The sequence below is a fragment of the Paenarthrobacter sp. NPDC089988 genome (genome assembly GCF_044748465.1).
In the GTDB taxonomy this organism is placed as follows: Bacteria; Actinomycetota; Actinomycetes; order Actinomycetales; family Micrococcaceae; genus Arthrobacter.
In genome coordinates this window covers 113288-168980 of the sequence record NZ_JBIVGD010000008.1, presented here as the reverse complement: position 1 = coordinate 168980, position 55693 = coordinate 113288, and the positions used below count along the sequence as shown (strand labels likewise).

Genomic DNA, 55693 nt, shown 5'->3' with positions numbered 1-55693 from the left:
GCCCGCGTTGGTTACCACCGCGGCCTGGACTCATTGCGCCGGAACGGTTGGCGCGGCGTCGGCCCCATCCCGTGGGAGCACGAGCCCAACCAGGGCTTCCTGCGTGCGCTCTACGCGCTGGGCCGTGCGGCCTCTGCCATTGGCGAGGCCGAAGAGCCGGAGAGGATCGAGAAGTTCCTGAACGACTCGGACCCCAAGGCCAAGGCAGCGATCGAAGCACGCTAACGCAAGAACAGACGGCGGCGACCCCCACCGAACTGGTGTGGGTCGCCGTCGTCGTTAACCCGCCCAGGGGGCCCGCCTGCCCAACTGACTGGCAGTAGTGGTTGCTATGAGCCCTGAAAACAACCACTAATGCGAGCTACTTGGGGTCCGGGAAGCTAGTTAGGCAAAGTGCGCGGGCGTCCGAGCGGCACCACCAGCGGAGTGTGCGTGACGGGGTCCTCGATGATCCGGCAGGCCATGCCGAACACTTCCTCCACCAAGGACTCGGTGATCACGTCAGCGGGCGGGCCTTCGGCCACCACCGCTCCGTCCTTCATGGCGATGATGTTGTCCGCATAGCGGCTGGCATGGTTGAGGTCGTGCAGGACGGCAACCAGGGTGTGTCCCTTGTCCAGGTTGAGCTCGCGGCACAGTTCCAGCAGCTCGATCTGGTGTGCGATGTCCAGGAAGGTGGTGGGTTCGTCGAGGAGCAGGAGCGGAGTCTGCTGCGCCAGCACCATGGCTACCCAGACGCGCTGGCGCTGGCCGCCGGACAGTTCGTCCACCAAGCGCCCGGACAACGCCGAGACACCAGTGGCCTCCATGGCCTCAACGACAGCGGCTTCGTCCTCCGGGCTCCATTGCCGCAGCAGCTTCTGGTGCGGGTACCGGCCCCGGGCCACGAGGTCCGCCACGGTGATGCCGTCCGGTGCGATGGACGATTGCGGCAGCAAGCCAAGGCGCCGCGCAAGTTCCTTTGCCGGCAACGCGTGAACGGACTTGCCGTCCAGCAACACCTGCCCGTCCCGTGGCTTGATCAGGCGGGCGAGCGCCCTCAGAAGCGTCGATTTGCCGCAAGCGTTGGGACCAACGATCACCGTGAACGAGCCCTCGGGGATCCGGACGTTAAGGTTCTCCGAGATGATGCGTTGCTCGTAGCCGATGGTCAGGGCCTCGGCGCGAAGCTGTGGGGCAGGCGTTGCGATGGTCATGATTTCCTTGCTTCCCTGGCCAGGAGCCAAACGAGGTAGATACCGCCGATGCACACCGTCACGACGCCCACGGGCAGTTGGATCGGGGCGAACAGGCGTTGTGCCGCGAGGTCGCTCCCGGCGAGGAGCAGCGCACCCATGAAGGCTGATGGCAGCAACGTGATGCCGGCGCTCCGGGTCAGCCGGCGGGCCAATTGCGGAGCCGCGAGGGCCACGAAAGCGATGGGGCCGGCCACCGCGGTGACAGCCGCAGTCAGCGCGACACCAAGGATCAGCAGCAGCAAACGGGTCGGTTCCGCGCGAACGCCCAGTGCGCGTGCGGCGTCGTCGCCCATTTCCAGCAGCTGCATGCGGCGGGCGGCTCCCAGCGTTGCCAAGCCCACCACAACAATCACGACGGCGGCGGGCGCCGCTTGCTCCCACGTGATGCCGTTGAGGGACCCTGCTCCCCAGACGGCGGCGGCCAGGGCTGCTTCAAGCTCGGCTTGGAGGATGAGCCAATGGTTGAGGGCCGCGAGCATGGCACTGATGCCGATGCCGACGATGATGAGCCGGAAGCCCTGCGAGCCACGGCGGAAGGCGAGCAGGTACACCGCGATCGCCGTGAGCACGCCGCCAACCAGCGCTCCTGCAGCGACTCCCAGATAGCCTCCGCCAAGGGTCAGCATCACCAGAAGCGCTCCCGTGTACGCGCCGGTGTTGAACCCGATGATGTCCGGGCTGCCCAGCGGGTTGCGGGTCATGGATTGGAAGACGCCGCCGCTCATGCCCAGGGCGGCGCCGAAAACGAGCGCGGACAGGACCCTGGGGAGCCGCCACTCCATCACGATGGTCTGGGCGAACCCCGGTGCATCGCCAGCGAATGCCTGCAGGACCTGCGGCACGGAAACCTCGTAGTCGCCGGTGGACAGGGAAACCACGGCAACGGCAAGTGCCGCCACGAGGAGGGCGAAGCAGACCAGGATGCTCCGCACATCGAACCGGACGCTGAGGGAACGCACGCGTAACAAGACGGTGGAGCGGCCAAAGTCGATGCCCGGCCGGGAGTCCAAACGTGTCACAGCCCGCTCACCTTCCTGCGCCGGGCCAGCGCGATCAGCACGGGTGCGCCAACGAACGCGGTGACAACACCTACGGGCAGTTCGCCGGGCGCAGCCACCCTCCCCACCACGTCCGCCACCAGCAGGAGCGTGGGGGAAAGGAGCAGCGTGGTGGCCAGGATCCAACGCTGGTCCGGTCCTACGATCCACCTGGCAACGTGCGGGATCATGAGTCCGACGAAGCCGATGGCGCCGGCCCCTGCGGTCGCGGCTCCGCTGAGGAGCGTGATTGCGACGACGCCCAGGATCCGCGTCCGGTTGACGCTCGCGCCGAGGGAGGTGGCCAGGTCGTCGCCGAGTGCCACGGCGTTGAGCCCACGCACACAGGACAAGGCGATCAGGAGTCCTGCGGCAATAAACGGGGCCACGGTGGTCACGGCTTCCATGCTTCGGGTGTCCAGCGAACCGATGCTCCATGACCGCAAATGGTCGAATGCCTTGGGATTGAGCAGGGTCAGTCCGGAACCGATGCCTGTCAGCACCGCTCCCAGGGCCACCCCGGCCAAGGTGAGCCGGATGGGATTCACCACATTCCGGCCCGAGGTTCCGATCAGGTAGACGGCGGCCGTGGTCAGGATTGCTCCGAAGAACGCGAACCAGATGTAGCCGCCCAGCGACCCGATCCCGAGGATGCCGATGGCCAGCACCATGGCAAATGAGGCGCCGGCGTTGACGCCGAGGATGCCGGGGTCGGCCAGCGGATTACGGGTGATGGCCTGGATGAGCGCGCCGGACACGCCGAGCGCAATCCCGGCCACGATCCCCATCAGCGTGCGCGGAAGGCGGCTTTGCAGAATGATCCCGTGGTCCGCGATGTTCTGTGGATGGGTGAACGCATCCAGGATGGTGGACGCGGGAATGAACTTTGCGCCCACGCCGAGGCTGAGGAGCGCGGCGCCGAGCAGGGCGGCAGCGGCCACGGCAAGGATCAGGACACGCCACCGGTTCTTGCGTACGACGCCGGACCCCGGGTTCGCGGTGTCGGCCGCGGGGGCGGTGGCAGGCGGCCTACCGTCGCGTGCTTCGGTGGCCGGGGCCGTCACGTTGGACACAACAAACACCACTCCGGAGGACTCGGCTAAGGATCTGGGGGCACCTGCGTGACTCTCACGCGTTACGCAGGCGTGCCTTAATTAGGTTAGCCTTACTCCGTGAAAAATGACGATTCTGAAGTACAGCAGCGCCGCAACGCCGGTGCACGCGCATATAACCGTGGGTGGGCCCTTGTCCGTGGGCGCGGCCTGGCCGTGAAGGCTGGTGCAGCTGTGCTGGCCATGGCCCTGCTTGCCGGTTGCGGCACCAGCGGTGGCTCCGGTTCCAGTGCCGGCAACGCCGATGTTGCCACCGGTGGCTCCAAGTTCACCACCGCGGACCAGGAAACGGCCAAGCTGGGCACTGACGCTGCGCCAGGCGTCTTCCCCCGCACGCTCACCCACGCCAACGGGGAAACCACCCTGGAGAAGAAGCCCAGCCGCGTAGTGGTCCTGGACACCGGCGAGCTGGACGACGTCGTAACCCTGGGCGTAACCCCTGTGGGCATGGCCACCACGGAAGGCGCCAACCCGGTCCCCACCTACCTCGCGGACAAGGTCAAGGGCGTGCAGTCGGTTGGCACCATCCAGAACCTCAACCTGGAAGCCATCGCCGCGCTGAAGCCGGACCTCATCCTGGGAAGCCAGCTTCGCGCGGACAAGCTCTACAAGCAGTTGTCCTCGATCGCTCCCACGGTGTTCAGCATCCGCCCCGGCTTCCCGTGGAAGGAAAACTTCCTCCTGGTGGGCAAGGCCCTCGGCGAGGAAGACAAAGCCATCAAGGCGCTCAACGATTATCAGGCAGAGGCCGACGCCCTGAAGAAGGACGTCAAGGGCGATCCCAAGATCTCCCTGGTGCGCTTCCTTCCCGGCAAGATCCGGCTGTACGCCAACAAGTCCCTGATCGGCGTGATCCTGAAGGACACCGGCCTGGCGCGACCGGACAACCAGAACATCGATGAACTGGCGGCCGAGGTCTCGGCGGAAAACATCGAGCAGGGCGATGCTGACTGGATCTTCTACAGCAGCTACGGCGATCCTGCGGCCACAGGTGAAACGTCGGTGGTTGAAGGTGCCGTGTGGCCCACGCTCGGCGCAGTCAAGGCCGGCCACGCCAAGCAGGTCAACGACGACGTCTGGTTCCTCGGCCTCGGCCCCACAGGCGCCCAGCTCATCCTCAAGGACCTCCGCACCATGCTGGTCGGCTAGGACCACAACGCAACATCACCAGCACCCCCAACGAAAAGCGACCCTCACCGAAAAGGTGAGGGTCGCCGTCGTCGTTAACCCGCCCAACTGACTGGCAGTAGTGGTTGCTATGAGCGCTCAAAACAACAACTGCGAGCCAGTTGGGGAAAAGGCGGGAACTAGGCCTTGCGGGGGATGCCCGTGCGTGCCATGGCTTCGGCGTAGGCGGCGTGGATGGCGTCCAGGTATTCCTGCTGGCGCTCGGGGGTTCCGGCGAAGGAACGGCCACCGAGCGAGCGGACCTTGAACGTCTTGAAACCGCGGCGGGCGATGCTCGCAGGTGCGGCCTTCATGAGCTGGTCGGCCAGGCGGTGTGCCTCGTTGCCGTGCGCCACCAGGGCCGACGTGCGCGGCAGGAGCTGGAGCAGGCGCAGGAGCGGTTTGAGGCCTTCGGTGATGTTGGCGGGGGTGAGCTTGCCCGGTTCCTCGTTGGGTTCGATCCACGGGTAGGCGTTCCACGGAATGACATACTCCGGACGCAGGCCGAGCTGCCACTGCATGCCGAGCATGCGCGTGGTGGCCTCGTCATCGCCGGGCTTGATAAAGCCCTCGCCGGACGTGGTGCGCTGGTTGGAGAAAAGGCTGACGATGCGGCAGTCGTCCATGCTGTGTGCGGGGTCGATGTAGAGGACCTCGCTGCCTGGCTTCTGTTCCTTCAGGGAATCGCACAGTCCGTTGACCTCGGCGATGTGGTCTTCGTAACGGCGGTTCCAGAGGAGTTGTTCGGGTGAGTCAATCGCCAGGTCTTGCATCAGAAGTTTGGTCTCCTAGGTGTCACAGCGCGCACCAATCGAACCGGCCGCGGACATGGCGCAGCGGACGCTCAAAGGGTGCTGTTGGGGGCTGGTTAACCTTACCGGACTGTGGAGGTGGTACTGTCCCGCCTCCGGCGTGCCGACCGAATAAGACGCGGCGTGTTGCCGCCAGGCGTGGCGGAGATCTCTCCGGCGGCAGGATCCTCCCAACGAAACATTTCCGCAGGTCAGCGGTCTTATCGTTGACTTTGCCCAAGCCAAGTGATGGGTTGGAGGTATCGGTTTTGGGGGAAACCGCACCCCCTCGCCAAGGTTCCGCGCCGGAACCGCCAGCAAACATCGAACGTGGGGGTACAAAGTGGTTGCAACACACGAAGCGTCGCCGGATATCGATCAGCGGCCAGGCAAGGCTCCGAAAATCCGTGCCGTCCTGGCTGGCGGCCTGGTTCTGGGAGTGGGCGCAGCCATCACCCTGGCTGCCTGGAACGACTCCGAATTCGCCCAAGGAACCTTCACCGCGGGTGCCTTCAACCTCGAAGGAAGCACCGACGGCACCGCCTTCGCCGAACATCCCGCCGGCTCACCGGCCACGCTGAGTTTCACGGCGAACCCGGGCAGCCTCGCGCCCGGCGACGTGGTCACCGCACCCTTCGCCGTGCGTTTGGATGACGCGACCACCAACGACGCCACCGTCACTGTGTCCACCGAAGCCTCCACCGGTTCCCTGACCGGGCTCACGTACTCATTGACACGCTCGACGGCGTTCGGTTGCGGCGAGGCGGTCACCGGCACTTTGGTGACTGCCGGCCAGGCTTTGGGCACGACGCCGGGGAGCGTCACCTTCGCTCTAACGCAGGGCGCAGAGGCCGACCCGGGAGATGCCGTCAACCTCTGCTTCAGGATCACGGCAGATGCCAATCTGGTCCAATCCCAAACCGGGACCACCACCTGGGAATTCGCGGCGGAATCCCAGTGATCCATGGGCATCCAACACTCAGCGACGCGCCGCGGAAAGAGGCAGCGGCGCGAGGTGTTCCTGTGCCTCCGGGCACTCCTTGCCGGGGCCTTGGCGCTGGGAGTAGGCGGCTCGGTCACCCTGGCAGCATGGACTGACAGCGACTACGCCACGGGGAGTTTCGGGGCCAGTGTCTTCGTCACCGAATCCAACGTCACCAAGCCCTACAGTGCGGCCGGAACGTGGAGCACCAACGACGTGGCGCCTGGCGGGGCCCTGGTCTTCACCGCCACCGCGATGAGCCCCGGAACGGTTGCGTACGCACCGTTTGCCATCCGGACCAAGGCGAATTCCGTGGCCGGGGAAGTGGTGCTTGGCGTCCCAGCCGTCACCAGCAGCGGAACCGGCACCTCCGACCTCGGAGCCGCGTTGCGGTACCGCGTGGTCCGCTCAGCCACGTGCGACGCTTCCGCCTTTACCGGGACGCCCGCCTTCGTGGTGGGCAGCGACGGCGCCAAGCCCTTCACGCAAGGGCAAGCGGCCGGCGTCGTGAATCCACTCGCGGCCGCCACCGCAACGTTGCCGGGGGCGCCCACGCAGTTCTGCTTCGAAGTGACGCTGCCCGTGGGGGCGAACAACGCCCTCCAGGGCCAGACGGCGACGGCCACCTGGCAGTTCACAGCTGCCTCGAGCTCATGAGCCACAGCCCATGGCCCCGCCGGCTCCGCGAAGGCCTGCTGAACATCGCCGCCGCCGGTGGTGCCGTGTGCATCCTGGCCGTCCTCGCCGCCGTGGTGTTCAACATCTCCCTTGTCCTGTTCAAGACCGGCTCCATGTCGCCGGCCATATCTGCGGGTTCGCTGGCCGTGGTCCGCGAAGTTCCGGCGGCCGACATCCGGATTGGTGATGTCGTCACCGTGGACCGGGCCGGGAAGTTGCCAATCACGCACCGCGTGCTGACCATCGAGCCCGCGGAAGGGGAAGCCCGGACCATCACCATGAAGGGCGACGCCAACGCCGAACCCGATCCCGCGCCCTACGTGGTTGACCGGGTCCGCGTCGTGCTGTGGTCCGTGCCCGGGCTCGCCTACCCGCTCGCCGCGGCCGCACATCCAGTGGTCCTTGGCGCCACCACGGTGGCCGTTGCAGCGCTGGTGACGTGGGTGTTGTGGCCGCGGTCCCGGCGTCGGCCGCGTACGGAACAGCAAGGTGGGCGCAAGGGCGGACGGCATGCGGCTGCGTAGTTGGGGCGGGACCGGGTTCCGGGGCGGGCGCGCATGAAAGCTCGCATGGTGCTGGCCGGGCTTGCCGTGGCATTGGGGATGGTGTTGTCCGCAGCGGGCCCTCCGGCGGTCACCGAAGCGGCGTGGGAGCAGAACGCCTATGCGACGGGCAGCTTTGGCACCGTCACCATTCCGGCGCCAACGCTCAACGGCCAGTGCACGTACAACCCGGGGCCCCTGGGACTGAACTCGTTTGTGCGGATCTTCTGGTTGCCACCGGAGGGCTACACCGTGGCCCAGGCCGAGATGCAGGCGTCCACCAGCGGGCTGGGCTCCGCCCTGGCCCCCTTGACCGGATACAACCTGGCTACCAACACCACGGGGGACGCCACTACTGGGTACATCACGGACGTCCGGACCAATCTGCTGGGCGGACTCCTGGGCCTGGGGACTGAGCTTCAACTGGCGATCGTGATCAAGGATCCCACCACTGGGTGGACCTCAAAATCCGCGTCCGTGGCATCCAACGCCGGCCTGATCGGCGGGCTTGGCGGGAACTGCAGGAACCTGCCTGCGGGTTCCTGATGCCGTACAAGACCACAAGCCGGCCCGCCGCCATCAAAACTTCACGCGACCGCCGTCGAACGCTCCTTGACACCAGACTTTCAGGGCTCATCGGCTAAACTTGGCTGGTAAGAGCCCCGAACCTCTTGCGTTGGCCGCCGTCCTGGTGGCCACACCGGTAACCTCGGGGCATTCTCATGTACGGCGCCCAGCCACAGCGGCTCGGCCCGAAAGAATGGGGGAGGATCCCATGCCCGCAATCGTGATCGTCGGAGCCCAGTGGGGCGACGAAGGCAAAGGCAAAGCAACCGACCTGCTCGGTGGCCGCGTTGACTACGTGGTCAAGCCCAACGGCGGAAACAACGCCGGGCACACCGTGGTTGTTGGCGGTGAGAAGTACGAGCTCAAGCTCCTTCCCGCAGGCATCCTGAGCCCCAACGCCATTCCGATTATTGGCAACGGTTGCGTGGTGAACCTCGAGGCCCTCTTCCAGGAGATCGACGGCCTCGAAGCCCGCGGCGCCGATACCTCCCGCCTGCGTGTTTCCGCCAATGCCCACCTGGTTGCGCCGTACCACCAGGTGCTGGACAAGGTGACCGAACGCTTCCTCGGCAGCCGCGCCATCGGAACCACCGGCCGCGGCATCGGCCCCGCCTACATGGACAAGGTGGCCCGCCTGGGCATCCGCGTCCAGGACGTCTTCGACGAGTCCATCCTCCGCCAGAAGGTGGAAGGCTCGCTGCGCCAGAAGAACGAACTGCTGGTCAAGATCTACAACCGCCGCAGTGTTGTGGTCGACGAGATCGTGGAGTACTTCCTGTCCTTCGCCGAGCGACTGCGCCCGCTGGTTATCGACAGCACCCTGGAACTGAACAACGCCCTGGACGAGGGCAAGGTGGTGCTCATGGAAGGTGGCCAGGCAACGTTCCTGGACGTGGACCATGGCACCTACCCGTTCGTCACCTCCTCCAACCCGACGGCCGGCGGCGCTTCCGTTGGTTCCGGCATCGGCCCCACCCGCATCTCCCGCTCCATCGGCATCATCAAGGCCTACACCACGCGTGTTGGTGCCGGCCCGTTCCCCACAGAGCTGTTCGACGAGATGGGCGTGTACCTGCAGAAGACCGGCGGTGAGTTCGGCGTGAACACCGGACGTCCCCGCCGCTGCGGTTGGTACGACGCCGTCCTGGCCCGCCACGCCTCCCGCGTCAACGGCTTCACGGACTACTTCGTCACCAAACTGGATGTGCTCACGGGCATCGAGCAGATTCCCGTGTGTGTTGCCTACGACGTCGACGGCGTTCGCCACGACGAGATGCCCATGACGCAGACCGAGTTCCACCACGCCGTGCCCATCTTCGAGTACTTCGACGGCTGGACCGAGGACATCACCGGCGCCCGCACCCTGGAAGACCTCCCCGAGAACGCCCGCAACTACGTGCTGGCCCTCGAGAAGCTCTCCGGCACGCGCTTCTCCGCGATCGGCGTCGGCCCGGACCGCGACCAGACGATCGTGGTGCACGACCTCATCAACGACTAACTGCCAGTCAGTGATTTACGACGGCGGCGGGCCACCTCGGGTGGTCCGCCGCTTTTGTCCTTCCGGGGACTAATTCCGTAACCACCGCGGTTACCACCTTGAGGGGACGGAAACACGGTACGAACGCGACGGGACAAGACATACATGACTACAGAAACTGCCGACGGAGTCGGGTTCCGTTCCAAACGAGGGCCCATCCTCGTTGCCCTGATGCTGTCCACTGGGCTCGTGGCCATTGATTCCACGATCGTTGCCACGGCCGTCCCGTCGATCGTTGGGGACATCGGCGGCTTCTCGTCCTTCCCCTGGCTTTTCTCGGCCTACCTGTTGGCGCAGGCCGTGTCCGTACCGGTGTACGCGAAGCTCTCAGATGTCCTGGGCCGCAAACCGATCATTCTCAGCGGGATCGCGCTTTTCCTGCTCGGCTCCATCCTCTGTGGACTGGCGTGGAGCATGCCTGCCCTCATCGCCTTCCGTGTGCTTCAGGGTCTTGGCGCGGGTGCGGTCCAGCCGGTATCCATCACCATCGCCGGCGACATCTACACCCTCGCCGAACGCGCCAAAGTGCAAGGCTACCTGGCCAGCGTGTGGGCTATTTCCTCGGTGGTGGGTCCCACGCTGGGCGGCGTGTTCGCTTCGCTGGGCATCTGGCGCTGGATCTTCCTGATCAACATCCCGCTGTGCCTCCTGGCCGGCTGGATGCTCGCCCGCACCTTCCACGAAGACGTCAAAAAGACCACGCACCGCATCGACTACCTCGGCGCAGTCCTTCTTACCACCGCGCTGAGCCTCCTGATTCTCGGGGCGCTGGAAGGCGGCCAGGCCTGGGCCTGGAACTCGCCCGTCAGCATCGCGGTTTTCGCTACAGGGACCGTGCTGCTTGCCGCCTTCCTTCTGGTGGAGAGGAAAGCAGCCGAACCGGTTCTCCCGCCCTGGGTGGTCTCCCGCAGGCTGTTGTCGACGACGGCGATGATCGCCTTCGGAATTGGCGCGGTGATGCTTGGCCTCACATCCTACGTGCCGACCTTCCTTGAAGGAGCACTGCAGACTTCACCGCTCCTGGCCGGTCTGGCCCTGGCGGCGTTGACCCTTGGCTGGCCCATCAGTGCCTCCCAGGCAGGCCGTTTCTACCTGCGGATCGGCTTCAGGCGCACAGCCCTGATCGGCATTTCCATCACGGTGGTGGGAACCGGCATTCTGGCCCTCACGGCGTCCGCCCCAAGCGTCCTGCTGGTCGCCGCCTCGTGCTTCGTCGTGGGCCTGGGCCTCGGGCTGGTAGCCACCCCAACACTCATCGCCGCCCAGTCGAGCGTCGAATGGAACGAGCGCGGTGTGGTCACGGGCACCAACCTCTTTGCCCGGTCCATTGGCAGCTCCATCGGCGTGGCGGTGTTCGGCGCCGTGGCCAACGCGATCTACGCCAACGGCGGCGGGCCGAATCCGCAATCAACCGTCCAGGCCTCAAGTGCCGTGTTCCTCGCCGTCCTGATCGGCGCCGTGCTCACCGTCGTCGCGGTCATCGCCATGCCGGAAGCGGGTGCCAAGAGTCCCGAGGCAGCCCCTGAGACGGATGCGGTGCGCTCGCAGGACTAGGCTCTATCGCGGGGTCACAACGGAAAGGTCACCGCATGGAACTGATCACGGGCACGCTTGAAAAGGTCTTCGAGGGCACCATCTGGGCGGAGGGTCCTGTGTGGATTCCACAGTCCCAAACCGTCCGCTGGAGCGACATCCCCAACAACAGGATCCTTGAGTACAGCCCGGAGTCAGGCCAAACGCGTGAGTACGCCACCGCCGTCGAATTCACCAACGGCCGTACCCTGGACCGCGACGGCAGCGTGGTCCAGTGCAGCCACGGGCGGCGCCGCGTCGAGCGGGATCACGACGGCGTGGTGTCGGCAATCGTCGATTCGTTCGGCGGGCACCGGCTCAATTCGCCCAACGATGTTGTGGTGGCCAGGGACGGGACGGTGTGGTTCACGGATCCGCCCTACGGCATCCTGCCCGGGACCGTGGAGGGCCACGAGGGGGAGCAGGAATACGGCGGTTGCTACGTGTTCCGCTTCGACCCTGCCACCCGGGAACTGACACCGGTGGTCACTGACCTCATCCATCCCAACGGGCTGGCGTTCTCTCCGGACGAGTCCGTTCTGTACGTTGCGGACACCGCCGGACCGGACCGGGGTTCGCCGTTCAGGATCGCGGCCTACCCGGTCGAGAACGGGACGTGCGGAACCGGGCGGACATTCGTGGAACTCGAGGACGATAAGGTTTCGGACGGTTTCCGGGTGGACGTCGAGGGCAGGGTCTGGACATCCGCCGGCGCTTCGGTGCGGGTTTACGCGCCCGACGGCGGCCTGCTGACCGCCGTCGATGTTCCCGAACGCGTTTCCAACCTGTGTTTCGGTGGGCCGGACGGCCAGGACCTGTACCTCACCGCGACGACTTCCCTGTACCGGTTGCGAACATCGATGCGGGATACCGTCAGCCCCTAGCGCTCGCCGCCCCGATGGACGATCATCGGGAGAAACGCGGTTCAAGCCAAGGACAGGCCATGAAGGACACCAACAACGTCGTGGGGGATCCAGTCCAAGCTACCGCCGCCTTCAAGCGGCGCTTCATGTACAGGATGGTCTTCGTCCTGGCCGGAGGCATGTTCCTTGACGGCTACATCCTGGGCATTTTTGGTCCCGTAACGGGCTCCATGACGGAGGATTTGGAGCTTTCCACGCTCTGGGAAGGACTGATTGCCGCTGGCCCGCTGTTCGGGATTCTCCTGGGCTCACCCATTGGCGGTTGGGCGGGAGACAAGTTCGGCCGGAAGCCCCTGTTCCTGATCGACATGAGCCTGTTCGTCGTGGCGTCGGGTGTCCAGTTCTTCGTCGACTCGCCCGAATGGCTCTTTGCTGTCCGCTTCGCGATGGGCGTGGCCATCGGTGTCGAGTACTCCGTTGGGTGGCCGCTTATGTCCGAGTTCGCTCCGGCACGGCTGCGGGGACGGCTCCTGGGGCTGACCCTGGTGGCTTGGTACGCCGGGTTCATGCTCGCCTTCCTCTTTGGCTACTTGCTGGAGCAATTCACGGTTGTGGATTGGCGTGTCATCCTGGGCAGCAGCACCCTCATTGCCGTGGTGTTGTTCGTTTTCCGCATCGGCCTACCCGAATCGCCCCGTTGGCTCTGGAACCAGGGGCGGCGGGATGAGGCCATGGCGGTGGCCCACAGGTACATGGAAAGCCCTGACGAAATGGCTGACGTGCAGCGGGAAGACACCAAGCATGGGACGTTCTCCATGCTCTTCTCGCGGCAATACTGGCGGTCCACGCTGTTCGTCTCCATGTTCTGGTTCTGTGGCGTGGCCCCATACTTTGCAATCGCCACCTTCGCTGACAGCGTGCTGAGCGGTTACGGGCTCGGCGGTGGGTTGGCCGGTGGCGTCGGGCTTTCGGCCGTTGCCCTCGTCGCTGTGATCATCACGGTTCTCCTGGTGGACAAGGCCGGCCGGCGCGCCATGACCGTCCCGCCCCAGTGGGTTGCCGCCGTCGTGCTTGCCGTCATTGGACTGTGGGGCGGTGCGCCGCCGTTGGCGGTGCTGATCCTGTTCCTGGTGTTTTCCTTCGTCAACGCCATGTACAACACGCTCACCGGCATCTATCCGGGCGAGGTCTTCCCCACGGAGATCCGCGGGATCGGCACGGGCTTCGCTGCGGCCGTCAGCCGGGTCGGCGCGGGCCTGGGTACCTTCCTGCTGCCGTGGTCCATGGTGAACCTCGGCTCCGCGACCACCATGTTGATCGCCTCCGGCGTCGCGTTCCTCGGTGCTGGCCTCTCCCAATGGCTGGCACCGGAGACGAAAGGGAAGAGCCTGACGGAGGCGGCCGCGGGCTTCTCGCACTAAAACTGGCGGCGGATTCCTCCCCGACATCTGGCATTAGTCGTGGCTAGAGTCGACCCACGCCATTGCTTATGTCGAAATCCAACATTAGACTGTTTCAAACCAGACTAAGTGGCATCCGCGGCTTCCACGCTCGATGCCTCCTTGGACCAGACGACAAGAGGAGAAGCCCTAATGACGAGTCCCTTGCTGCGGGTCGGGATCTTCGGGACTGGAAGCATCGCCGAGCGGGCCATGGTTGAGCCCTCCAGCCTGGTCGATAGCGTCCAAGTAGTAGCCGTGGGGTCCCGCGACCCTGAGCGGGCACGGGCGTTCGCCGATCGTTTCGGAATCCAGGCGGCCGGTGACTATGCCAGCGTCATGGCCGATCCCGACGTCGATCTTGTCTATGTGGCCCTGCCGCCCACCGTTCACGCGCAATGGGCGGTGGCTGCCCTCGAAGCGGGAAAGCACGTGCTCTGTGAGAAGCCGCTGTCCGCAAATGGTACGGATGCCAAAGCCATCGCGGATGCTGCGGCGGCCAAGGGCCGCTCGGCCTTCGTCGGCTTCCACTACCGGCTCCACCCCTTCACCCAGCGGCTCCTGAAGGTCATCCGATCAGGGCAGCTCGGAGATATCCAGGATGTCGAGATCGACTTCAGCATTCCCCATTTTGTGGTCAAGCCGGGCAATATCCGGTTGAACGGTGCCCTGGGAGGCGGCGCTGTCATGGACGTTGGCTGCTACGCGATTGATCTTCTCCGGGCTGCCTGGGGTGAGGCGACGGTGGAGTCGTCCACGTCCAAGCTCTACGACGACGATCCTCGCGTAGATATGGAGACCGACTTCGTGCTCGCTTTCACGTCCGGCATCAAGGCCCGGGTCCGGGCGTCCTTCCTTGGCGACGACAAGGGGCGGATGTCGCTGGATATCGTCGGCTCCAACGCATCGCTGCACGCCACCAGCGTGATCGTTCCCCAGTGGGGTGCCACTCTGCGCGTGGTCGCCGGAGACTCGGTGCTCATCGACGAAAAGGCTACCGAAGGGGAGTCGAGCTATGTAGCTCAGCTTGAGCACTTGGTGGAGGTGCTCGGTGCGGGCTCTCCCACACCGCTCGGTGCCGCCGACGCAACGGCCACCATGGCACTCGTCGACGACGTCTACCGGGCTTCGGGGCTACAGCCCCGCTGATTATGAACAGCGGGGTTTCCTTCTTGTCCCAGAGAAATCCTTATAACCAGAGAGAAAGAGCAACGATGCTTCTCGAACGCGACCTCATCCAGGCCACCGGCTTCCGCAACGTCCGCGACGGCGATCGCGTGACAGGGTTCCAATTCCGGGTGCGCATGCCCTCTTACCGGGGCATGGCTGCCTCCCTCATTGATGGCATCGCCGTGCGGGTGGGCAACCTCGTGGATGTACCTGCTGACGTTCCGTCGTGGACCCTGCAGGGCAAGACGTACACGCTGCAGGAACTATGGGCCAGCGAGGGAGTGCGCTGGCAGCTGGATGAGGCCGCTACCGTGACGGTTCCCCTTGAGGGAGGGCTGCCCCAAGGCGTCCACGAACTCCAGATCGAGCTGAAACTGCGCATGTCCTACATTCCCGTGGAACACCAGCCCTCGGTTTACCGGGAATCCCGCTGGATCACGCTTGGCCCGGAAGGCGGGAATGGCGTGTTCCGCTATGGCGTGTCCCTCTACAGCTTCATGCACGATTTCGGCACTGTCCTCGACCTGGAGACCGCGTTGGCGGCCGTGGCAGATACCGGGGCCACCGGCGTCGAGATCCTGGGCGAGGGCCACGTGCCGGGCTATCCGGAACCCACCACCGAATGGATCGACCAGTGGTTCAGCCTGCTGGAGAAGTACTCGCTGGAGCCCACCAACTATGGATCCTGGATCGACACGAGGCTCCGTCCCGGCGTGGCCATGACTGCCGAAGAAGGCGCCGCGGCGCTGCAACGCGATCTGCGCTTGGCCAACCGCCTGGGCTTCGGTTTTGTGCGGCCCAAGATCGGCGTCGTCTCCAGCGACCTGATCCCGGACCCCATCTGGACCGAATCCGTGGAACGCTCGCTGGACGTGGCCCACGAGCTGGATGTTGTGATCTGCCCCGAGATCCACTCGCCGACTCCCATTAAGCACCCCGTGGTGGACGACTACATCAACCTGATCGAGCGCACGGGGACCAAGAACTTTGGCCTGTTGATCGATACCGGCATTTTCCAGGACCGGCCCATTCCGTTGCGCGCGGGCGAAACCCGGGAAACCCGTCCGGCCTTCCTCGATGGCATTGGCGTGGACCCGGCCGATTTCGCCGACGTCGCGAAGTACGTGGTGTTTGTCCAGGCCAAGTTCCACGACATCGACCAGAACCTTGAGGACCAGCAAATCCCGTGGCGCCCTGTGCTCAAGGCGCTCAAGGACTCGGGTTACGACGGCTACCTGTCCAGCGAATACGAGGGCGAACGGACCCCGTGGCGCTCCATCGAGCAGGTACGACGCCAGCATTCACTCCTCCGCAACATTGCCGCCGAACTCGCCTGACCCTCACAGCAAGGACCAACCATGCCCAACGGACTCATTCAAGAAGACAGCCTCCGTCCACACCCGGACGGCCTCGCCGTATCACTGACCCTGCCCTGGTACCGGAGCCTGTGGTTGTCCTCGGTTTCCACCCTGAAACTCACGGTGGATGGCGAGGAGATTCCGCAAGGGGACCTCTCCCTCCAGTTTGGCGGTAAGACGTATTCGCTGGCCGAACTGCCTGCCCAGTCGGAAACGCTGTGGTTCCTCCAGGAACATCCGCTCCTGGTTGTCCGACGCCCGATCCCGGTGTCCCCGGGCGAAAAGCACACGGTGCACATCTTTGGCGAACTTCGCCTCCCCTACATGCAGATCGCACCGGGCCAGGACGGCGGACCGGGAATGTACGTGCCGAACTTCGTGAACCAGGCGCTGGAACTGACAGTGGTGGACGCGGATGCGCCGGCACCGAAAAGCACGACGGCGGTCACCCCGGCGCCGCCGAAAGCGGACGAAGACCCGTTCCACTTGGGACTGACACTCTATTCGGCCAGCGCGGAATTCCGGGCCGGCTGGTACGACTTCGACGGCTTGCTTAACCGTGTGGCGGAACTGGGCATTGGGCCGGGTATCGAGATTGTTGCCTCCCAAGTGCTTCCGACATACCCGGAGGTCAGCGACGACTTCGTCCGGTCCTGGCAGGCTGCGTTCGACAAGCACGGCTTCGACGCAAGCTCTTTCGGCGCCAACCTGGACATGGGACGGCGGCGCGACCGGGACATGACCCCGGACGAAGAATACGACTTCACCGAGACGCTGTTCCATGGAGCAAAGAAGCTCGGCTTCCCGCTGGTGAGGATCCAGAGTGCCAAGCCCGCCCTGCTGCGACGACTGCTCCCGTTGGCAGAGCGATTGGAATTGAAGCTGGCCTACGAAATCCACGCTCCGCTTGGCCCCAACTCGCCGGAGATCATGAAGGTCCGGGACGTCTACGAGGAATTGAATTCCCCCTTCTTGGGTTCGTGGCGGACTTCTCTTCCACCATGCACAGCATGTCGCCCACGTTGCTCCGGGCCGTTTCCCGTGCCGGCCTCGATGGGGAAGCGCTGGAGCGCCTTCAAACCATCTGGGCCACGGATGCTTCCATGCGGGAACGCCAGGAAGAATTCATCGGCTACTTGCGAAGCCTAGACTTTGATCCGGCGCGGTTGGGCTCTTTCGCCCACCTTGCCTTCAACATGCACGGCCACGTCAACCCGCGCGAATGGGCAGACATCATGCCGCAGATCATGCATGTCCACGCCAAGTTCTATGACATCGACGAGCACGGCAACGAGCCGGCCATCGACTACCCGGAGCTCGTCAGGGTGTTCGTCGAGGGCGGCTACCGGGGCTATTGGTCGAGCGAATGGGAGGGCCATGCCTTCGCCGAGTTGGGCGAAGTGGATCCGTTGCTGCTGGTCCGGAAGCAGCATGACCTGATCCGCCGCAGCATGCGTGCTGCGGTAACCGCTGCGGTGTAACCCGGCGGCCCATCAACGCAAACGTCAAGCCTGGTCGGATTTCCGGCCAGGCTTGACGTGCTGGCCCCTGCTGCTGGTCCCTACTGCCGGGCCGCCGCCGGGATCAGTCTTCGGCGACGGCGTCGGTTCCGGAAGCCACGATTGCTGCTGCCTCTTCGAATAGACCCCGCATCCAAATGTGCTCCGAGTCCGCGTTGTGGACCGGGTGCCACCAGAGGGCGTTGACCAAGGGGGTGGCCGGGAACGGCAACGGCAAGACCCGAACGCCGCCCAGCCGCCGGGCGATCGGGGCCAACGCCGCCTGGATCAGCCCGATCCTGTTGGTGCCGGCCACGAAGTGGGGGAGTGCCTGGAAGCTCTCCACCACTACCTCCACGCGGGGCTCGATGCCCAGCTGTTGGATCTGCCGTTCCGCGGAGGTGAAGGCGGAACGCGATTGGTAAGTCATCACCCAAGGCAGTTGCGCGATGTTGTCCATGGAGACAGCTTCGCCTACCTCCTGGTTGGTCTCGGAAACGACGGCCAACCAGTCGTCGCGCCAGAGGTCCACAAAGGGCAGCCCGGTGAGGATGCCGTGCGGAATCACCATGCCGTCGGCCGCCCGGAGGCGGTTGGCTGCGTCTTCCACCACCACGGGGTTGTGGAGCATGAAGCGGAAGCGGACGCCCGGAGCACGCTCGGCCGCAAGCTCCGAGACCACACGGCCAACCGTGGTGAACCCGTAGTCCGAGCCATAAATGGAGAACTCCCGGGCTGATTCGTTGGGCTCCCAACTGGCCTGGCTCTCGAAGACCCGGCGGGCGGCGTCCAAGGCCATGGTGGTGTGCTCGGCGAGGCGCAACGCAAAGGGCGTGAGCTCGTAGGTGTTGCCGCGGCGGGCCAGGATGGGATCCCCGAAGTGGTTGCGCAGGCGTGCGAGCGAGGCGCTTAAGGCGGGTTGGCTCAGGTGCAGGCGCTCTGCTGCGCGGGTCACGCTGCGCTCGGTGATCAGGGCATCCAGGGACGTGAGCAGGTTGAGATCAAGCCTGGAGAGCAGGGAGTGGTCCGTCACAACGGGCATCCTTCGAGTCGGGGCCGGGGGCGTCTTTCCGCCTGATGAGGGCGCAGCACGTTCATCTTAACTCAGAGCAGCCGGACTTATGTGCGGTATCCGAAATACTTATGTGTCTTTCTGGCAGATGCCATGCATACTGGTGAGTGACCGGGGTCACGGACCCCGCCAGACAAAGAAGTCAGAAAGGCTGAACATGACACAGCACCGCTTCCGGGGACTCAAGCTCGGCGTCCTCGTTATCCCAACCGCTGCTGCACTTGCACTCACGGGCTGCTCGAACTCCGCCTCGACGGGCAGCAACGGTGGTTCCAAGGAATTCTCCTTGACGTTCTCCACCTCCAACACCATCGAAAGCCCCTTCCAGAAGCTGGGCGAGCAGTACATGGCTGCACACCCTGACGTGAAGATCACGTTCAACGCACAGCCCAACGACTCCTACGACCAGACGGTCCGCACCCAGTTGCAGGCAGGCAACGCCTCGGACGTCATTGTTACCTCTCCCGGATCAGGCACTGGCCGGAGCATCCTCCCCCTCGTGGAAGCGAACTTCCTGGAACCGCTGGATGATTCAGCAAAGAACCTGGTTCCGGTGGGCAGTGAAGCGCTGTTCGGCAAGGACGGCAAAGTCTACGGCCAGGCCGCAGAAATGACCGTTGTTGGCTTGGTGGTGAATGAAACCGCCGCGAAGGCCTCCGGTGTTGCCGACTTCCCCACCGACTTCGCAGGGCTGGAAAAGCAGTGCTCCACGCTTGGCTCCGCCAACAAGTCCTTCTTCGCCCTGGCCGGCTCAGCCGCACCGAATACGGGCTTGATGGCGATGTCTCTTGCCGCGTCCCGCGTGTACGCGGAAGACCCCAAGTGGAACGAAAAGCGGGCCGCCAACCAGACCAAGTTCGCCGATTCACAGGGCTGGAAGGACTCCCTCGAAGCAGTCAAGAAGCTGAACGACGCAGGCTGCTTCCAGAAGGGTGCAGCCGGTGCAGGCTTCGACGCCATCACCAAGGGCCTGGCCAGCGGCACCTCCGTTGCCGGCTTCGTACCCGCCCCGTCCTGGAAGCAACTCAAGACCGCCGCTGCTGATTCCGACTTCGTGGTCCGGGCACTTCCGTCCGAACAAAGCTCGGAGAAGGGCTTTGTCTACGCCAGCGCCAACTACTCCTTCTCCATCAACGCCGCCTCCAAGAATAAGGACGCAGCCAAGGCGTTCCTCGATTGGGCAGCCCAGCCGGAGCAGACCAAGGCTTTTGCCGAGATCGACGGCGCCCTCCCGGTCAGTGGCTTGGATACCTATGACTACGCTTCCGGCGCCTACAAGAATGTGGGCGACCTCATCAAGGACGGAAAGTACGGTCCGCTTCCCAACAGCCAGTGGCCGAACTCCGCTGTCTACGACGCCCTCGCCACCGGTGTCCAGGGACTCCTGACCGGCCAGAAGTCCGTTGACCAGGTCCTGCAGGCCATGGATTCGGCCTGGGGCTAAGCCGGTTCCTACTACCACCGTTCGCTCTACTCCAAGGGATAAGCAAGGATTACCATGACTGCGACGATGCAATCCAAGACCGAAGCAGCTGACGCTTCCCGGCGAGGCAAGCGCGCTCCGGGGACGGTCCGAAAGGTCCGTTCCCGGGGTGGGTCCCTGCAGTTCGGACACTGGTGGTGGGCCCTCCCGGGCATTGCCCTGGTGATCGCCATCCACTACGTGGCAACCGGCATCGGTGGCTACTTCGCCTTCACCAACTGGACCGGCATCGGTTCCTTCAAGGTAGTGGGACTGGCCAACTTCGAAGCCATTTTCAAGGACCCCACCAAGCTGGGCGCCTTGATGAACACCCTGTTCCTGGCTTTTTCCTCAGTCTTCATCGGCAACGTCGCGGGTCTCGTCATCGCGCTGGGCCTGAACCGGGTCCTGAAGACGCGCTACATTCTGCGCACCTTGTTCTTCATGCCCGTTGTGCTCAGCCCCCTGGCCACGGCTTACATCTGGAAGTACATCTTCGACTTCGACGGTCCCATCAACGTCTTCCTCCGCTCCATCGGAGCCGATGATCTCGCCAAACCGTGGCTCGCAGACCCCCAGTGGGCCATCTGGACGGTCTTGATCGTCCTGGTCTGGGGCTCCACCGGGTTCGCGATGGTGATCTTCATGGCCGGCCTGGCCAGTGTTCCGGTGGAAATCGAGGAAGCCGCCGCCATTGACGGCGCCAACCTGTGGCAGCGCTTCTGGAACGTGACGCTTCCAGCGATCCGTCCGGCCGTGGCCATCGCCACCACGCTCGGCATCGTCCAGGGGCTCCGGGTCTTCGATCCCATCATGGCCCTCACCGGTGGCGGTCCGGCCGGCGCAACCGAAACGCTGGCCACGCAGGTCTACAAGCAGGCCTTCGCCCTTGGAAACTTCGGTGGCGGCGCGGCACTGGCCCTGGTGCTCGCAGTAATCATCCTGATCTTTGCTGTCATCCAGCAGCGACTGACCCGCTCCAACCCGGAGGACTGACCATGTTCCGCTACACGAAACTCACCCTTCTGCGCGAAATCGGGTTGTGGGCCCTGGCCCTGCTCTTCCTGTCCCCGTTCTACTTCCTGGTGACCACGGCCTTGAAGCCCAGCAGCGAGATCTACACGACGTCGCCGCTGGCACCGCCGTCGAACCCTGACTTCAGCAACTTCACGGCGGTCTTGACTGCTTCCGGCAACTCCAATGTGGTCCTTGGCCTGGTGAACAGCGTGATCATCACGGCCGGCAGCATCCTGGGTCTCATCGCCCTCGGCTCCATCACCGGCTATGTCATCTCAAGGCACACCCGACGCTGGAGCAAGCTGGCCTATTATCTCTTCCTTGTTGCCATCATCCTGCCGGGCCAGCTCGGCGCGGTTCCCCTGTACATGGGCGCCCGTGCCCTGGGCTTGACCGGTTCTGCCTGGGGCTTGATTGTCCTCTACACGGGAATGCTGCTGCCGCTCTCGATCTTCCTGTACGCAAACTTCTTCCGCGGCCTGGGAACGGACTTCGAGGAAGCAGCAACCATCGACGGTGCCAGCAAGACGCAGATCTTCTCCAAGGTGGTCTTCCCCATGATGGCTCCGGCCACGGGAACGGTAACGATTTTCGCCGGCCTGATTGTATGGAACGACTTCTTCACCTCGCTGATCTTCCTGGGCGGCTCCAGCAACCAGACGCTTCCCGTGGCCATGTACTACTTCATCGGCTCGCTGGTGTCCCAATGGAATTCGATCTTCGCGATCGTGATCGTGTCCATGATCCCCATCCTGGCCCTGTTCCTCTTCGCCCAGAAGCGTTTCATCCAAGGCTTCTCCGGCGGCTTGAAGGGCTAGCGATGACGGACAACCGCGCCGCTTTCGAAAAGTTCGTGGACGTTTTCTACACGCAGAAGAGAGTCCGTGAGGCCTTCGACTTCCTGGTGGCCGAGGACTACATCCAGCACAATCCGAACATTCCGGACGGGCCGGAAGCGGCGATCACGGCGCTGACGCCCAAGTTCGATGGTTCGCCGGACGCACGCTTCGAGGTCCAGCGGATCCTCGTGGACGGCGACCTCGCCATGGTCCACGTCCGTGCCTCACACCCCGACCGCCCTGACGCTGCGGTGGCCGACATCTACAGGTTCGCCAACGGCAGGATCGTCGAGCACTGGGACGTTTTGCAGCCCGTTCCCGCAGACCCGGTCCACGACCACCCCATGTTCTAGAAACTCACTCTCGAGTCACAGGAGACAACCATGTTCCAACTTGCGCCTAATATCGACCTTTTGTTCTCTGAAGCAGGCGAAAGCGCCGCTGACCGTGTCCGCGCCGCAGCAGCTGCCGGCTTTGACGCCGTCGAAATGTGGGGACCGAGTACCAAGGACATTCCGGCCCTCAAGGCCGCGCTCCAGGAAACCGGCGTCCAGCTCACCTCGCAACTGGCGGAGCCGCGCATGCAGTTCATGATCCCGCCGAAGAACCACGAACCGTTCTACGAGGGACTCGATGCCGGGGTGAAGGTGGCCCAGGAACTCGGTTGCCCGCGCATCGTGGTGGGGAGTGGAACGGGTTTCGGCGGCCGGAAGCGCCAGGACCAGTTGGACGAGCTCATCGAGATCTTCACCAAGGGCATCAAGCACATTGAAGGCTCCGGCATCACCTTGGTGCTTGAACCGGTGAACATCCGCGTGGACCACCCCGGTGCCCTCCTGGACCGGACCTCGGAAGCTGTCTACATCGCCCGCGGCGTAGACTCACCGAACTTCGGGGTCCTCTACGACCTCTACCACTCCACTGTTGAGGGTGAGGACGTTGCAGCGGAACTGGCGAACGCCGGCGACCTCATCAAGTACGTGCAGATCGCCGACGCTCCGGGCCGTGGGGAACCCGGTTCCGGCTCCATCGACTGGACGGCCCGCCTGAACGACCTTGAGGCCAGCGGCTACACCGGACCGATCGGACTCGAGTATTACCCCACCATCGATTCCGCGAAGTCGGTGCGCCGCATCCAGGAACTGGTGGCCTCCCGGTGAGCCAACGCGTGTACCCGGCATCAGTTGATGTCGCGATCGTGGGCAGCGGTCCGACGGCCTCTGCCTACGCCCGCATCCTGAGTGAGGAAACGCCCGGGGCGACCATTGCCATGTTTGAGGTGGGTCCCACGGTCAGCAACCCGCCGGGCGCCCATGTCAAGAACATCGCTGACCAGACACGGCGAACCGAAGCCCAGCGGGCCTCGGAAGGCCCGGGTGCAGGCGCCGCGACGGTGAACTCCCCGGGTGCGGTCAAAGCCGGCGAACGGCGTGCCCGGCCCGGAACGTACCTGCTCAGCGAGGGCTACGCTTTTCCCGATGAGGACGGCCTCCCGGTCGCCGCGATGTCCAGCAATGTTGGCGGCATGGGTGCGCACTGGACCGCAGCATGCCCGCGTCCGTCCGGCAAGGAGCGGATCGCGTTCGTTCCGGACATGGATGAACTGTTCGAGCAGGCCGAGCGTCTCCTGGGCGTCACCACCCACGCTTTCGACGGCGCCCCCTTCTCCGACATCGTCCATGACCGCCTCGCCGCGGCGGTGGACGAGGGCCGGGACCCGGCCACCAAAGTCCAGCCCATGCCGCTGGCTGTCCACCGCGAAACGGATGGCCGCCTCCTGTGGTCGGGAGCCGACGTCGTCATGGGCGAGGCGACCCGGCAGAACCCGCGCTTTGAGTTGTTTGACGAGTCTTTGGTCACCAAGGTGACGTACGACGGCGGCACGGCCTCGGGCGTGGAAGTCCAGGACCGCCGTACTGGCGCGAGCCATCGGGTGGCCGCCCGCTTCGTGGTGGTGGCGGGAGATGCCCTGCGCACGCCACAGCTTTTGTGGGCCTCGGGCATCCGGCCGGACGCCTTGGGCAGGTACCTCAATGACCAGCCGCAGGTGGTTTTCGCCAGCAGGCTCGAAGGCGTGACGGCCGCCGAGCCGGCGGAAAGCCAGCCAGATGGCGGACTGTCCCAGCAAAGCGGAGTCGCCTGGGTTCCCTATACGGACGACGTTCCGTTCCATGGCCAGATCATGCAACTGGATGCCTCGCCTGTGCCCTTGGCCGACGACGATCCCGTGGTTCCGGGCTCGATCGTTGGCCTGGGCTTGTTCTGCGCCAAGGACCTGCGGCGGGATGACCGCGTTGCCTTCGATGACGAGGTCCTGGATGCCTACGGAATGCCGGCCATGCGGATCCATTACCGCCTGACGGACAAGGACCACGAGGTGATCGAGCGGGCGAAGACGGAAATCGTCCGCTTGGGTCGCGCGGTGGGTCGCCCGCTGGATGAGCGACCCTTCGTGCTGCCGCCGGGCGCATCCCTCCACTACCAGGGATCTACGCGCATGGGCCTGGAAGACGACGGCGAAAGTGTGTGCTCACCGGACAGCGAGGTCTGGGGACTTCGGGGCCTGTTCGTTGCAGGCAACGGGGTGATCCCCACTCCTACGGCGTGCAATCCCACCCTGACAGCCGTGGCCATGGCGGTCCGCGGCGCGCGCAAGATCGCGGAAGAGCTGGAAAGTTCTTTACTTATGTCAGAATCAGACAATAGAATTACAAAATAAGGAAAAAGTCCTGTTGGGCACTGATGCTCAAAGGCAAGACAAGGAGTCCCGATGATTGCCGACCGCATGATCGAGCAAGGAACACTCACCACGGAAGGCGGCCGAACCGCCGTCGAAGTCCGCATCCCCTGGTATCGGGCGTTGCCGGGATCGTGCATTGCCGGGGCAGCCCTCACCATCGACGGTGTAGCTGCTCCTGAAGAGTCACTCCGCTGGACCATGAACAACCGGACCTTCAGCTTCGAGGAGCTCGTGGAGGAAACGGGGGAGTGGTGGTATCCGCTCGATTCGGCAGTCCTTTCCGGTGAGCTTCCGGTGGACGCTGCGGCTGAGCACGAGGTCCGCGTGGATCTCAAGCTCTACATCCCCTACATCATCACCGACCACGGTGTGCTGCACATCGAAGAAAACGACACCAAGACCATGAAGGTAGGACAGTGATGACCGGCCTCGGCACTCCCATCCAGGGCGTAACGCTCTACAGCTTTACCCGCGCTTTCCACGGCCGGCAGTACGACCTCGACGGATTGATCCGCAAGGTGGCCGCTGAAGGCTTCGGCCCGGGACTGGAAGTCATCGGCTTCTCCAGCCTCCGCGGCTTCCCGGACCGCGTGGACGATGCCTTCGTGGGGCACTTCCGCGATCTCGTCGCCGAAGTGGACCTGGTACCCACCTCGCTGGCAGTCAACGTTGATACCGGCATCCGCCGGGACCGCCTCATGAACCACGATGAACTCGTGGAATACATGCGCAAGCAGATCGAGGTTGCTTCGCGCCTGGGCTTCCAGATCGCCCGCGTCCAGATCTCCCTCACGCCGGACGCCATGGAAAGCCTGCTGCCCGTAGCCGAAAAGTACGGGGTTACGCTCGCCCTGGAAGTCCACGCGGACCAGCACGGCGCCCACGAGCGCGTGCTTGCCCTCCGTGACCGGTACGAGAAGCTCAACTCCCCGCTGCTCGGCTTCACTGCCGACTGGGGTGCGACGGTCACCGGCTTCGCACCCTCCCTCATCGAGGCTTACCGCCGGCGGGGAGCTTCTGAAGAGTTGCTCCAGCAAGTGGTGGAGCTCTGGAACGGCTTCTACGCTGAAGGTCCGCCCAACACCCAGAAGGTGCACGGCGAACGCTTCGGCGCCTTCATTGGCCTGGCCGCGCGCAACGGACGTCCGGACCTGGGTATCGACTTCGCGATCAACGGAACGGGACTCTTCGGTCCTGCCCCGATCGAGACCTGGCTGGAAATCATGCCGTTCGTCAAGCACGTGCACGGCAAGTTCTTTGGTATTGACGAACACGGTGAGGAACCCTCCGTGCCGGTGCGCGACCTGGTCCGCCAATTGGTGGAGAACGGCTACTCCGGTGCAATCTCCAGCGAATACGAAGGCTGGCACTGGAACAACTGGGAAGACCCCTTTGAGATCATCCGCGGCGAGCAGGCCGTCCAGCGTTCAGCTGCCGCCAACGCCGGCTCGGCCATGATCACCGATCCCGCCGAAGCCCGCCGCATCCTCAACAGCCACCTCGCCCAGCCGGTCCTCGGCTGACAAGAAATGGATACCACTATGTCTAACGGCATCGCAGGCTCGGGCATCGAGCTTGGCATCACCCTTTACTCTTTGACCTCCGAATTTGCTGCAGGCCTCTACACGCCTGAGACGCTCATCAAGGCCGTCGCCGACGAAGGCCTGGGCCCCGGCGTCGAGTTCAACATCGCGCAGATGCTGCGCACCTACCCGGACGTCGACGAAGACTTCGTCAAGCTCTGGCGCGACAGCATGGACCGCTACGGACTCACCCCCAGCGCAGTCGGCACCAACCTGGACATGGGCCGCCGCAAGGACCGGGACATGACTCCGGACGAGGAATTCGACTTCTTCGCACGCCAGCTCAAGACCGCCAATACGCTCGGCTTCAACAAGATCGTGATCCGTTCCGCCGGCAAGGAACTGCTGCGCAGGCTCCTGCCGCTTGCCGAGAAGTACGACCAGAAGCTCGGGTACGAGATCCACGCCCCGCAGGGACCCAACGACCCCAAGATCCTGCAGATCCGCGAGATGTACCAGGAACTCGACAGCGAGCGCCTGGGCTTCACAGCAGACTTCAGCTCCACCATGCACAGCCTGTCGCCCACGCTGTTCCGCACGCTGACCCAGATGGGCCTGCCGAAGGAGCACTTCGCGGTCATGCAGGACATCTGGCGCAAGCCGCTGCCCATGCAGGAGCGCAACCAGGAGTTCGAGGACTACCTCCGCTCCAACAACTTCGATCCCGCGCAGCTTGGGCCCTTCACCCGCCTGGCCTTCAACATGCATGGACTCGTGGCACCGGAGGAATGGCTGGACATCATGCCGCAGATGTTCCACGTGCATGCCAAGTTCTACGACATCGATGCGGACGGCAACGAGCCTGCCATGGACATCCCGCGGATTGTCCGCCAGTTCGTCAAGGGCGGCTACACCGGCTTCCTTTCCAGCGAATGGGAAGGCCATGCGTTCGCCGATCTGGGCGAGTCCGATCCGATCGAGCTGGTCAAGAAGCAGCACGCCCTCATGCGCCGCGCCATCGAAGAGGCCCGCGCCACTGACCCGGTTTCGGCCTAGGACGGCCCGCGATGTCTGCAATCGACACGGATCTCACCGCGGAAATCCAGCAACTGCGCGAGCAACTGAGGGAAGCGCAGCGCCTGGCTCGCCGGGCCAATGACCGGGGCGACATCGAGAACCTCTTCAACCGGTACATGTACCTGCACAACGCCTTCCAGGATGAGCAGATCATTCCGCTGTGGGTCAAGCCCGGAACGCCCGGAATACGCGCCAGGTACACCAACGCGGGGCAGTACACGGACTACGAAAGCGTCATCCGGTACCACCAGGGACGCCCCAACCCCGTGGGCAAACTGATCCTGCACTACACCACCACTCCGGTGATCGAAGTGGCGGCTGATGGCGAGACTGCCAAGGGCGTGTGGATCATGACCGGAAACGAGTCAGGCCTGACGGACCCCGAGGTGGCCAAGGAAAGCCCGGACTACATGTACTCGCCGGGCGAAGTGCAGGGCAAGAAGGTCTGGGCCCACTGGGTCTGGTGCAAGTACGCCGTGGACTTCCTGCGCCAGGACGGCGAATGGAAGATCTGGAAGTTCCGCTGCTACGAACTTCTCCGTGCTCCCTTCGAGGAGAACTGGATCAGTTTTGCCGAGAAGAACCAGCACGCCTTCGCCCTGGACCTCATGTACTTCGGCGACGACGGCAAGCCGGTCTTCATGCCGCCGGCGGACGAGTCCGCCCCGGCGGAGTACCACCCGTACAGCCCCTCGACGCGGCAAACACTGGAGCCACAGCCGCCGGTTCCGCACCAGACTTTCGTAGAGACTTTTGAGTAAGGATCATCATGGCAACCCACAACTCCCTGTTCCAGGACGCTGACGTCCGCCGGCACCCCGAGGGCATTTCTGTTTCCGTGCAGTTGCCTTGGTACCGCAGCCTGTGGCTGTCCGCCGTCGACGGCGTTGCTGCCACCGTAAACGGCGTCGAAATCCCCACGTCCGCACTGCGCTTCGAGCTCCAGGGCAAGTCCTACACCATTGCCGAACTCCCGGAGCAGTGGGAGACCCTCTGGTTCGTCGCGGACAAGCCGGAGATCATCATCCCGCTTGACCGGGTCCCCGAATCCGGTGAGGAGATCGACGTCGAAGTTATCCTGACGCTCCGCCTGCTGTACATGCAGATCGCCCCCATGCGCTACGTTGGCAACCGCGTGGCCGTGGACCGCAAGGTAGTGCTCGCATGAAAAAGCTCCGGGTGGCCATGATCGGCTACGGCTTCATGGGCGCGGCCCACTCCCAGGGCTGGCGCACGGCGCCGCGGGTTTTCGACCTCCCGGCAGAAACCGAGATGGCCGTCATTGTGGGCCGCGATGCTCACGCCGTTGCCAAGGCAGCCACCAAATGGGGCTGGGCGGAATCGGCAACGGACTGGCGGCAAGTCATTGCCAGGGACGACATCGACATCGTGGACATTGTTACCCCGGGTGACTCGCACGCGGAGATCGCGATCGCGGCCTTGGATGCCGGGAAGCACGTCCTGTGCGAGAAGCCACTGGCCAACACCGTGGCCGAAGCCGAGGCGATGGCGGCCGCGGCCGAACGTGCCGCCGAAAAGGGCGTCAAGGCCATGGTGGGCTTCACCTACCGCCGGGTGCCGGCCGTGACGTTCCTGCGGCAACTCGTCGCCGAGGGCGTCGTGGGCCGCATCGCCCACGTCCGCGCTTCCTACCGCCAGGACTGGCTGGTTGACCCGGAGATGCCCCTGGCCTGGCGACTCCAGAAAGAACATGCCGGTTCCGGTGCGTTGGGGGACATCGGTGCGCACGCGATCGACCTGGTGGAGTATGTCACCGGCATGGACGTAGAGCAGGTTTCCGGAGTGCTGGACACCATCGTCAAGCAGCGCCCGCTCCAAGGCAGCGGCACTGGCCTTTCGGGGAAAGCTGCCGCAGGCTACGGGCAAGTCACTGTGGACGACATCGCGATCTTCACCGGCCGTTTGGGATCCGGTGCGTTGGCCTCCTTTGAAGCCACGCGCTTCGCCACGGGCCGCAAGAACGCGCTGTCCATCGAGGTCTCCGGCGACAAGGGTGCCTTGGCCTTTGACCTCGAAGACCTCAACAGCATCCAGTTCTACGACCGCACGGCTCCGGCCGACCTGCAGGGCTTCCGGAAGATCCTGGTGACCGAGCCAGTCCACCCCTACGTTTCGGCGTGGTGGCCCGCCGGACACATGCTGGGTTACGAGCATGGCTTCTCCCACCAGGTGAAGGACCTGGTGGAAGGCATCGCCAGGAACACGGACCCGCACCCCACGTTCGCCGACGGCCTGCGGGTCCAGCGCGTTCTTGAAGCCGTGGAACGCAGCGCCGACAACGATTCCGTGTGGACCCGCGTGGCTGCGGACGTCCCAGTCAAGGCATAGGAAGAGGAACAAGATATGGCACGACCCATCACCCTGTTCACCGGACAGTGGGCGGACCTGCCGTTCGAAGAGGTGGCCCGGCTCGCTGGAGAGTGGGGCTACGACGGGCTTGAAATCGCGTGCTGGGGAGACCACCTGGATCCCTGGCGGTGGGATGACGACGCCTACATCCAAAGCAAGCTCGACATCCTGGAACGCAATGGACTCAAGGTGTGGACCATCTCCAACCACCTCAAGGGCCAGGCAGTCTGCGACGATCCCATCGATCAGCGGCACCGGGACATCCTCCCGGATGTCGTCTGGGGAGATGGAGACCCGGAAGGCGTGCGCCGCCGGGCCGCCGAGGAAATGAAGAACACTGCCCGCCTGGCAGCAAAGCTCGGCGTCAAGACAGTGACCGGCTTCACCGGATCGGCCATTTGGAAGTACGTGGCCATGTTCCCGCCGGCCTCCGAGAAGATGATCGACGCCGGGTACCAGGACTTCGCAGACCGCTGGAACCCGATCCTGGACGTCTTCGACGAGGTGGGCGTGCGCTTCGCCCACGAGGTGCACCCGTCCGAGATCGCCTATGACTACTGGACCACCCAGCGCACCCTCGAGGCCATTGGGCACCGTGAGGCATTCGGCCTGAACTGGGACCCGAGCCACATGGTGTGGCAGGACATCGATCCCGTTGGCTTCCTGTGGGACTTCAAGGACCGGATCTACCACGTGCATTGCAAGGACACGAAGAAGCGCCTGGGCAATGGCCGCAACGGACGCCTGTCCTCGCACCTGGCCTGGGCCGACCCGCGGCGCGGCTGGGACTTCATTTCCACCGGTCACGGCGACGTGCCTTGGGAGGACGCCTTCCGGATGCTCAACGCGATCGACTACAACGGACCGCTGTCAGTCGAGTGGGAAGACGCCGGCATGGACCGGCTGGTCGGGGCACCGGAAGCGCTCGGTTTCGTCCGGAAGCTCTCCTCCTACCAGCCCTCCGCGGCGGCTTTCGACGCCGCCTTCAGCACCAAATAACTACATAGGGGGAACCCCATGCGGCTGCGCAAGCCCAGGCTCGAAGGCAAAACCGCCGTTATCACCGGCATAGCCAGCGGCCAGGGCCGCGCAGCCGCTTTGGCGTTCGCGGAGGAAGGTGCGATCGTGGTCGGCTGCGACCTGGACGACGACGGCGCTGCCGCCACCGTGGAGATGGTGCGGCAGGCCGGGGGCCATGCCAGCAACACCCGCGTGGATTTGACCGACGATGCCGACGTCGCGGACTGGGCCGGCCTCGTCGCGAAGAACCACGGCCAGGTCCACATCCTGTACGCCAACGCCGCCGCCACCCGCTTCGCGCCTGTGGACCAGATCTCCTTTGCGGACTGGCAGTGGAACGTGGCCCACGAGCTGGATGTTGTCTTCCTGCCTGTGCGGCACTTCTGGCGGCAGTTGGCAGCGGCAGGAAGCTCCGCCGTCGTGCTTGTTGGCTCAACGGCCGGAGTCACCGGCTCAGTGACCAACGGGCGCCTTGCCCACACCGCCACCAAGGGCGCCGTGGTGGCCATGACCAAGCAACTGGCAGCCGAGGGCGCGCCGCTGGGAATCCGCGTCAACGCAGTCAGCCCCGGCATGATCCGGACGTCTGCCACCGAGGGCGACCTCCTGGCGCCGGGGCACCCCATGAACGCCATCGCCGAACACATCCCGCTGGGGCGCATCGGCGCACCTGATGAGGTGGCCCGATGCGCCCTTTTCCTTGCCTCCGATGAGGCTTCCTACGTCACGGGCGCCAATCTGATGATCGACGGCGGCTGGTCCGCCGTGCTGCCAGGCTGACGCCCGCTGCGGGAGACGAAGTCGCGGGTCCGCCGCCCACGACGCTGTTCGGCTACGGCGAATTGGGCGAGGACCCGCGACGTGGCGTCAGGAGGCCCGTGCTGTTTCGTGGGCAGCGCCGGCGGCGAGCGAAGGCTTGGCCAGCGCGAGGTGGCGGCGGGTCATTTCGGAGGGATCGTCCCGGAGCCACTCATGGCCGCCCCATTCGCTGGTCAGCGTGCCGGTGAATCCTTCGTTGCCCAACAAACGGCCAAGGTCCTGCAGTGGCCCGGACACCCGTTGATCCGCATCTTCCAGGTCCCAGAATTTGAGGTGGAATCCTCCAACCAGCGGAAGGATTTCCTTCAACCCGGAGGCGTCGCTGCGTCCGAACCGGATCAGCAGGTTCATGATCAGGGTGTGGATACGTGGGGGAACGGTCCCTGAACGCAGCGCAGCCATTACGGCGTCGTTGGTGGCGGGGTCCTTCCATTCGGATTCCAGCCTGCTGCACAGTACGGGCGAGACGCCGCCGCGCGCCAGTTCCTCCAGGTAGGTCACCGGGAGCGCGGGCATCAACATGCTGATGTCCACCAGAACCCGGATCCGGGGATCGTCCAACGCAGCGATGTGGTCCAGGGCGGGCCGCACGCGGGGGTTCCGCGGGTCCTGCTGGCCCTGGATTTCTTCGAAGAGCACCAGGTCCAGATCGTGCAGGAGGGGTTGGATGAGCCCCAGCAATTCAGGTCCGGCCTGCCCGATCGGCAAGCGTACGCCGGTGGCACCAACCCGCTGCGCCGCGTCGAGTTGGGGGACGAGGAATTCCAGCCGTTGACCCGTGGTGCGGCGTTCCGTCGTCGTCGTGAAGTCGTCCAGGCTGCAGCCGACCACGCTGACACGGCCACCCGCTGCTTCCAGCGCTTCGCTGAAGGCATCGACTTCGTGGTCCTGCGGTGCCGGGAACGTCCGCCAGAGCGAACCGGGTTCCACTTCCACAACATCTGCAACACCTGTGGCAGCGATGCCGGTGACGATGTCCACCGCGGTCCGTTCCGCCTTGATGATGTCCGGCGTCCAGTTGAAGGAGCTCGCGGCCAGCGTCCAGCCGGCATGCAAAGAGGCTTCCATGATGGGCCTTTCCAAATAAGCGTCTTAGTGACAAACTTATGTCAGTTTCAGACAAAAAGGCCATGGAGTCAAGGAGTAGGCGATGTTGCAGAACGCGCTGCGTGAAGATGCTTTGAGTGAGATGGGTGGGAGTTACGAGCTTCGTGTCGGCCTGCCGTGGATTCGTTCCATGCCGCTTTCCAGCATCGGGAGCCTTGCCGTGGAGGTTGATGGGCAGGCAGCCGGGGAGGAGCTCCGCGTTCGGCTTGGTGCGCGGGAGGTGCGGCCGGAAAACCTGGCCACCGAGCGCGGCTGGTGGTTCATCCAGGACCGGCTGGTACTCGTCTTTCCGGCAGGGCGACTGGCCGGTGACCGCGGAAGGCATCGCGTAGCGGTCGATTTTCAGTTGATGGTTCCGTATCTGCAAGGCGGGCCCGAAGGGCCGTTGGTGCTGCCCTTCCACCTGGAGGCCGCGTTGCGAACCACCCGACCCGCCTTGGCGGGAGTTGCCCGCGACGTCGCTTAGCGAACGGGCGACTCTTAGCTGACGCCCAAGCTCCGGACCGGCCCCGGCTTGCCTTGGGCGAACCAACGCGGGAAGGTGACCTCGAAAAGCTGCTCCCGGGCTAGCTCCACGCCGCCCCGGAGGGGTTCGCGCTCGTCATTGACGGACAGCAGGATCCGCAGGTCCCTCGTGGCCAGGGGTAGCGACAGTTCGTAGACCCGCTGCCGTACCTCGGCCAGATACACCTCGCCGGCAGAGGCCATGGCACCGCCGATCACGATGATTCCGGGATTGAACATGTTGACCAGTGCCGCGATCGATTCGCCAACCACGCGCGCGGAGCTCTGCAGCAGGCGGACTGCCAGGCCATCGCCGCTGATGGCTGCGAGGGCGATGCCTTCGGGGGAGAGGGTGTTGCCCTTTTCCACGGATGTGGCGAGGGGGCCGGTGGCGCCTTCCTTGATGGCGAGCTCGGCGTCGCGGATCAGTGCCCAACCGCCGGCCACCGCCTCAAGGCAGCCAACTTTGCCGCAACGGCACAAGGCGTCGGAATCGGGCACCCGGACATGGCCGATGTCCCCGGCCGCACCGTTGGCGCCACGGTGGATGCGGCCCTGTGAGAGCAGCCCCGCGCCGATGCCGGAGCCGATCTTGCAATAGATCAGGTCCGCGTACGCATCCCGGCGCCGCGCCCGTTCGCCCAAGGCCAGCAGGTTGACGTCGTTGTCCACCCAGGCGGGGGCGTCGAACCGTTCCTCGAAAGGAGTTCGTATGTCGTAGCCGTTCCAGCCGGGCATGATGGGAGGCGCCACGGGCTGTGCGCTGTCGAAGTCCACAGGGCCTGGAACGCCAACCACCACGGACCAGACAGGCTTTTCCCCGGCGTCCTTGAGCAGATCGTCCAGGAGTTCCATGGCGGCCTTCAGGGTTTCCGCGGGCCCTCGGGCGATGTCCCACTCGCGGTGCCTTTGTTCCACGATGTCGCCGTCAAGTTCGGCATAGCCTACGCGGATGTGAAGGGCGCCGAGGGCGCAGACGATGATGCGGCCGCGCTCCGATTGGAAGCGGAGGGTCCGGGGTGCGCGGCCACCGGAGGAAGCGCCGAATTCGCCGTCGCCCAGGAAGCCCATCTGGATCGCCTGGTCCACCCGCTGGGTCACGACGCCGCGACCAAGACCTGTGACCCGGCCGATCTCCGGTCGGGTGGTGGCTTCTCCGGTTCTTACAAGGTTGACGATGCGAAGCAGGCTGGTGACTTCGTCTGTTTGGGCGCCGAACCGGAGGGTCGAATCTGTGGTCATACCTCCAGATTGTTCCACAGTAACGGCACTAAGGTGCGGAAATCCGCAACTATAGCCAGAAATGCAATCACTTATGGATAATACTGACAAAAGAAGGGTGAAGGTGGCGTGAACATAGGGTTTCTGGGCGCCGGGCCGGGGGTGGCTGCGCTGCATCTACCGACCGTGAGGCGGTTGGGTGACGGTTTCCGGGTAGCCCATATTGCGGATGGAGGGAGCGGCAGGGCGCAGGCGCTCGCGGAACCAGCGGGTGCCCGCTGGTCATCGGGTGATCGGGAACTGCTGGCCGATCCCGACGTGGATGCGGTGGCCATCTGCACTCCGCCGTCCGAGCACGAGCGGCAAATCTTGGCCGCAGTTGCCGCAGGAAAACGCGCCATCTTTTGCGAAAAGCCGCTTGCCGTCACCCGGGAAGCGGTTGCCGCCGTCGTCTCTGCCTGCCGAGAAGCCGGCGTCGTCCTGATGGTAGGCACCAACCACGCCCATGATCCCGGCTGGGCGCAGGCGCGCGATGTGCTTGAACAGCACGGGCAGCCCATCCAATCCATTGCCGTCACCCTGGCGCTTCCTCCCAACGGCCGCTACCACCAAGCGGTGTATGACGGTGGACCGTTCCCTTCTCCATCCCGGGGAAGGCCAGATATGGGCGACCCCGCCGTGGCGGCGGGCATTGTGCGGCAGTTGTTGACTGGGCTGGCCATCCATGACCTCCCGGCCATCCGGCATTTCGCACCGGTCCTGGAGCGCATCGAGTACGCCCGCTTCGTTCCGCCGATCGGCTACGCCGTGGGCTTCAAGGCCGGTGGCATCAGTATCCAACTGGTCCTCACAATGCTTCCGGCCGGCCCTGACTCCCTGTGGCGCATGACCTTCTCCACCGCCGATCTCAGGCTGGATCTGGACTATCCGCCACCCTTCGTCCACGCGGGCAGCGGAGCGGTCACCGTCCACTGCGGGGATGGTTCCACTACCCGCTTTCCGCAATCGCTACAGGACGGCTACGAGGCGGAGTGGCAGTTGTTCGGGCGGTTGATGGCTGGAACGTGCCCGGTCGACTACGGGCAGATCCTGGCGGACGCCCTGTATCCGGTCGACGTCGCAGATGCCGTCTTCGCCGCCATGTCCACGGGAGTCCATCCATGAGCCCCGTCTTTCCCGTCGTTGCCTCGTCGGCATCTTACCGGGCCGCCGTGGCCGAACTTCCAGGCAGTGCCCGGCACGCAGAAGCCGTGCAAGGTGCCGTGGTGGTGATCCCGGGGGAGGGGGACTGGTGGAAGGTGCTGTTGGAGGCCCAAGCGGCCGGCGCGTCAGCCGCCGTCGTAAGTCATCCGCACAGTGTTCCTGCCGCGGCGGAAGCCGGGCTGGTGACTATCCCGGTCGTCGTCGAGCGGCCGCACCTGCGGGCGGACGCAACCGCTGAGGCCGTACGACGGCGGGTGGACAGTCGCCCGGCACTTCTCACCATTGAGTGCGGAGCGCCCGCCGCCGACTTCGACCGGGTCCTGCGTGACGGACTCCGGTGGGCTGAAGTGCTTGCCGGCGGCCCCGTCCGCGTCGTCAGTGGGAGCATCCCGGCCGACGGCGGCATGGCACTCCTCGAAGCAAGGCCCTTAACCGTTGTCGCTCCTGTGCCAGTTACCGTCCTCGCTACGGTGCTTGGGTCCAAAGCGCGGACCCCGCTGCTCCGCGTCAGTGCCCTGGGGGAGGTTCGCACGGTGGTGGAGTGGGCTGGTTTGGGGTCTGGCATAAGCATTACGACCAGCACCGAAAACGGATCAACGCATGCGCCGAACTGCTACGAAGGGTCCGCCCGGCTGGCGCTTCGCCGGGCCATGGAAGCTGCAGCAACAGGTGCCGTGTTGCCGGACCTTGGCGAGCTCGTGGCAGACCAGCGGATCGTCGCTGAGCTGAGTCAAGAGCATAAGCAAGGCTGATCTTCTGCATAGGCAATATCGTCTTCCCTGATGCGCCAGTGCGGCCGGAGACTTGATGTGAACAGCTTCACAGAACACCGAAAGGATCGAAGATGATCAAGCTTCTCTCCCACCTCTCCTACGTGGCCATCACCACCCCCGACGTCCAAGCCTCCGTTGACTTCTACGTCAAGCAGGTGGGGCTCAAGGTTGTGGATCGCGTGGACGGCGCCGTCTACCTGCGCTGCTGGGGCGACTACTACCGCTACAGCGTGGTGGTGGTTCCGGGTACGGAGCCTGCGCTGGAAACCATGGCATGGCGTACTTCAAGCGCGGAAGCCCTCGAAGAAGCGGCCCGCCGCATTGAAGCCGCCGGGGTGGCCGGTGAATGGATCGACGTCCACGGCATCGGACGGGCTTACCGCTTCACGGGTCCGTGGGGCCACAGCATGACGCTCCACTGGGACGTCACCCGCTACCAGGCCGAGGGCAGCGAACTCTCCACGTACCCGGACCGCCCAGCCCGCCGCAGCATGGTTGCCGGCGCACCCCGCCAGCTGGACCACGTGACCATCGCAACCTCCGACGTTGACGGGTTTGCCAAGTGGTACAACGACGTCCTGGGCTTCCGGATCATGGCCCGCACCGTCCTGGACGAGGCTCCGATTTCCGTGTTCTCCGTGCTGACCACCAACGAGAAGTCACACGACTTGGGCGTCGTGCTGGACGGTTCCAGCCGCGCAGGCCGCATCAACCACTACGCCTTCTGGGTGGACACCCGCGAGGAACTGCTGATCGCTGCGGACACCCTGATCGAGAACGGCGTGCCGATTGAGTATGGCCCGTCCATCCACGGCATCGGCGAGCAGAACTTCCTCTACTACCGCGAACCGTCCAGCCTCCGCATCGAACTCAACACCGGTGGCTACCGCAACTATGTCCCGGACTGGGAGCCCAACACCTGGACACCATCCCTGGGCTCGAACAACATGTACCGCAACGGCGCCATGCCCATGTCCATGACCGAGTCCTTCCCGCCGGCCGATGGCCCCAGCGCCACCGAGGAAGGCGTGCCGGACGAGATCAAGGAAGCACTGTTCAACCCGTACGCCCGGCAGGGCCAGGGCTAGAAGCGCACAGCATCACCGGTGTGGGCATCCATGCCGGTGATGCCCGGTATAACCACAAATTGATGTACTTATGTCGAATTCTGACATTAAATGAGGGTGGGCCGAGGGCGGCCCGCGAGGGGAGTTACGTTCATGACGACGTCGTCAGACCAAACCGGCCTGGAAGCACCATTTGCCCTGGCCCGCTTCCGCGATGGGCAGGCTGTTCGCTGGGGCCTGGTTGCCGGCGAGCGCATCCGGCCGTTGGAGGAGCAAGACCTTGGCGCCGGGGGGATCAATGGGTTCCTGGCTGCACCGGACTGGGAGCGCCTTGAGAACCTCGCTGCGGAAGACGGTCCATGGCTGCCCTTGGACAGCGTGGTGCTGACTGCCCCCGTGGAACCCCGGCAAGTGCTGCAGACGGGCGCCAACTATCGGACGCACGTGATCGACCTGGTGGTAGCCGGCCTCGCCAAGGATGACCCGCGCTCGCCGGAAGAGGCCCGTGAGTGGGCAGGGAAGATGATGGATGACCGCCAGGCAAACGGCGAGCCGTACTTCTTCATCGGACTGCCTGCCTGCGTAGTCGGCGACGATGAACCGTTGATCCTCCCGTCTTACAGCGAGAAGCACGACTGGGAGCTGGAACTCGCTGTCGTCATCGGAGCCGAGGCTTTCCGCGTCTCCAAGGCGGACGCCATGAACCATGTGGCGGGCTACACGATCGTCAACGACATCACGACCCGCGACCTCGTCTTCCGCCGTGACATGAAGGAAATTGGAACCGACTGGTACCGCGGCAAGAACGCTCCCGGCTTCCTGCCGACGGGGCCGTTCCTGGTGCCGGCGCAGTTCGTGGATCCGTCCAAGCTCAAGGTGCGGCTGGAACTCAATGGAGAAGTGATGCAGGACGCCACCACGGATGACCTTCTTTTCGACATCCCTGCCCTGGTGTCGGCTGCTTCGCAGAACATGCCGCTCCTGCCCGGAGACCTGTTGCTCACGGGAAGCCCTGCCGGAAACGGCGCGCACTGGGGGAGGCTGCTCCGCCATGGCGACGTGATGACCGGCAGCATCCAGGGCCTGGGAACCCAGGTGGTCCGCTGCGTCGCCGAGCAAACTTCGGGCGAGGCATGAGCGGCATGAACGCGGACAACGCTCAACTGCTGGACACCCCGGAACTCCTGGACCGCAACGACCCCGACGGCGAGATCTCCCGCCGTGGAAAGGCTTACCGTAACTGGGGCCGCTGGGGTGAAGACGACGTCCTGGGCACCCTGAACTTCATCGACGCCGAAAAGCGGAAGCAGGCTGCATCCTTGGTCCGCGACGGCGAGGTGGTTTCCCTTTCCCAGCCCTTCGACATGAACGGCCCGCAAAAAGGCTGGCGCCGCCGGACCAACCCGGTGCACACCATGCTGGACACCGGAACGGATGCGGAGCGCGGTACCCAAGGGTTCCCGCATGGCCTGGGCGGCGCGGATGACGTCATCTCCATGCCGCTTCAATGCTCCACCCAATGGGACGGGCTGGGCCACATCTTCGACCATGGCAACGCTTGGAACGGCCGCCGCGCCGGGGACGTTGTCACGAGCGACGGCGACCTCGTCACGGGCATCGAGCACGCGGCTGCTGCTCCTGTGTCGCGCGGCGTCCTGCTGGATCTTGGCCGCCACCTCAACCCGGAAACGGGCGAGTTGCCTGACGGCTACGCGATCACCACGGTTGACCTGGAGTCCTGCATCACAGCGCAAGGCGCCACCAGCGCGGTGGGCCGCGGCGACATCGTCCTGGTCCGCACGGGACAACTCAGCCGGGCCCGACGCGAGGGCTGGGGAGATTACGCCGGCGGGCCCGCGCCCGGGCTTTCACTGACCACAGCGGGGTGGCTGCACGGCACGGAAATCGCCGCAATCGCCACGGACACGTGGGGCTTTGAGGTCCGTCCGAACGAATTCGACGTCCCGGCCTTCCAACCGCTGCACCAAGTGGTCATCCCGAACATGGGACTCACGGTGGGTGAGCTGTGGGACCTGGATGTGCTGGCAGAAAAATGCCAGGCACGCGGCCGTTACGAGTTCCTCCTGGTGGCGGCCCCGTTGCCCATCACCGGTGCGGTGGGTTCGCCCATCAACCCCGTTGCCATCCTCTAACCAGTCCCAAGAACCAAGGGGTACATCATGACAGCAGTTCAGAAAGTGGCGATCGCCGGCAGCGGCGTGGCTGCCATGGCCACCGCCATCCAGCTCGCCAAGGCGGGTATCGCCGTCGACGTTTTTGAAGCCAAGCCGGAATTGAGTGCGCTCGGGTCCGGCATCACCCTGCAGGGCAACGCCCTGCGCGTTTTCGACGCGCTGGGTGTCTGGGAGGACGTGCGGGAAAAGGGCCTGGCCTTCGAGGGGCTCACCCTTCGGGCTCCCGGCCCCGACGCCCCGGTGATCGCGCAGTTGCCCGAGGTCAAGACCGGCGGCCCGGACTACCCTGCCTGCATGGGCATGTACCGCCCGGACCTCGCCAAGATCCTCCTTGAACACGCAGAGAAGGCCGGAGCCAAGGTGGCGTTCGGCTCCACGGTGACCGGCTTCGACGTTGCAGGCAGCAAGGTAGAGGTCTTCGTCAACGAGGCCTCCGCCGGAACCTATGATCTCCTGATCGGCGCGGACGGAGTGAACTCCTCCGTCCGCGGCCTCATGGGAATCGACACCGCCCCGGAAAGTACCGGAATGGGCATCTGGCGCGCCTTCGTTTCCCGGCCCAAGGACGTGGAACACAGCGAGCTGTATTACGGCGGCCCGGTGTACATTGCCGGTTACACGCCCACCGGTGAGGACACCATGTACGCGTTCCTTGTGGAGAAGGCGCAGGATCGTTTCGGCGTCTCCGACCACCAGGCCGTGGAGATCATGCGTGGCGAATCCATGACCTACGGCGGCCCGTGGAACTCGATCCGCGAGGACCTCAACCAGGGCGCGAAGGTCAACTACACCTGGTTCACCAAACATTTGGTGCCCGGCCGCTGGAACCGCGGTCCGGTGGTGCTCATTGGCGATGCGGCCCACAGTTGCCCGCCCACGATTGCCCAGGGTGCCGCGCAGGCCCTCGAGGACGCCGTGGTCCTGGCCGAGCTCCTGGTTGGTTCGGAAGAGCTCAGCGAAGAACTGTGGGACACCTTCCACGAGCGCAGGGTTCCCCGCGTGCAGGCCGTGGTGGACGCTTCCGTGCAGCTTGGCGAATGGCAGATCGAGGGCAAGAAGGACGCGGATGCTCCGGGCCTGCTTTTCGGGATCGCGCAGAAGATGGCGGTGCCGGCATGACCATCGACGTCCACGCCCACGTACTCCTTCCGTCGCTCCAGGCCGAGGTGGAACGTCGTGCACCGGAGGCCTTCAAAGCCGCAGCAGAGCTGGATGCACGTCGTAACGGTCCGGCAAGCCTGGCCGCTTCGGGCAGGATGATCGGCGAGCGGTTCCCGAAACTCACGGATGTCCGGGCCCGCTTGGCTGCCATGGATGCGCAAGGGGTGGACCACCAGTGGGTCAGCGCCTCGCCCAACCACTTCTACCCGTGGGCAGAGGAAGGCCTGGCGGTGTGGACGGCGACCGAAGCCAACCGTCTGGTGGCCGAACACGTGGCCCAGGCACCTGAACGACTCACAGGCCTGGGCCTGGTTCCACTCCAGCATCCCAGCAGGATTGTGGAATGCGTCGATGACGCCATCCTGGGCCGCGGCCTGGCCGGCATCGAGATTTCCTCCTTCGCTGGCGACGTCGAGTTGTCCGACCAACGGCTGGAGCCTTTCTGGAGCCGCGTCGAGGAATTGGGTGTCGTCGTCTTCCTGCATCCGTTCGGCTGCAGCCTGGATGAGCGCCTGGACCGGTTCTACCTTTCCAACACCGTGGGCCAGCCGGCAGAAAACGCCGTGGCGCTGTCCCACCTGATCTTCTCCGGCGTACTGGACCGCCACCCCGGACTGAAAATCGTCGCCGCGCACGGTGGCGGTTACCTGCCCACGGCGATCGGCCGCTCCAACCACGCCTGGCGGGTCCGCCCGGAAGCGCATGGTTGCGTTGAAGAACCGTCCAGCTACTTGCGGCGCATCTGGTTCGACACCGTGGTGCACGATCCTTCGGCCCTGCGTCACCTCGTGGATGTCGCGGGACCTTCGCAGGTCCTCATGGGTAGCGACTTCCCGTTCGACATGGGGCCGGAGGATCCCGTGGGCGAGGTCCGCGCCGCGGGACTGCCGGGCGACGTGACAGCGCAGATCCTGTCCGGCAACGCCGCTGCACTCTTGGAACAGCGGGTGCGGGCATGAGAATCGCGCGCTGGCAGGACGGCGCCGAGACCGGCGAGGGTTTCATCATTGACAACAGCGCGGTGCCGTTTCCCAACGGACTCCGCGTGGCCGAGGTGCTGGCGCGGGGCTTGGACGGTGCCCGGGAACTCTTTGGGCGGGTAAACCACGACGCCGGGCGGCCGCTTGGCGAAGTCCGGCTCCTTGCGCCGCTGGTCCCCGCGGCGATCAGGGATTTCGTCGCTTTCGAGGAGCATGTGGAAGGTGTCAGCGCCTCCGTTGACGGCAAGAGCGAGGTGGTGCCGGAATGGTACGAGGCTCCCACGTTCTACTTCACGAATCCGCACACGGTGCTGGGCCCGGGCGAACCGGTGATTCCGCCGGTGACCCAACGCCTGGATTTCGAGCTTGAGATTGCGGCCGTGGTGGGTGGCGCCGGGGGCTCCAATCTGTCAGGCAAAGACGCCGCGGACGCGATCTTTGGCTACACGATCATGAACGACTGGTCTGCCAGGGACATCCAGTCGCGGGAGATGAAGGTCCGCCTGGGTCCGGCGAAGGGCAAGGATTTCGGGACGAGCCTTGGTCCGTGGATAGTCACCGCGGACGAGCTGGCAGCCTACGCGGACAGCGAGGGCTTCCTTGCGCTCAGGGCCGAGGTCTTTATCAACGGCGGGTTGGTGGGGGAGGACCTGGTTTCCAACATGGGGTGGACCTTCCCTGAACTGGTTTCCTATGCGTCCAGGAACTCGCGCGTGGTCTTCGGCGATGTCCTGGGTTCCGGGACGGTAGGCAACGGAGGCTGCCTCGGCGAGTTGTGGGGCCGGCGGGGCGAACTGACGCCGGCACCCCTTGCCGAGGGGGACGAGGTACGCATGGTGGTTGAGGGCATCGGCGAGTTGATCGCCACGGTGGCTGCCGCCGTCGAAGGTTGCTCCGTGCCGCGGGCCCGGAACCGAAACCGCGACCGCGCCCGCGTCTAAGAACACCCAGGGTCTAAGAGCTGCAATCTTTTGTTGCTTTCAGACTAAAGTCTGGATATCATGAAAGTGGCGTCGGGATCCTCTCAAGGATCCGTTCCCGGCAGTGATGATGCAGCCGGGGCACAAACCGTCGCGTCGACGGCCCGATCGTTCGGGCAGAAAACCATGCCACTTTCCACTGTGAAACTACGCTTCCTGGTCGCATCGCTGCTGACCGTGTCCTTCCTGGGTGCACTGGACCACACTGTCGTCTCCACCTCGCTGGCCACCATTGCCGGTGAGCTCGGGGCGTTGGAGCTCATGAGCTGGGTGGTGGTGGGCTACACCCTGGCCAGCACCGTCCTGCTTCCCGTCCTGGGAAAACTCGGTGATGTCCTTGGCCCGCGGAGGGTCTTCCTCTTCTCGCTGGTGGTTTTCCTGCTGGCGTCCCTGGTCTGTGGATTCGCCCAGGACATGACCTGGCTCATTGTCTCCCGGGTGGTGCAGGGCATGAGCTCGGCAGGGCTGCAGCTCATGTCGCAAACCATCATTGCCAGGGTCACCACGCCCCGCGAACGCCCCCGCTACATGGCGATCATCGGTGCCGCCTTCCCGATCGCCATCCTCGTGGGACCGGTGCTCGGCGGGGCCATCACCGACTATTGGGGCTGGTCCTGGGTCTTCTGGATCAACCTCCCGGTAGGCATTGTTGCCTTGGCGCTTGCCCTCGTGGCGGTTCCGAAACTTGAGCGTGGACAGATCCCACGGCACTACGATGTGGCCGGCGCTGCCACGTTCACCTTGGGCCTGGTGTCCCTGGTCCTCGGTGTCACCTGGGCAGCGGAACGCAGCGGCGGAGTCCAGGCCGTGGCAGCCCTGGTGGTTGCGGGTGTGGCCCTGCTGGCGTTCTTCATCATTGAGCGCAGGGTGCCCGAGCCAATCGTCCCCTTGCGTTTCTTCGCAAACCGCACCATTGCCGCCGGTACCGCGCTCTCGGCGATTATCGGCGTCGGGCTCTTCTCCATCACTGCCTACCTGCCCACCTACTTCCAGATGGCTTACCAGGTCAGCGCCACCGTGTCCGGCTTGGTTCCCATAGCCACGGTCCTGGGCATGCTGGTGAGCAACCTGCTGACGGGATGGTTGGCCAGCCGCACCGGTCAGTACCGGATCTTTCCGATCATCGGCACCTGCATGGCCTCGGCGGGGCTCTTCGTCATGGCGGGCCTCCCTGTGGGGGTTCCGCTCTGGGTGCCGATGGCAATCATGGCGGTGGTGGGAATGGGTACGGGCTCGTTCATGAGCCTCATCGTCGCGGTGGTCCAAAGCGCCGCGCCGGCCAACCAGACCGGCAGCATCACGGCCACCATCAACCTGGTGCGGCAGATTGGCTCCACCGTTGCCACGGCCATTATTGGCGGAACGATTGGCTTCGGTGTGGCAGCGCTGCTGCCCGCGGGCCTGGACGCTGCCACGCTGACGCCCCAGTCCGTGCACCAAGCGGCTCCCGCCATCCAGGAGTCAGTGGCCGCGATCTACGCCTCGGTGTTCTCGCCGATCTTCGGTGCGCTCGCTGTCACCTATGCACTCGGCATCATTGCCGCCGTCCTGCTGCCGCAGGGACGGCTGTCCGACGAACCGGACGCTGTCCGTTCATCCAACTCCGAGCCGGTTCCGGCCTGACCTCCCATGAAGGAGAAAGCCATGTCTGTTAGCCACACCATTGCCATAGTTGGCAGCGGCCCGATCGGTTCCGCCTACGCCCGCCTGCTGGTGGAAGGCCTGCCTGACGCCCAAGTGGTCATGTTCGAGGCAGGTCCCCAGCTGACCGAACGCCCCGGTGAAAGCGTCCGCAATATCCCGGACGCGGACCACAAGGCCCGTGCCAGGGAAATGTCCCAAGGTCCTCAGGCGGGCGCCTTCCGGGAGTCGCTTGGCATCCCTGCCGGAACCGTCACCGAGGGAATGTTCACTGCCCGGCAGGGCACGCATTTGCTCGACTTCGGCGGCGCGGGTTCCGCCCACGCTGAGACCTTCCCTGCAGCGGCGGCGGCCACCAACGTCGGCGGCCAGGGCGCGCACTGGACCTGCGCCACGCCGTCGCCGGCCTTCAGCGAGAAGATTTCCTTCATCGGGGACACCGAGTGGGAGTCGCTGGTTTCCGCGGCGAAGTCCCTGCTCCATGTCCAGGACGCGGCCTTCGCCGATTCCGGAGTCGGCGCTGCCATCCGGTCCCTGCTGTCGGAGGAGTTCGGCGACGAACTGCCCGAAGGCTATGGCGTGGGCACCCTGCCGGTTGCCGGTGATCCCCAGCCGGACGGTTCCATGCGTTGGGCCGGGGCGGACGTGGTGCTTGGCTCGCTCATCGACCCGGATTCGCCGTTATCGCAAAGGTTCGAACTGCGTGACCTGACGCTGGTCCGCCGGGTGGAAACCGAGGGGAACCGGACCACTGGTGTCACCGTGGAAGACCTCCGCACGGGAACCACCTCCTTCGTTCCCGCGGACGTGGTGGTGGTTGCCGCAGATGCCTTCCGCTCACCCCAGCTCCTCTGGGCTTCGGGTATCCGGCCCACAGCGTTGGGCCGCTACCTGACCGAGCATCCCGTGGTGATCTCCACCGTTGCCCTCGACGCGGAGAAGATGGAGCGCTTTGCCACCGAGGCCGACCTGGACGCGGAGCTCGCCCGCCGGGCCCAGAACCCTGCGGACCCGGTTGCAGCCGTGAACCGTATCCCGTTTTCCGAGCCGGAACATCCCTTCTCGGTGCAGGTGATGTATTCCGAGACCACACCGTTCCCCATGCCGGAGGATGCTCCCTTCGCACGCAACCGCTGGGGCTACGTCAACATGGGCTACGGCATGCGGAAACACCCCCGTTTCGAGGACGGCGTGACCTTCGACGACGGCGAACTGGACTACCGGGGCTTCCCGAACATGACCATCAGCTACGCCCTCACGGACCGTGAGAATGCTGAGATCGAGGACGCAACGGCCCGCCTCCGCCGCGCCGGCAACGCCTTGGGTGCCTTCGTGGCCGAACCCCGGTTGATGCCCAACGGCTCCAGCCTGCACTACCAGGGGACTATGCGCCTGGGTCAGGCCGATGACGGAACCTCCGTTGCGGATCCCTGGTCGCGGGTGTGGGGTTACCAGAACCTGGTGGTGGGCGGCAACGCGCTGATCCCGACGGCAACGGCGATGAACCCCACCTTGATGAGCGTCGCAATCGCGGTGCGTGGCGCGCTGAAGGTGGTGGACGAGCTGGGCTCGGCAGCTGAAGCATCCGAGGAAGAAGCGGTGGGCGCGGGGGCCTGAACGTAGCCCTCATCACCTTCCATGGACAGGTTCCTGAGTAGGGGAGCATAATAGTTAGCGGAGCTAATTAGCACTGCTAACTATTATGCCAACCTCAGGAGGCGCCTCCCTTTGACTTCTGCCACCACAGCCACACCGGCCGACGCAACCACGCCAGCCGGTCCACCCGGCGCCGAAGCGGAGATCCAACCCGACGCGCTCGCCATCGATCTCCGCACTGCGGTGATGCGCACGTCGCGCCGGCTCCGCATCGAAGCCACGGGCGACGTCATCACTCCCGGCCAGTACACCGTGCTCGCCCACCTCAACACCGCGTCCCAGACGTTGCGGGAGTTGGCCGAGCGCGAGCACGTCCAGGCACCGTCCATGACCAGGATCGTGAATGCGTTGACGGAGCAGGGCTTCGTGTCGCGGCAGGCGCACCCAGGGGATGGGCGCCAGGTCCAGATCAGCATCACCCCGGCCGGGCAGGAAGTCCTGGCTGAAGCCCGAAGCCAACGGACCGCTTGGCTGGCCCAGCGTGTTGCCGGGCTCAGCGAAGAGGATCGGCTGGTCCTCAGTCGGGCCGCCCACATCATGCAGGAAATGAGCGCCAAATGAGCGCCATGTTCCGGGCCCTTGAGAGTCCCAACTACAGGCTGTGGGCCGGCGGCGCGCTGGTTTCCAACGTCGGAACATGGATGCAGCGGGTGGCCCAGGACTGGCTGGTCCTGACAATCCTCACCAACCATTCCGGAACAGCCGTCGGCATCACCACCGCCCTGCAGTTCCTTCCCATGCTGCTCTTCGGTCCCTACGCGGGCGTGCTGGCCGATCGATACCGCAAACGCGTGATCCTGCTCTGGACCCAAGCGGCCATGGGCATCTGCGGCCTGATCGTCGGGCTCCTGGTGGTCACCGGGGTGGCGCAGTTGTGGCATGTCTACGTCGCCGCTGCCGCACTGGGGTTGGCGGCCGCCATGGACGCGCCCGCCCGGCAGGCTTTTGTCTCGGAGCTCGTGGGCCCGGACAAGCTGTCCAATGCCGTGGCCCTCAACTCCGCCTCCTTTAACAGTGCCCGCCTCACCGGGCCGGCCATCGCCGGTGTGCTCATTGCTTGGATCGGCACCGGGCCGGTCTTCATCCTGAATGCTGCAAGCTTCGTGGCGGTCATCATCTCCCTGCTGCGCGTCAAGACCGCTCAATTGGAACCTACCGCCCTCGTAGCCCGCGGCAAGCATCAGTTCGTCGACGGCCTGAGCTACGTCCGGCAACGTCCGGACCTGGTGCTCATCATGGTCATGGTGGGCATGCTCGGAGCCTTCGGCATGAACTTCCCGGTGACCAATTCCCTGATGGCCACGGCCGAGTTCGGCATGGGTCCGGAGGAGTTCGGCGCCCTGGGTTCCATCATGGCGGTGGGAACGTTGGCGGGTGCACTGCTCGCCGCCCGCCGGTCCGGTCCTCGCCTGCGCTTCCTCCTGGGTGGGGCGCTGTTCCTTGGCGCGTTCACGCTCCTGGCGAGCATCGCGCCGTCGTTCTGGATCTATGCCGCGGTCCTCATCCCGGTGGGCCTTGCCTCCAGTTGTCCGTCGAACCGCAGTTCCGCGGCCGCGTCCTGGCGTTGTACCTTGCGATCCTCCAGGGCGGCACCGCGATCGGTGCGCCGCTCATGGGGTGGATCGGCACTGAATTTGGCGCGCGCTGGGCGGTGGCCGCCGGCGGTGCCGTGGTGCTGGTGACCGGGGTGGCCTGCGTGATCATGGTCAGCCGACGCAGCCAGAAAACGTTCCGCGAACACGTGCGGAGTTTCCGCCTCCGAAGGCGGCGTGCCGCTGAGGCCTCCTAGGGCTGCAGCTCCCCACACCAGAACAGAGCGGACGACGCCGGGAAGCACCCGGCGTCGTCCGCTTTTGTCATGTTTCGGCTGCTTGTTTTCATGGGCCCTTTTGTCTTGCGTGACGGCGTGACTCATGCCATAGTTGTCTGCATGACGTTCATTCAATGAACAGTATGACCAGCTAATGAATAGTTTTGAACAACCAAAGCTTCGAGGACGAACTCGAAGCTGGACCAGAAGGGAAAATCCGCATGCTGAACGTTGATCTTTCCGCCAACGTGGGCGGGGACTTCGGCGCAACTGCCGCGCAGCAGAACGCTGGAATCCACGAATTCAACCCCACCGGCCGCGTGGTGTGCTCTCCGTGGGAGGGCATGTACCTCGAGCAGGCGCATACCTTTTCCGCGGGCTCGCGGTAGCCCTGCTTCCATAGGGGGACCACGCCATGACCACCACCGCCGAATCGCCGGCCCTGCACGCGCCACCCGCGCACGCGCCAGCCACGCAGTCGCCAGCAGCCTCAGCCCCGATGCACCTTGCCGGCCACACCGTTGTGGCCGTCGTCATCGAATGGCGAGGCAAGATCGCGCTGCTGAAACGCAGCCAAGGCCCATCCCATGACCGCGGCCGGTGGCACTGCGTCACCGGCTACGTGGATGAGGGGGTCTCGCCCGGGGAGCAAGCGCTGCTGGAACTGTCCGAGGAGGCAGGGCTGCACGCTGCCGACATCCAGGAACTCCGCGAAGGCCCGGTGTTGATGCTGAGCGATGACGCCGGGGCGCCGTGGTTCGTGCACACCTTCACTGCCGTCACAGGCCAGCGGCGCCTGACCCTCGATTGGGAACACGACGCTTTCCGCTGGACCGTGCCCAGCAAGACGGCGCGCTTTGCCAACCGCGTGTCCTGGCTGGACAAAGTCCTCGCGGCAACAGGGCACCTGGGGTCCGTGAGCTAGGGTTGCGTGTTCTGAACTTATTCAGAACAATGGAAGCATGTCCGTTATTGCCCACTCACGCTCCGCCACGTCGTCCGATTTGTCGCGCAATCCAGGCTCGGTCTTTCGGGCAGCTGAAGAAGGGCCGGTTACCATTACCCGACGCGATGGTGCGCCTCTGACGCTTGTCCGGTCCAGCACCCTCGAACAAGAGCACGATGCTTTGCGATTGGCGTCCAACCTGGTTGCGGCTTCCCTCGCCCCTGGCCCCGCCAGTTTCGCTGAACGATTGCTCGCGCCATTTCCGTGGCTGGGGTTCCTGCCCCACGAACAGCGAGAGCAGTTCGCCGCGGAAATTGTAGAGGTTGCCCGTGCTTGCGCAGCGATCTCCAGCTTCGACCGCCTCTTTGTAGTGCTCGCCGAATGGCGGGCTACCGCCGAAGCCATTGCCGCTGGCTACACACCCGACCATGACTTGGACTGGCTCGATGAACCTGAAGTGGTAGACGACCCCCGGGCCGGAGAGTGAGCCCAGGAAGGGCGACCTGGAATTCGTCACCCACAAAGGAGCGACCCACCGCCGACGCCAGTACGAGCTCTCAAATGGAGCACGAATCTGGTTTTACGTCGACGATGGGTCGGTGGTGTTGGTTGACGTGCATACCCAGCATCCAAATGCCACTAAGTAGCGCGGCTGGGTGATGAGCAGCCGGATCTTTACAGCGCGCTGTGCTTTCCCGAACCGGTGGGTACCGGAACCAGCAGCATGGTGGACGTATCGATGTGCTTATTGGTGTCCTGGTCCCTGACTAAGGCATCGGCTTCTTCGGCGCTGGCGACAACCGGCACGGATCCGAGGAGCGGCCGTCCCGCGGTTTCACGCATCCTGGTCAGTGCGAACAACGCCACCGCCGAGAAGAACATGACGTAGAACGCCGGGGCAAACGAGTTGCCCGTGAACTCCACCAGGATCTGGCTGATCAGGGGAGTGGTTCCACCGAACAGGGAGATGGCTACGTTGTGCGTGAAGCCCACTCCGCCGTAGCGGGAGGCCGTCGGAAACAGCTCCGACATCGCAGCGCCGGTCAGCGCCAGGAAGAAGGCACTGGGCAGCGAGACCATGAACAGCGCCAGGTACAGCGACCAGACTTCGCCAATGTGCATCAACGCAAAGGCCGGAACCAGCAGGACTAGGTTGCCGATCGTGGCGATCGTGTAGATGGGTTTCCTGCCGATCCTGTCCGACCACCGCGCAACCACCGGGACAATCAGCGCCTGGATGAGCAGGATGATCACCGTGGCCACGGCCGTGTGGACAGCGGCCATGCCGATCTGCGTTTCCAAATACGTCGGCATGTAGCTGGTCACCGTGTAGGAGGAGGTGCCGTCGGCGGCAATCAGGGCGATGCCGATCAGGATCTGGGGCCAGTAGAGCCGGAGGATACTGGCCAGGTTTTGCCGGACGAAGAGCGGGTCCACGTCCGCGGTCCCGGTCTTCTCATGCACGGCCTCGAAGCTCGGCGATTCCGGAATCCGGTTGCGGAGGGAAATCGCGACGATGCCGAGCGGCAGTGCCAGGAGGAACGGAATCCGCCAGCCGCCGTCGCGCATTGCTTCCTCGCCCCACACGGACGTGGTGATCATGGTGGTGGCCGCAACCACTGCGGCGCCGGCGGCGAAGCCGAGTTGGGCCCCGGTGTTCAGCAATGCAGTCCAGAAACCCCGGTGCTTGTCCGGGGAGAACTCCGCCACGTAGGTTGCGGCACCGGAGTACTCGCCGCCGGTGGAGAACCCCTGCAGCATCTTCAACAGATACAGCGGAACGATCACCCAGAGGCCCACGTTGCCCGCGGTGGGCAGGACGCCGATGAGGAACGTGGCCGAGGCCATGAGTGCCATGGTGAAGAACAGCACCTTGCGGCGGCCGATCCTGTCTCCCAGCGGGCCCAGGATCATGCCACCCAGCGGGCGGACAATGAAGGACACTGCGAAGCCCAGGAGCGTCACCAGCAAGCCGGTGCGCTGGTCCATGCCTTCGGTGAAGACACTCGTCATGGTGATGGCAAGGTATCCGTAGATCCCAATGTCGTACCACTCGATGAAGTTGCCCACGCCGGCGCCGAGCTGGGCTTTGCGCAGCTCGCGCTTGTCGACGACGATGCAGTCTTCGGTCCGCAGCCTGCGGTTGGTTTTTCTTAAGGGGAGAGGGGTTTCCCGTTTTTCGGACATCTTTGTCTTTCTTTATGGGTGAATGGGGGAGCCCGGGGGCCTATGCCGTGCGGACGCCGTCCACCAAGCGCGGTGCGGAGGTGGGGTTCGCTTCCTGCAGCTCAAGGGGCAGCAGGTGCTGGGGGAAGTTCTGGTAGGCCACCGGGCGCAGGAACCGCGTGATGGCGGCGGTGCCCACGGAGGTTGACCCGGGAACGGTAGTGGCCGGGTACGGTCCACCGTGCTGCTGTGCGTAGGTGACGGAAACACCCGTGGGCCACTGGTTCCACAGGACCCGGCCTGCTTTCTCGACGAGCACGGCGATCAGATCACGGACCTGGCAGTCCTCCTCCGCCTGCAGCGTCGCGGTCAGTTGTCCCTCGAAAGTCAGCGCTGCCTTCACAAGCTGCGATTCGTCGTCGTACTCCACCACGAAGGCGGCAGGGCCGAAGCATTCCTCTTCCAACGCCGCCGGATTGGCGAGCAGGCGCTCAATGGACGTAGCGAGCAGCACGGGAGCCGGCGAACCGTCGGCCGCTTCTGACGTGTTCAGCGTTTCCACTCCCGCGATGCCGGCCAGCTTGCCAAGGACTTCGCTGAAGCTCTCATGGATGCGCGGGCTCAGCATGGCGTGGACCGCCGGCAGCGTAGCCTTGGCCAGCTCCTCCACCATGCCCGAACCCCGGGGCACGAAGAGCATGCCCGGCTTGGTGCAGAACTGGCCGGCACCCATGGTGAACGACTCAATGAAGCCGGCGGCGATGTCGGCGCCGCGCTTGCGGGCTGCGGACTGCGTGACGAACACGGGGTTGTTGCTGCCCAGTTCGCCGAAGAAGGGGATGGGATCAGGGCGGGAGTTGGCGATCTCCATGAGCGCACGGCCACCGGGAATGGAACCGGTGAAACCCGCGGCCTTGATGCGCCTGTCCTTCAGGACGATGGTTCCGGCCGCACGGCCGAACACCACCGTGAGGAGGTTTGGATCAGCGCCGGCAGCGGCGAGGGCGTCGCGGACAACAGACTCGGTGAGGCGGGACAGGCGCGCGTGCGCTTCATGTCCTTTAACGACGACGGCGTTGCCCGCCGCGAGCGCGGAGGCGGTGTCGCCGCCGGCCACGGAGAATGCGAACGGGAAGTTGCTGGCGGAGTAGACCACCACGGGGCCGATCGGGCGGAGGGAGCGGCGCAGGTCCGGGCGGGGCGCACCCATCGGCCAAGCAGGGTCGGCGTGGTCGATCCGGGCGTCGAGGAAGCCACCGTCGCGCAGGACGGTGCCGAAGAGGCGCAGCTGGAAGGCCGTGCGCTTGAGTTCGCCGCGGAGCCGCGGTTCGGTCAGGTTGGTTTCTTCGACGGCGGCGGGAACCAGGGTTTCCACCGCGTCCTCAAGCGCGTCGGCTACCCGGTCCAGGACGGCGGCGCGGTCAGCCGGTGCGGTGGCCGACCATGCGGCGTGTGCGGCAGCGGCTGCGGCAAGCGTCTCTTCCGCGACGGCGGCAGAGGTTTCCTGCGTGTCGATGTGGGTGGTGGTCATGTCTGTTGTTCCCTTCGGGGGGTGGTTCTCGTGTGCATGAGCCACCCCTCAGGAAACGCGACAGTTATTCCTGGGTGGTTGGACTCATGCGCTGCTGCACCTTTTCGGCAACAGCAACCAGGCGGGCTGCGAGCTCTGCCTGCTTTTCCTTGCTTTCCATGCGGTGGATGGGCCCGACGACGGACAACGCGCCCAGCAGCGTTCCGACGGAGTCCCGTACGGGAGCACCGAAGGCGATGATGCCGTCTTCGAGCTCCTGAACCGTGCTGGCCCAGCCACGCTCATGGACCGTCTTCAGTTCCTTGGCCAGGACGTCGCGGTCAGTGATGGTGCGCGAGGTCAGGGCCACCAGCTTGTCGCCCAACGCCATCCGCAGCTGATCGGGAGTGAGCTCGGCGAGGAGCACCTTGCCCGTGGCCGACGCGTGGTGCGGCCACTGCATACCGTGCATATCGGACATGGTGACGCCCAGGAGCCGGGGAGAGGACTGCAGAACCAGGTCGAGTTCGTACAGTCCGCGACGCAGGCTGAACGTGACCGTCTCGCCCGATTCGTCGGCGAATTCGTCCAGGATGTCCTTGATGCGGGGCACCACGCCGGAGGCGGGATCCACGGTTTGGGCCAGGCGACCCAGGTCCCACCCCAGGGAATACAGCGTGTCCTGGCGGTCCACCATGCCTTCGTCCTCCAGCGTCATGAGGAGTCGGAAGGTTGTGGCACGTGCCAGGCCGATCTTCTTCGCAACATCGGTGACCGTCATGGGGGTCTCCGATGCCGCCAAGGCCCGCAGGATCCGGATGGCCCGGGTCACTGAGCGGTTAGAGGCGTATCCCTGCTGGGGTGTTTCCGGGCTGCTGCTCACGTCGGTCAAGCCTTTCGAGTAGAGGTCTACTCAACCCTAACCGGCGGTGTAGTCGAAGCTGACTTCCCCCCAGCCTTCAAATCGTCCGGTGATCTTTGTGCCGGGGATCATCTTTGCGGCCGCGAGGCAGCTGCCGGGCAGGATGAGCTGGCCGGCCTTGAGCGTGATGTCGTACTCGGCGATCCGCTTGCACAGCCACACCAGTGCGGAGACCGGGCTGCCGTAGATGGCGTTGGTGTTGCCTTCTGCCACCACTTCGCCGTCGAAGGTGATCACGCCGTGGGTGTCGGAGAGGTTCACTTCGCTCAGCTTGCGGGGCTGGCCACCGAGGATGACGCCGGCTGCCGAGCCGCTGTCGGCCAAGGTGTCGAAGATGCCGATCTTCCAGTCGCGGACCCGGGAATCGATGATTTCCAGGGCCGGAACCACAAAGTCGGTAGCTGCGATGATGTCCGCCACGGTGACGTGGGCGCCGCCAACATCGTGCTTGAACACGAACGCCGGTTCCAGCTCGATGTAGGGCTCAATGAATTCCTTCTGCGAGCGGGGGAGGTTTTCCGGGTAGAACTGGCTGGACAGGAGGTAGCCGTAGTCGGGCTCGTCCACGCCGAACTTGGTCTGCATGGCCTTGGCGATGTTGCCGAGCTTGAAACCTGCAACCTTATCCCCGGCTTCCACCTGGCGGCGGATGACTTCCTGTTGGACGCGGAAGGCATCTGCCACCGTGGGTTCGTCCTCGGGACGGACCAGGACATCGACGGGGGAGCGGTTGGCTTTGGCCTCGAGGATGCGGGTGGCGGTCTCTGCGATGTTAATGGGCATTCGTTTCAGACTTTCTGCGGGTGGAACGCTGGTCACCGAGGTGCCAGATACTCATGGAGGACAGCATTTCGCGGGGATCCCAGACCACTGCTTCGTTGGTGATCAGGCCGTCGCGGTGGCTGATGAAGGAGGCTCCCTGAACGGTGACCGTCCGGCCGGTGGGAGGGACTCCCATGAACTCGCCGGTGTGCTTGCCCTCGGTTTCCCAGTGGATGGCCACGAGGTTGTGGTCTTCGATGGCCCGCAGGACCGTGACGTGGAAATCGCCGAAAGCGCGGTGGGATTCCTCAATCTGCTGGACAACCTGGGCAAGGCCCTCGGCGCCGGTCTTGGAGGTGCGCTCGTACTCGGGGGCAACCAGGCGTTCGAAAGCGGTGGTGTCGCCTTCGCCCCAGGCCTTGGTCCAGGCGTCGGTGATCTTTTCAAGCATGGTGGTCATGGCTACTCGGCCTTTCCGGCTGTTGCGGGCGCTGGAGCTGCTGCGGCCGGAGCGGGCGCCGGCCACTGGTTGAAGTCGCCGAACTTGCCGCCCTTGAAGAGGAGCGCTTCGCCCTCGCCGGGGACCAGTTCTTCGATGGAACCCACGATCATGTAGTGGTCACCGGCAACAACCTCGGACAGGACTTCGCAGTCCACCCAGGCCGTGGCGCCGGCAATACGCGGGGTACCGAGCGGGCTGGTTTCGTAGTCCACGCCGTTGAACTTCTCGTCGCCCTTGCGCGAGAGTGCGCGGCAGACGGGGAGCTGTTCGGTGGAGAGGATGTTCGCGGTGAACTTTCCCAGGGAACGCAGGGTGGGCCAGGTGCTCGAGCCCTTGTCAACGCAGAACGTCACCAGGGGCGGCTCCAGGGACAGGGACTGGAACGTGCCGACCACGAAGCCGCGGGGCGTGCCGTCTTCGGTGAGGCCGGTGATGGCCGTAACACCCGTGGGCAATGCGCCGAAGACCTGGCGCTGGGTTGCCGGATCGATCGAGGGATTCTCGGCTGTAACGATGATGGACATTGTGGGCTTCCTTATTTCGCCTGGGTGGTGAGCGAGTGGTGGTAGGCGGCGCCGGGGTGGTCCGAGGCAAGCTTGCTCTGACCAGCGCCGAACAGTGTTTCGCGCAGGGTGTCGCCGTCGTACGAGGTACGCATCAGGCCACGGGCCTGCAGTTCCGGTACGACGTAACGGACGAAGTCCTCGATGTCGTGGAACTTGACCGCATGGGAGATGTTGAAGCCGTCCGCGCCTGTCTCGTCGATCCAGGACTGCAGTTCGGCAGCGACGGTCTGGGGACCGCCGACGATCACGGGGGAGGTGCCGCCGATTCCGTTGTAATCGGCGATGTCACGCGGGGTCCAGCGCTTCTGCGGGTCGATCTTGGTGAAGAAGTTCACCATGGTCTGGCCGGCGTTGGTTTCCACGTCCTCGAAGGGCTGGTCCGGGTTGAATTGGGCCATGTCCATACCGGTCCACCCGCTGTAGCGGGCCATGGCGCCGTCGTAATCCACGTACTGGAGGTAATCCTGGTACTTGGCCTGTGCCTCTTCGTCGGTGGGGGCGCTGATGATGGTGACCATCTGCAGGACGGC

At 64.7% G+C, this 55693-nt stretch carries 57 protein-coding genes and 1 pseudogene (2 of these 58 cut by a window edge); 44 read left to right on the top strand and 14 right to left on the bottom strand.

Annotation, left to right across the window (positions count from 1 at the left end; all coding sequences use genetic code 11):
• A protein-coding gene (locus tag ACIPV6_RS11825) for a DUF3151 domain-containing protein (RefSeq protein WP_400271061.1) crosses the window boundary here: on the top strand, positions 1-225 show its 3' portion. It extends 198 nt beyond the left edge of the window; the window shows 225 of its 423 coding nt (coding positions 199-423); the start codon falls outside the window, past its left edge; its stop codon occupies positions 223-225.
• Between the two features lie 155 nt (positions 226-380).
• Here ACIPV6_RS11825 and ACIPV6_RS11820 read toward each other — a convergent pair whose 3' ends face one another.
• From ACIPV6_RS11820 to ACIPV6_RS11810, 3 genes are read right to left on the bottom strand one after another with little or no spacing between them, the layout of a single operon-like run.
• Entirely contained in the window at positions 381-1196 is an 816-nt protein-coding gene (locus ACIPV6_RS11820; RefSeq protein WP_400271060.1) for an ABC transporter ATP-binding protein, read from the bottom strand.
• Positions 1193-2257 carry an iron-enterobactin ABC transporter permease gene (gene fepG / locus ACIPV6_RS11815; protein ID WP_400271059.1) on the bottom strand — a complete coding sequence of 355 codons (1065 nt, stop codon included), beginning with the start codon at positions 2255-2257 and terminating at the stop codon, positions 1193-1195. Before fepG ends, ACIPV6_RS11820 begins: the two co-directional genes overlap by 4 nt.
• A complete protein-coding gene (locus tag ACIPV6_RS11810) occupies positions 2254-3357 on the bottom strand; it encodes an iron chelate uptake ABC transporter family permease subunit (RefSeq protein ID WP_400271093.1) in 1104 nt (367 codons plus the stop codon). The genes fepG and ACIPV6_RS11810 overlap by 4 nt, the downstream gene beginning before the upstream one ends.
• Before the next feature lie 213 nt (positions 3358-3570).
• Between ACIPV6_RS11810 and ACIPV6_RS11805 the strand changes: the two genes are divergently transcribed.
• The gene (locus ACIPV6_RS11805; protein WP_400271092.1) at positions 3571-4536 is read left to right on the top strand and encodes an ABC transporter substrate-binding protein; all 966 of its coding nucleotides are present in this window, start codon (positions 3571-3573) and stop codon (positions 4534-4536) included.
• Positions 4537-4694: 158 nt separating this feature from the next.
• Here the strand turns inward: ACIPV6_RS11805 and ACIPV6_RS11800 are convergent, their stop codons facing one another.
• Entirely contained in the window at positions 4695-5327 is a 633-nt protein-coding gene (locus tag ACIPV6_RS11800; protein ID WP_397326365.1) for a uracil-DNA glycosylase, read from the bottom strand.
• A gap of 361 nt (positions 5328-5688) precedes the next feature.
• On the opposite strand from ACIPV6_RS11800, the gene ACIPV6_RS11795 reads away from it, so the two are divergent.
• From ACIPV6_RS11795 to ACIPV6_RS11740, 12 genes are all read left to right on the top strand, one after another.
• Positions 5689-6306: a SipW-dependent-type signal peptide-containing protein gene (locus tag ACIPV6_RS11795; protein ID WP_400271058.1), complete on the top strand. Its 618-nt coding sequence runs from the start codon at positions 5689-5691 to the stop codon at positions 6304-6306.
• Between the two features lie 3 nt (positions 6307-6309).
• Entirely contained in the window at positions 6310-6984 is a 675-nt protein-coding gene (locus tag ACIPV6_RS11790; RefSeq protein WP_400271057.1) for a SipW-dependent-type signal peptide-containing protein, read from the top strand.
• Positions 6981-7529 carry a signal peptidase I gene (locus ACIPV6_RS11785; RefSeq protein ID WP_400271056.1) on the top strand — a complete coding sequence of 183 codons (549 nt, stop codon included), beginning with the start codon at positions 6981-6983 and terminating at the stop codon, positions 7527-7529. The genes ACIPV6_RS11790 and ACIPV6_RS11785 overlap by 4 nt, the downstream gene beginning before the upstream one ends.
• A gap of 33 nt (positions 7530-7562) precedes the next feature.
• Positions 7563-8093, top strand: coding sequence for a hypothetical protein (locus tag ACIPV6_RS11780; protein ID WP_400271055.1), 531 nt, complete (start codon positions 7563-7565; stop codon positions 8091-8093).
• Positions 8094-8322: 229 nt separating this feature from the next.
• Positions 8323-9612, top strand: coding sequence for an adenylosuccinate synthase (locus ACIPV6_RS11775; RefSeq protein ID WP_400271054.1), 1290 nt, complete (start codon positions 8323-8325; stop codon positions 9610-9612).
• Positions 9613-9756: 144 nt separating this feature from the next.
• Complete coding sequence (locus tag ACIPV6_RS11770) at positions 9757-11205, top strand: MFS transporter (RefSeq protein WP_400271053.1); 1449 nt, start codon at positions 9757-9759, stop codon at positions 11203-11205.
• Positions 11206-11240: 35 nt separating this feature from the next.
• Positions 11241-12107 (top strand): SMP-30/gluconolactonase/LRE family protein, encoded by an 867-nt coding sequence (locus ACIPV6_RS11765; protein ID WP_400271052.1) that lies wholly within the window; start codon positions 11241-11243, stop codon positions 12105-12107.
• Positions 12108-12166: 59 nt separating this feature from the next.
• Entirely contained in the window at positions 12167-13507 is a 1341-nt protein-coding gene (locus ACIPV6_RS11760; protein ID WP_400271051.1) for an MFS transporter, read from the top strand.
• A 171-nt stretch (positions 13508-13678) separates the two neighbouring features.
• The gene (locus ACIPV6_RS11755) at positions 13679-14674 is read left to right on the top strand and encodes a Gfo/Idh/MocA family protein (protein ID WP_400271050.1); all 996 of its coding nucleotides are present in this window, start codon (positions 13679-13681) and stop codon (positions 14672-14674) included.
• A gap of 65 nt (positions 14675-14739) precedes the next feature.
• Positions 14740-16032, top strand: coding sequence for a DUF6379 domain-containing protein (locus ACIPV6_RS11750; protein WP_400271049.1), 1293 nt, complete (start codon positions 14740-14742; stop codon positions 16030-16032).
• Between the two features lie 21 nt (positions 16033-16053).
• A complete protein-coding gene (locus ACIPV6_RS11745) occupies positions 16054-17202 on the top strand; it encodes a DUF6379 domain-containing protein (RefSeq protein WP_400271048.1) in 1149 nt (382 codons plus the stop codon).
• Positions 17157-17534 (top strand): hypothetical protein, encoded by a 378-nt coding sequence (locus ACIPV6_RS11740; protein WP_400271047.1) that lies wholly within the window; start codon positions 17157-17159, stop codon positions 17532-17534. The genes ACIPV6_RS11745 and ACIPV6_RS11740 overlap by 46 nt, the downstream gene beginning before the upstream one ends.
• Before the next feature lie 103 nt (positions 17535-17637).
• Here ACIPV6_RS11740 and ACIPV6_RS11735 read toward each other — a convergent pair whose 3' ends face one another.
• On the bottom strand, positions 17638-18585 hold the full coding sequence (locus ACIPV6_RS11735) for a LysR family transcriptional regulator (protein WP_400271046.1): 948 nt from the start codon (positions 18583-18585) through the stop codon (positions 17638-17640).
• Between the two features lie 196 nt (positions 18586-18781).
• Between ACIPV6_RS11735 and ACIPV6_RS11730 the strand changes: the two genes are divergently transcribed.
• Genes ACIPV6_RS11730 through ACIPV6_RS11665 form a run of 14 tightly spaced genes read left to right on the top strand, consistent with a single transcriptional unit; the run spans position 18782 to position 31452 of the window.
• On the top strand, positions 18782-20068 hold the full coding sequence (locus ACIPV6_RS11730; protein ID WP_400271045.1) for an ABC transporter substrate-binding protein: 1287 nt from the start codon (positions 18782-18784) through the stop codon (positions 20066-20068).
• Between the two features lie 54 nt (positions 20069-20122).
• Positions 20123-21082, top strand: coding sequence for a carbohydrate ABC transporter permease (locus ACIPV6_RS11725; protein WP_400271044.1), 960 nt, complete (start codon positions 20123-20125; stop codon positions 21080-21082).
• Between the two features lie 2 nt (positions 21083-21084).
• Positions 21085-21921, top strand: a complete 837-nt coding sequence (locus tag ACIPV6_RS11720; RefSeq protein WP_400271043.1) for a carbohydrate ABC transporter permease — start codon at positions 21085-21087, stop codon at positions 21919-21921.
• A gap of 2 nt (positions 21922-21923) precedes the next feature.
• Entirely contained in the window at positions 21924-22295 is a 372-nt protein-coding gene (locus ACIPV6_RS11715; protein WP_400271042.1) for a nuclear transport factor 2 family protein, read from the top strand.
• Between the two features lie 30 nt (positions 22296-22325).
• Complete coding sequence (locus ACIPV6_RS11710) at positions 22326-23102, top strand: TIM barrel protein (RefSeq protein WP_400271041.1); 777 nt, start codon at positions 22326-22328, stop codon at positions 23100-23102.
• Positions 23099-24661: a GMC oxidoreductase gene (locus ACIPV6_RS11705; protein WP_400271040.1), complete on the top strand. Its 1563-nt coding sequence runs from the start codon at positions 23099-23101 to the stop codon at positions 24659-24661. The genes ACIPV6_RS11710 and ACIPV6_RS11705 overlap by 4 nt, the downstream gene beginning before the upstream one ends.
• Positions 24662-24712: 51 nt before the next feature.
• Positions 24713-25102, top strand: a complete 390-nt coding sequence (locus tag ACIPV6_RS11700; RefSeq protein ID WP_397326168.1) for a DUF6379 domain-containing protein — start codon at positions 24713-24715, stop codon at positions 25100-25102.
• Positions 25102-26205, top strand: coding sequence for a sugar phosphate isomerase/epimerase family protein (locus tag ACIPV6_RS11695; protein ID WP_400271039.1), 1104 nt, complete (start codon positions 25102-25104; stop codon positions 26203-26205). The genes ACIPV6_RS11700 and ACIPV6_RS11695 overlap by 1 nt, the downstream gene beginning before the upstream one ends.
• 18 nt (positions 26206-26223) lie before the next feature.
• A complete protein-coding gene (locus tag ACIPV6_RS11690) occupies positions 26224-27261 on the top strand; it encodes a sugar phosphate isomerase/epimerase family protein (protein ID WP_400271038.1) in 1038 nt (345 codons plus the stop codon).
• 11 nt (positions 27262-27272) lie between these two features.
• Complete coding sequence (locus tag ACIPV6_RS11685; protein ID WP_400271037.1) at positions 27273-28043, top strand: nuclear transport factor 2 family protein; 771 nt, start codon at positions 27273-27275, stop codon at positions 28041-28043.
• An 8-nt stretch (positions 28044-28051) separates the two neighbouring features.
• Positions 28052-28450 carry a DUF6379 domain-containing protein gene (locus tag ACIPV6_RS11680; protein WP_400271036.1) on the top strand — a complete coding sequence of 133 codons (399 nt, stop codon included), beginning with the start codon at positions 28052-28054 and terminating at the stop codon, positions 28448-28450.
• The gene (locus ACIPV6_RS11675) at positions 28447-29631 is read left to right on the top strand and encodes a Gfo/Idh/MocA family protein (protein ID WP_400271035.1); all 1185 of its coding nucleotides are present in this window, start codon (positions 28447-28449) and stop codon (positions 29629-29631) included. Before ACIPV6_RS11680 ends, ACIPV6_RS11675 begins: the two co-directional genes overlap by 4 nt.
• 15 nt (positions 29632-29646) lie before the next feature.
• Complete coding sequence (locus ACIPV6_RS11670; RefSeq protein WP_400271034.1) at positions 29647-30651, top strand: sugar phosphate isomerase/epimerase family protein; 1005 nt, start codon at positions 29647-29649, stop codon at positions 30649-30651.
• An 18-nt stretch (positions 30652-30669) separates the two neighbouring features.
• Complete coding sequence (locus ACIPV6_RS11665) at positions 30670-31452, top strand: SDR family NAD(P)-dependent oxidoreductase (RefSeq protein ID WP_400271033.1); 783 nt, start codon at positions 30670-30672, stop codon at positions 31450-31452.
• Between the two features lie 87 nt (positions 31453-31539).
• Here ACIPV6_RS11665 and ACIPV6_RS11660 read toward each other — a convergent pair whose 3' ends face one another.
• Positions 31540-32559: a restriction endonuclease subunit R gene (locus tag ACIPV6_RS11660; RefSeq protein WP_400271032.1), complete on the bottom strand. Its 1020-nt coding sequence runs from the start codon at positions 32557-32559 to the stop codon at positions 31540-31542.
• 82 nt (positions 32560-32641) lie between these two features.
• On the opposite strand from ACIPV6_RS11660, the gene ACIPV6_RS11655 reads away from it, so the two are divergent.
• A complete protein-coding gene (locus ACIPV6_RS11655) occupies positions 32642-33064 on the top strand; it encodes a DUF6379 domain-containing protein (RefSeq protein ID WP_400271031.1) in 423 nt (140 codons plus the stop codon).
• Between the two features lie 14 nt (positions 33065-33078).
• On the opposite strand, the gene ACIPV6_RS11650 is transcribed toward ACIPV6_RS11655, so the two are convergent.
• Positions 33079-34344: an ROK family protein gene (locus ACIPV6_RS11650; protein ID WP_400271030.1), complete on the bottom strand. Its 1266-nt coding sequence runs from the start codon at positions 34342-34344 to the stop codon at positions 33079-33081.
• A gap of 108 nt (positions 34345-34452) precedes the next feature.
• On the opposite strand from ACIPV6_RS11650, the gene ACIPV6_RS11645 reads away from it, so the two are divergent.
• The 15 genes and pseudogenes from ACIPV6_RS11645 to ACIPV6_RS11575 all read left to right on the top strand — a co-directional run bounded on the left by ACIPV6_RS11645 (position 34453) and on the right by ACIPV6_RS11575 (position 49222).
• Entirely contained in the window at positions 34453-35487 is a 1035-nt protein-coding gene (locus ACIPV6_RS11645; RefSeq protein ID WP_400271029.1) for a Gfo/Idh/MocA family protein, read from the top strand.
• The gene (locus ACIPV6_RS11640; RefSeq protein WP_400271028.1) at positions 35484-36278 is read left to right on the top strand and encodes a hypothetical protein; all 795 of its coding nucleotides are present in this window, start codon (positions 35484-35486) and stop codon (positions 36276-36278) included. The genes ACIPV6_RS11645 and ACIPV6_RS11640 overlap by 4 nt, the downstream gene beginning before the upstream one ends.
• 92 nt (positions 36279-36370) lie before the next feature.
• Complete coding sequence (locus ACIPV6_RS11635) at positions 36371-37387, top strand: VOC family protein (RefSeq protein ID WP_400271027.1); 1017 nt, start codon at positions 36371-36373, stop codon at positions 37385-37387.
• Between the two features lie 132 nt (positions 37388-37519).
• On the top strand, positions 37520-38503 hold the full coding sequence (locus ACIPV6_RS11630; RefSeq protein WP_400271026.1) for a fumarylacetoacetate hydrolase family protein: 984 nt from the start codon (positions 37520-37522) through the stop codon (positions 38501-38503).
• Positions 38500-39519 (top strand): cyclase family protein, encoded by a 1020-nt coding sequence (locus ACIPV6_RS11625; protein WP_400271025.1) that lies wholly within the window; start codon positions 38500-38502, stop codon positions 39517-39519. The genes ACIPV6_RS11630 and ACIPV6_RS11625 overlap by 4 nt, the downstream gene beginning before the upstream one ends.
• 27 nt (positions 39520-39546) lie before the next feature.
• Entirely contained in the window at positions 39547-40680 is a 1134-nt protein-coding gene (locus tag ACIPV6_RS11620) for an FAD-dependent monooxygenase (RefSeq protein ID WP_400271024.1), read from the top strand.
• Complete coding sequence (locus ACIPV6_RS11615) at positions 40677-41681, top strand: amidohydrolase family protein (RefSeq protein WP_400271023.1); 1005 nt, start codon at positions 40677-40679, stop codon at positions 41679-41681. Before ACIPV6_RS11620 ends, ACIPV6_RS11615 begins: the two co-directional genes overlap by 4 nt.
• Positions 41678-42643, top strand: coding sequence for a fumarylacetoacetate hydrolase family protein (locus ACIPV6_RS11610; protein WP_400271022.1), 966 nt, complete (start codon positions 41678-41680; stop codon positions 42641-42643). The genes ACIPV6_RS11615 and ACIPV6_RS11610 overlap by 4 nt, the downstream gene beginning before the upstream one ends.
• 165 nt (positions 42644-42808) lie before the next feature.
• Positions 42809-44305: an MDR family MFS transporter gene (locus ACIPV6_RS11605; RefSeq protein WP_400271021.1), complete on the top strand. Its 1497-nt coding sequence runs from the start codon at positions 42809-42811 to the stop codon at positions 44303-44305.
• Positions 44306-44326: 21 nt separating this feature from the next.
• Positions 44327-45940: a GMC oxidoreductase gene (locus tag ACIPV6_RS11600; RefSeq protein WP_400271020.1), complete on the top strand. Its 1614-nt coding sequence runs from the start codon at positions 44327-44329 to the stop codon at positions 45938-45940.
• Positions 45941-46165: 225 nt separating this feature from the next.
• Positions 46166-46540, top strand: a complete 375-nt coding sequence (locus ACIPV6_RS11595) for a MarR family winged helix-turn-helix transcriptional regulator (protein ID WP_397326184.1) — start codon at positions 46166-46168, stop codon at positions 46538-46540.
• Positions 46537-47768: pseudogene (locus ACIPV6_RS11590) on the top strand (MFS transporter). Before ACIPV6_RS11595 ends, ACIPV6_RS11590 begins: the two are co-directional and overlap by 4 nt.
• A gap of 185 nt (positions 47769-47953) precedes the next feature.
• Positions 47954-48178: a hypothetical protein gene (locus tag ACIPV6_RS11585; protein ID WP_400271019.1), complete on the top strand. Its 225-nt coding sequence runs from the start codon at positions 47954-47956 to the stop codon at positions 48176-48178.
• A 26-nt stretch (positions 48179-48204) separates the two neighbouring features.
• Positions 48205-48714 carry an NUDIX domain-containing protein gene (locus ACIPV6_RS11580; RefSeq protein ID WP_400271018.1) on the top strand — a complete coding sequence of 170 codons (510 nt, stop codon included), beginning with the start codon at positions 48205-48207 and terminating at the stop codon, positions 48712-48714.
• 37 nt (positions 48715-48751) lie between these two features.
• The gene (locus tag ACIPV6_RS11575) at positions 48752-49222 is read left to right on the top strand and encodes a type II toxin-antitoxin system Phd/YefM family antitoxin (protein ID WP_400271017.1); all 471 of its coding nucleotides are present in this window, start codon (positions 48752-48754) and stop codon (positions 49220-49222) included.
• A 188-nt stretch (positions 49223-49410) separates the two neighbouring features.
• Here ACIPV6_RS11575 and ACIPV6_RS11570 read toward each other — a convergent pair whose 3' ends face one another.
• The 7 genes from ACIPV6_RS11570 to ACIPV6_RS11540 all read right to left on the bottom strand — a co-directional run.
• On the bottom strand, positions 49411-50922 hold the full coding sequence (locus tag ACIPV6_RS11570) for an MFS transporter (RefSeq protein ID WP_400271016.1): 1512 nt from the start codon (positions 50920-50922) through the stop codon (positions 49411-49413).
• A 40-nt stretch (positions 50923-50962) separates the two neighbouring features.
• Positions 50963-52432 (bottom strand): aldehyde dehydrogenase (NADP(+)), encoded by a 1470-nt coding sequence (locus ACIPV6_RS11565; RefSeq protein ID WP_400271015.1) that lies wholly within the window; start codon positions 52430-52432, stop codon positions 50963-50965.
• Between the two features lie 64 nt (positions 52433-52496).
• Positions 52497-53294, bottom strand: a complete 798-nt coding sequence (locus ACIPV6_RS11560) for an IclR family transcriptional regulator (RefSeq protein WP_400271014.1) — start codon at positions 53292-53294, stop codon at positions 52497-52499.
• A 36-nt stretch (positions 53295-53330) separates the two neighbouring features.
• The gene (locus tag ACIPV6_RS11555) at positions 53331-54116 is read right to left on the bottom strand and encodes a 2-keto-4-pentenoate hydratase (RefSeq protein ID WP_397326140.1); all 786 of its coding nucleotides are present in this window, start codon (positions 54114-54116) and stop codon (positions 53331-53333) included.
• A complete protein-coding gene (locus ACIPV6_RS11550) occupies positions 54106-54555 on the bottom strand; it encodes an ester cyclase (protein WP_397326139.1) in 450 nt (149 codons plus the stop codon). The genes ACIPV6_RS11555 and ACIPV6_RS11550 overlap by 11 nt, the downstream gene beginning before the upstream one ends.
• 2 nt (positions 54556-54557) lie before the next feature.
• Positions 54558-55121, bottom strand: a complete 564-nt coding sequence (locus ACIPV6_RS11545; RefSeq protein WP_400271013.1) for a flavin reductase family protein — start codon at positions 55119-55121, stop codon at positions 54558-54560.
• Between the two features lie 11 nt (positions 55122-55132).
• A protein-coding gene (locus ACIPV6_RS11540; protein ID WP_400271012.1) for an LLM class flavin-dependent oxidoreductase crosses the window boundary here: on the bottom strand, positions 55133-55693 show its 3' end. 708 nt of this gene lie beyond the right edge of the window; only the last 561 of its 1269 coding nucleotides appear in the window; its start codon lies beyond the right edge, outside the window; the stop codon is at positions 55133-55135.

What these genes read in the sequence shown, in the direction of transcription:
- ACIPV6_RS11600 (WP_400271020.1), top strand. Translation starts at nt 44,327, where the DNA reads ATGTCTGTTAGCCACACCATTGCCATAGTTGGCAGCGGCCCGATCGGT.
- ACIPV6_RS11720 (WP_400271043.1), top strand. Translation starts at nt 21,085, where the DNA reads ATGTTCCGCTACACGAAACTCACCCTTCTGCGCGAAATCGGGTTGTGG.
- ACIPV6_RS11680 (WP_400271036.1), top strand. Translation starts at nt 28,052, where the DNA reads ATGGCAACCCACAACTCCCTGTTCCAGGACGCTGACGTCCGCCGGCAC.
- ACIPV6_RS11550 (WP_397326139.1), bottom strand. Translation starts at nt 54,555, where the DNA reads ATGACCACCATGCTTGAAAAGATCACCGACGCCTGGACCAAGGCCTGG.
- ACIPV6_RS11780 (WP_400271055.1), top strand. Translation starts at nt 7,563, where the DNA reads ATGAAAGCTCGCATGGTGCTGGCCGGGCTTGCCGTGGCATTGGGGATG.
- ACIPV6_RS11675 (WP_400271035.1), top strand. Translation starts at nt 28,447, where the DNA reads ATGAAAAAGCTCCGGGTGGCCATGATCGGCTACGGCTTCATGGGCGCG.
- ACIPV6_RS11575 (WP_400271017.1), top strand. Translation starts at nt 48,752, where the DNA reads ATGTCCGTTATTGCCCACTCACGCTCCGCCACGTCGTCCGATTTGTCG.
- ACIPV6_RS11620 (WP_400271024.1), top strand. Translation starts at nt 39,547, where the DNA reads ATGACAGCAGTTCAGAAAGTGGCGATCGCCGGCAGCGGCGTGGCTGCC.
- ACIPV6_RS11775 (WP_400271054.1), top strand. Translation starts at nt 8,323, where the DNA reads ATGCCCGCAATCGTGATCGTCGGAGCCCAGTGGGGCGACGAAGGCAAA.
- ACIPV6_RS11685 (WP_400271037.1), top strand. Translation starts at nt 27,273, where the DNA reads ATGTCTGCAATCGACACGGATCTCACCGCGGAAATCCAGCAACTGCGC.
- ACIPV6_RS11730 (WP_400271045.1), top strand. Translation starts at nt 18,782, where the DNA reads ATGACACAGCACCGCTTCCGGGGACTCAAGCTCGGCGTCCTCGTTATC.
- ACIPV6_RS11610 (WP_400271022.1), top strand. Translation starts at nt 41,678, where the DNA reads ATGAGAATCGCGCGCTGGCAGGACGGCGCCGAGACCGGCGAGGGTTTC.
- ACIPV6_RS11715 (WP_400271042.1), top strand. Translation starts at nt 21,924, where the DNA reads ATGACGGACAACCGCGCCGCTTTCGAAAAGTTCGTGGACGTTTTCTAC.
- ACIPV6_RS11615 (WP_400271023.1), top strand. Translation starts at nt 40,677, where the DNA reads ATGACCATCGACGTCCACGCCCACGTACTCCTTCCGTCGCTCCAGGCC.
- ACIPV6_RS11695 (WP_400271039.1), top strand. Translation starts at nt 25,102, where the DNA reads ATGACCGGCCTCGGCACTCCCATCCAGGGCGTAACGCTCTACAGCTTT.
- ACIPV6_RS11760 (WP_400271051.1), top strand. Translation starts at nt 12,167, where the DNA reads ATGAAGGACACCAACAACGTCGTGGGGGATCCAGTCCAAGCTACCGCC.
- ACIPV6_RS11690 (WP_400271038.1), top strand. Translation starts at nt 26,224, where the DNA reads ATGTCTAACGGCATCGCAGGCTCGGGCATCGAGCTTGGCATCACCCTT.
- ACIPV6_RS11660 (WP_400271032.1), bottom strand. Translation starts at nt 32,559, where the DNA reads ATGGAAGCCTCTTTGCATGCCGGCTGGACGCTGGCCGCGAGCTCCTTC.
- ACIPV6_RS11595 (WP_397326184.1), top strand. Translation starts at nt 46,166, where the DNA reads ATGCGCACGTCGCGCCGGCTCCGCATCGAAGCCACGGGCGACGTCATC.
- ACIPV6_RS11640 (WP_400271028.1), top strand. Translation starts at nt 35,484, where the DNA reads ATGAGCCCCGTCTTTCCCGTCGTTGCCTCGTCGGCATCTTACCGGGCC.
- ACIPV6_RS11580 (WP_400271018.1), top strand. Translation starts at nt 48,205, where the DNA reads ATGACCACCACCGCCGAATCGCCGGCCCTGCACGCGCCACCCGCGCAC.
- ACIPV6_RS11625 (WP_400271025.1), top strand. Translation starts at nt 38,500, where the DNA reads ATGAGCGGCATGAACGCGGACAACGCTCAACTGCTGGACACCCCGGAA.
- ACIPV6_RS11565 (WP_400271015.1), bottom strand. Translation starts at nt 52,432, where the DNA reads ATGACCACCACCCACATCGACACGCAGGAAACCTCTGCCGCCGTCGCG.
- ACIPV6_RS11630 (WP_400271026.1), top strand. Translation starts at nt 37,520, where the DNA reads ATGACGACGTCGTCAGACCAAACCGGCCTGGAAGCACCATTTGCCCTG.
- ACIPV6_RS11725 (WP_400271044.1), top strand. Translation starts at nt 20,123, where the DNA reads ATGACTGCGACGATGCAATCCAAGACCGAAGCAGCTGACGCTTCCCGG.
- ACIPV6_RS11785 (WP_400271056.1), top strand. Translation starts at nt 6,981, where the DNA reads ATGAGCCACAGCCCATGGCCCCGCCGGCTCCGCGAAGGCCTGCTGAAC.
- ACIPV6_RS11665 (WP_400271033.1), top strand. Translation starts at nt 30,670, where the DNA reads ATGCGGCTGCGCAAGCCCAGGCTCGAAGGCAAAACCGCCGTTATCACC.
- ACIPV6_RS11700 (WP_397326168.1), top strand. Translation starts at nt 24,713, where the DNA reads ATGATTGCCGACCGCATGATCGAGCAAGGAACACTCACCACGGAAGGC.
- ACIPV6_RS11755 (WP_400271050.1), top strand. Translation starts at nt 13,679, where the DNA reads ATGACGAGTCCCTTGCTGCGGGTCGGGATCTTCGGGACTGGAAGCATC.
- ACIPV6_RS11555 (WP_397326140.1), bottom strand. Translation starts at nt 54,116, where the DNA reads ATGCCCATTAACATCGCAGAGACCGCCACCCGCATCCTCGAGGCCAAA.
- ACIPV6_RS11805 (WP_400271092.1), top strand. Translation starts at nt 3,571, where the DNA reads ATGGCCCTGCTTGCCGGTTGCGGCACCAGCGGTGGCTCCGGTTCCAGT.
- ACIPV6_RS11545 (WP_400271013.1), bottom strand. Translation starts at nt 55,121, where the DNA reads ATGTCCATCATCGTTACAGCCGAGAATCCCTCGATCGATCCGGCAACC.
- ACIPV6_RS11770 (WP_400271053.1), top strand. Translation starts at nt 9,757, where the DNA reads ATGACTACAGAAACTGCCGACGGAGTCGGGTTCCGTTCCAAACGAGGG.
- ACIPV6_RS11670 (WP_400271034.1), top strand. Translation starts at nt 29,647, where the DNA reads ATGGCACGACCCATCACCCTGTTCACCGGACAGTGGGCGGACCTGCCG.
- ACIPV6_RS11820 (WP_400271060.1), bottom strand. Translation starts at nt 1,196, where the DNA reads ATGACCATCGCAACGCCTGCCCCACAGCTTCGCGCCGAGGCCCTGACC.
- ACIPV6_RS11570 (WP_400271016.1), bottom strand. Translation starts at nt 50,922, where the DNA reads ATGTCCGAAAAACGGGAAACCCCTCTCCCCTTAAGAAAAACCAACCGC.
- ACIPV6_RS11650 (WP_400271030.1), bottom strand. Translation starts at nt 34,344, where the DNA reads ATGACCACAGATTCGACCCTCCGGTTCGGCGCCCAAACAGACGAAGTC.
- ACIPV6_RS11765 (WP_400271052.1), top strand. Translation starts at nt 11,241, where the DNA reads ATGGAACTGATCACGGGCACGCTTGAAAAGGTCTTCGAGGGCACCATC.
- ACIPV6_RS11750 (WP_400271049.1), top strand. Translation starts at nt 14,740, where the DNA reads ATGCTTCTCGAACGCGACCTCATCCAGGCCACCGGCTTCCGCAACGTC.
- ACIPV6_RS11800 (WP_397326365.1), bottom strand. Translation starts at nt 5,327, where the DNA reads ATGCAAGACCTGGCGATTGACTCACCCGAACAACTCCTCTGGAACCGC.
- ACIPV6_RS11790 (WP_400271057.1), top strand. Translation starts at nt 6,310, where the DNA reads ATGGGCATCCAACACTCAGCGACGCGCCGCGGAAAGAGGCAGCGGCGC.
- ACIPV6_RS11605 (WP_400271021.1), top strand. Translation starts at nt 42,809, where the DNA reads ATGCCACTTTCCACTGTGAAACTACGCTTCCTGGTCGCATCGCTGCTG.
- ACIPV6_RS11745 (WP_400271048.1), top strand. Translation starts at nt 16,054, where the DNA reads ATGCCCAACGGACTCATTCAAGAAGACAGCCTCCGTCCACACCCGGAC.
- ACIPV6_RS11635 (WP_400271027.1), top strand. Translation starts at nt 36,371, where the DNA reads ATGATCAAGCTTCTCTCCCACCTCTCCTACGTGGCCATCACCACCCCC.
- ACIPV6_RS11740 (WP_400271047.1), top strand. Translation starts at nt 17,157, where the DNA reads ATGCGGGAACGCCAGGAAGAATTCATCGGCTACTTGCGAAGCCTAGAC.
- ACIPV6_RS11655 (WP_400271031.1), top strand. Translation starts at nt 32,642, where the DNA reads ATGTTGCAGAACGCGCTGCGTGAAGATGCTTTGAGTGAGATGGGTGGG.
- ACIPV6_RS11710 (WP_400271041.1), top strand. Translation starts at nt 22,326, where the DNA reads ATGTTCCAACTTGCGCCTAATATCGACCTTTTGTTCTCTGAAGCAGGC.